The organism is Pseudomonas sp. CFBP 13711 (assembly GCF_014842265.1).
Lineage (GTDB): Bacteria > Pseudomonadota > Gammaproteobacteria > Pseudomonadales > Pseudomonadaceae > Aquipseudomonas.
Map to the genome: position 1 here is coordinate 57,672 of NZ_JACYVI010000015.1, position 57,671 is coordinate 115,342.

General features: G+C 61.6%; 46 protein-coding genes and 4 pseudogenes (2 of these 50 cut by a window edge). 26 read left to right on the forward strand and 24 right to left on the reverse strand.

Annotated features, from left to right (window positions below; all coding sequences use genetic code 11):
* The 6 genes from IFT47_RS23060 to IFT47_RS23085 form a co-directional block, all read right to left on the reverse strand.
* Positions 1 to 415 carry the 5' end (the start) of a lysine N(6)-hydroxylase/L-ornithine N(5)-oxygenase family protein gene (locus tag IFT47_RS23060; protein WP_192174277.1) on the reverse strand. It extends 926 nt beyond the left edge of the window, so 415 of the gene's 1,341 nt are visible here — the first part of the coding sequence; its start codon is at positions 413 to 415; its stop codon lies beyond the left edge, outside the window.
* A gap of 163 nt (positions 416 to 578) precedes the next feature.
* Entirely contained in the window at positions 579 to 2,273 is a 1,695-nt protein-coding gene (locus IFT47_RS23065) for a multidrug ABC transporter permease/ATP-binding protein (protein ID WP_192174278.1), read from the reverse strand.
* Between the two features lie 45 nt (positions 2,274 to 2,318).
* Positions 2,319 to 2,870: a sigma-70 family RNA polymerase sigma factor gene (locus tag IFT47_RS23070; protein WP_192174279.1), complete on the reverse strand. Its 552-nt coding sequence runs from the start codon at positions 2,868 to 2,870 to the stop codon at positions 2,319 to 2,321.
* A 147-nt stretch (positions 2,871 to 3,017) separates the two neighbouring features.
* Complete coding sequence (nudK, locus tag IFT47_RS23075; RefSeq protein ID WP_192174280.1) at positions 3,018 to 3,596, reverse strand: GDP-mannose pyrophosphatase NudK; 579 nt, start codon at positions 3,594 to 3,596, stop codon at positions 3,018 to 3,020.
* A gap of 593 nt (positions 3,597 to 4,189) precedes the next feature.
* Positions 4,190 to 5,116, reverse strand: a complete 927-nt coding sequence (locus IFT47_RS23080; protein ID WP_192174281.1) for a Gfo/Idh/MocA family protein — start codon at positions 5,114 to 5,116, stop codon at positions 4,190 to 4,192.
* Positions 5,117 to 5,182: 66 nt separating this feature from the next.
* A complete protein-coding gene (locus IFT47_RS23085; RefSeq protein WP_192174282.1) occupies positions 5,183 to 6,370 on the reverse strand; it encodes a XylR family transcriptional regulator in 1,188 nt (395 codons plus the stop codon).
* 190 nt (positions 6,371 to 6,560) lie between these two features.
* Between IFT47_RS23085 and xylA the strand changes: the two genes are divergently transcribed.
* The 4 genes from xylA (at position 6,561) to IFT47_RS23105 (ending at position 12,059) form a co-directional block, all read left to right on the forward strand.
* Positions 6,561 to 7,877: a xylose isomerase gene (xylA, locus tag IFT47_RS23090; protein WP_192174358.1), complete on the forward strand. Its 1,317-nt coding sequence runs from the start codon at positions 6,561 to 6,563 to the stop codon at positions 7,875 to 7,877.
* 327 nt (positions 7,878 to 8,204) lie between these two features.
* Positions 8,205 to 9,206: a D-xylose ABC transporter substrate-binding protein gene (gene xylF / locus IFT47_RS23095; RefSeq protein WP_192174283.1), complete on the forward strand. Its 1,002-nt coding sequence runs from the start codon at positions 8,205 to 8,207 to the stop codon at positions 9,204 to 9,206.
* Between the two features lie 133 nt (positions 9,207 to 9,339).
* Complete coding sequence (xylG, locus tag IFT47_RS23100) at positions 9,340 to 10,926, forward strand: D-xylose ABC transporter ATP-binding protein (RefSeq protein ID WP_192174284.1); 1,587 nt, start codon at positions 9,340 to 9,342, stop codon at positions 10,924 to 10,926.
* Positions 10,923 to 12,059 (forward strand): sugar ABC transporter permease, encoded by a 1,137-nt coding sequence (locus IFT47_RS23105; protein WP_192174285.1) that lies wholly within the window; start codon positions 10,923 to 10,925, stop codon positions 12,057 to 12,059. The genes xylG and IFT47_RS23105 overlap by 4 nt, the downstream gene beginning before the upstream one ends.
* A 143-nt stretch (positions 12,060 to 12,202) precedes the next feature.
* Here IFT47_RS23105 and dusA read toward each other — a convergent pair whose 3' ends face one another.
* Entirely contained in the window at positions 12,203 to 13,213 is a 1,011-nt protein-coding gene (dusA, locus tag IFT47_RS23110) for a tRNA dihydrouridine(20/20a) synthase DusA (RefSeq protein WP_192174286.1), read from the reverse strand.
* 457 nt (positions 13,214 to 13,670) lie between these two features.
* Here dusA and IFT47_RS23115 point away from each other — a divergent pair, with 457 nt between their 5' ends.
* From IFT47_RS23115 to tal, 7 genes are all read left to right on the forward strand, one after another.
* The gene (locus tag IFT47_RS23115) at positions 13,671 to 14,114 is read left to right on the forward strand and encodes a CsgE family curli-type amyloid fiber assembly protein (RefSeq protein ID WP_192174287.1); all 444 of its coding nucleotides are present in this window, start codon (positions 13,671 to 13,673) and stop codon (positions 14,112 to 14,114) included.
* Positions 14,111 to 14,554, forward strand: a complete 444-nt coding sequence (locus IFT47_RS23120) for a curli assembly protein CsgF (protein ID WP_197984103.1) — start codon at positions 14,111 to 14,113, stop codon at positions 14,552 to 14,554. Before IFT47_RS23115 ends, IFT47_RS23120 begins: the two co-directional genes overlap by 4 nt.
* A 60-nt stretch (positions 14,555 to 14,614) precedes the next feature.
* Positions 14,615 to 15,532 (forward strand): hypothetical protein, encoded by a 918-nt coding sequence (locus tag IFT47_RS23125; protein ID WP_192174288.1) that lies wholly within the window; start codon positions 14,615 to 14,617, stop codon positions 15,530 to 15,532.
* Positions 15,533 to 15,584: 52 nt separating this feature from the next.
* Positions 15,585 to 16,487 (forward strand): CsgG/HfaB family protein, encoded by a 903-nt coding sequence (locus IFT47_RS23130; protein ID WP_192174289.1) that lies wholly within the window; start codon positions 15,585 to 15,587, stop codon positions 16,485 to 16,487.
* Positions 16,471 to 16,980 carry a curlin-associated protein gene (locus IFT47_RS23135; RefSeq protein ID WP_192174290.1) on the forward strand — a complete coding sequence of 170 codons (510 nt, stop codon included), beginning with the start codon at positions 16,471 to 16,473 and terminating at the stop codon, positions 16,978 to 16,980. Before IFT47_RS23130 ends, IFT47_RS23135 begins: the two co-directional genes overlap by 17 nt.
* A gap of 5 nt (positions 16,981 to 16,985) precedes the next feature.
* Positions 16,986 to 17,294 carry a curli-like amyloid fiber formation chaperone CsgH gene (csgH, locus tag IFT47_RS23140; protein WP_192174291.1) on the forward strand — a complete coding sequence of 103 codons (309 nt, stop codon included), beginning with the start codon at positions 16,986 to 16,988 and terminating at the stop codon, positions 17,292 to 17,294.
* Positions 17,295 to 17,634: 340 nt separating this feature from the next.
* Positions 17,635 to 18,561: a transaldolase gene (gene tal, locus IFT47_RS23145; protein WP_192174292.1), complete on the forward strand. Its 927-nt coding sequence runs from the start codon at positions 17,635 to 17,637 to the stop codon at positions 18,559 to 18,561.
* A gap of 102 nt (positions 18,562 to 18,663) precedes the next feature.
* Here tal and rssC read toward each other — a convergent pair whose 3' ends face one another.
* Both rssC and rssB read right to left on the reverse strand, forming a co-directional pair.
* Positions 18,664 to 19,146 (reverse strand): anti-sigma factor antagonist RssC, encoded by a 483-nt coding sequence (gene rssC, locus IFT47_RS23150; RefSeq protein WP_037009276.1) that lies wholly within the window; start codon positions 19,144 to 19,146, stop codon positions 18,664 to 18,666.
* Complete coding sequence (gene rssB, locus IFT47_RS23155) at positions 19,146 to 20,327, reverse strand: two-component system response regulator RssB (protein WP_192174293.1); 1,182 nt, start codon at positions 20,325 to 20,327, stop codon at positions 19,146 to 19,148. Before rssB ends, rssC begins: the two co-directional genes overlap by 1 nt.
* A 264-nt stretch (positions 20,328 to 20,591) precedes the next feature.
* On the opposite strand from rssB, the gene IFT47_RS23160 reads away from it, so the two are divergent.
* The gene (locus IFT47_RS23160) at positions 20,592 to 20,891 is read left to right on the forward strand and encodes a PilZ domain-containing protein (RefSeq protein ID WP_192174294.1); all 300 of its coding nucleotides are present in this window, start codon (positions 20,592 to 20,594) and stop codon (positions 20,889 to 20,891) included.
* Between the two features lie 96 nt (positions 20,892 to 20,987).
* Here IFT47_RS23160 and IFT47_RS23165 read toward each other — a convergent pair whose 3' ends face one another.
* Positions 20,988 to 21,689 (reverse strand): MlaA family lipoprotein, encoded by a 702-nt coding sequence (locus IFT47_RS23165; RefSeq protein ID WP_192174295.1) that lies wholly within the window; start codon positions 21,687 to 21,689, stop codon positions 20,988 to 20,990.
* A gap of 201 nt (positions 21,690 to 21,890) precedes the next feature.
* Here IFT47_RS23165 and IFT47_RS23170 point away from each other — a divergent pair, with 201 nt between their 5' ends.
* Positions 21,891 to 22,526 (forward strand): HAD family phosphatase, encoded by a 636-nt coding sequence (locus tag IFT47_RS23170; protein ID WP_192174296.1) that lies wholly within the window; start codon positions 21,891 to 21,893, stop codon positions 22,524 to 22,526.
* 110 nt (positions 22,527 to 22,636) lie between these two features.
* On the forward strand, positions 22,637 to 22,900 hold the full coding sequence (locus IFT47_RS23175; protein WP_074885178.1) for a DUF4404 family protein: 264 nt from the start codon (positions 22,637 to 22,639) through the stop codon (positions 22,898 to 22,900).
* A gap of 77 nt (positions 22,901 to 22,977) precedes the next feature.
* On the opposite strand, the gene queF is transcribed toward IFT47_RS23175, so the two are convergent.
* From queF to IFT47_RS23200, 5 genes are all read right to left on the reverse strand, one after another.
* Positions 22,978 to 23,808 carry an NADPH-dependent 7-cyano-7-deazaguanine reductase QueF gene (gene queF, locus IFT47_RS23180; protein ID WP_192174297.1) on the reverse strand — a complete coding sequence of 277 codons (831 nt, stop codon included), beginning with the start codon at positions 23,806 to 23,808 and terminating at the stop codon, positions 22,978 to 22,980.
* Between the two features lie 80 nt (positions 23,809 to 23,888).
* Positions 23,889 to 24,428 carry a copper-resistant cuproprotein CopI gene (gene copI, locus IFT47_RS23185; RefSeq protein ID WP_192174298.1) on the reverse strand — a complete coding sequence of 180 codons (540 nt, stop codon included), beginning with the start codon at positions 24,426 to 24,428 and terminating at the stop codon, positions 23,889 to 23,891.
* Between the two features lie 3 nt (positions 24,429 to 24,431).
* The gene (locus IFT47_RS23190; protein ID WP_074885188.1) at positions 24,432 to 25,676 is read right to left on the reverse strand and encodes a lipoprotein-releasing ABC transporter permease subunit; all 1,245 of its coding nucleotides are present in this window, start codon (positions 25,674 to 25,676) and stop codon (positions 24,432 to 24,434) included.
* A gap of 67 nt (positions 25,677 to 25,743) precedes the next feature.
* Positions 25,744 to 26,427 carry a lipoprotein-releasing ABC transporter ATP-binding protein LolD gene (gene lolD, locus IFT47_RS23195; protein WP_167355799.1) on the reverse strand — a complete coding sequence of 228 codons (684 nt, stop codon included), beginning with the start codon at positions 26,425 to 26,427 and terminating at the stop codon, positions 25,744 to 25,746.
* Positions 26,428 to 26,434: 7 nt separating this feature from the next.
* Positions 26,435 to 27,685 (reverse strand): lipoprotein-releasing ABC transporter permease subunit, encoded by a 1,251-nt coding sequence (locus IFT47_RS23200; protein ID WP_108119677.1) that lies wholly within the window; start codon positions 27,683 to 27,685, stop codon positions 26,435 to 26,437.
* Between the two features lie 149 nt (positions 27,686 to 27,834).
* Between IFT47_RS23200 and IFT47_RS23205 the strand changes: the two genes are divergently transcribed.
* Positions 27,835 to 28,428 (forward strand): PilZ domain-containing protein, encoded by a 594-nt coding sequence (locus IFT47_RS23205; RefSeq protein ID WP_192174299.1) that lies wholly within the window; start codon positions 27,835 to 27,837, stop codon positions 28,426 to 28,428.
* A gap of 74 nt (positions 28,429 to 28,502) precedes the next feature.
* Complete coding sequence (locus IFT47_RS23210; RefSeq protein WP_192174300.1) at positions 28,503 to 29,225, forward strand: glycerophosphodiester phosphodiesterase; 723 nt, start codon at positions 28,503 to 28,505, stop codon at positions 29,223 to 29,225.
* 42 nt (positions 29,226 to 29,267) lie between these two features.
* Here the strand turns inward: IFT47_RS23210 and sthA are convergent, their stop codons facing one another.
* Positions 29,268 to 30,662 carry a Si-specific NAD(P)(+) transhydrogenase gene (gene sthA, locus IFT47_RS23215; RefSeq protein WP_122538030.1) on the reverse strand — a complete coding sequence of 465 codons (1,395 nt, stop codon included), beginning with the start codon at positions 30,660 to 30,662 and terminating at the stop codon, positions 29,268 to 29,270.
* A 286-nt stretch (positions 30,663 to 30,948) separates the two neighbouring features.
* Positions 30,949 to 35,511 carry a dermonecrotic toxin domain-containing protein gene (locus IFT47_RS23220; protein WP_192174301.1) on the reverse strand — a complete coding sequence of 1,521 codons (4,563 nt, stop codon included), beginning with the start codon at positions 35,509 to 35,511 and terminating at the stop codon, positions 30,949 to 30,951.
* Positions 35,512 to 35,808: 297 nt separating this feature from the next.
* On the opposite strand from IFT47_RS23220, the gene tcuC reads away from it, so the two are divergent.
* Positions 35,809 to 37,101 carry an MFS transporter gene (gene tcuC, locus IFT47_RS23225; RefSeq protein WP_192174302.1) on the forward strand — a complete coding sequence of 431 codons (1,293 nt, stop codon included), beginning with the start codon at positions 35,809 to 35,811 and terminating at the stop codon, positions 37,099 to 37,101.
* A 572-nt stretch (positions 37,102 to 37,673) separates the two neighbouring features.
* Here the strand turns inward: tcuC and IFT47_RS23230 are convergent.
* Complete coding sequence (locus tag IFT47_RS23230; protein ID WP_065989594.1) at positions 37,674 to 39,137, reverse strand: glyceraldehyde-3-phosphate dehydrogenase; 1,464 nt, start codon at positions 39,135 to 39,137, stop codon at positions 37,674 to 37,676.
* A gap of 169 nt (positions 39,138 to 39,306) precedes the next feature.
* Between IFT47_RS23230 and mfd the strand changes: the two genes are divergently transcribed.
* The 4 genes and pseudogenes from mfd to IFT47_RS23245 form a co-directional block, all read left to right on the forward strand.
* On the forward strand, positions 39,307 to 42,771 hold the full coding sequence (mfd, locus tag IFT47_RS23235) for a transcription-repair coupling factor (protein ID WP_192174303.1): 3,465 nt from the start codon (positions 39,307 to 39,309) through the stop codon (positions 42,769 to 42,771).
* Between the two features lie 9 nt (positions 42,772 to 42,780).
* Positions 42,781 to 43,317, forward strand: coding sequence for a CsiV family protein (locus IFT47_RS23240; protein ID WP_192174304.1), 537 nt, complete (start codon positions 42,781 to 42,783; stop codon positions 43,315 to 43,317).
* 13 nt (positions 43,318 to 43,330) lie between these two features.
* A pseudogene (locus IFT47_RS28295) lies at positions 43,331 to 43,844 on the forward strand (SWIM zinc finger family protein); the annotation flags it as partial.
* A 62-nt stretch (positions 43,845 to 43,906) separates the two neighbouring features.
* A pseudogene (locus IFT47_RS23245) lies at positions 43,907 to 46,039 on the forward strand (DEAD/DEAH box helicase); the annotation flags it as partial.
* 382 nt (positions 46,040 to 46,421) lie between these two features.
* Here IFT47_RS23245 and IFT47_RS23250 read toward each other — a convergent pair.
* Positions 46,422 to 48,083 (reverse strand): VRR-NUC domain-containing protein, encoded by a 1,662-nt coding sequence (locus tag IFT47_RS23250; RefSeq protein ID WP_342345388.1) that lies wholly within the window; start codon positions 48,081 to 48,083, stop codon positions 46,422 to 46,424.
* A 163-nt stretch (positions 48,084 to 48,246) separates the two neighbouring features.
* On the opposite strand from IFT47_RS23250, the gene IFT47_RS23255 reads away from it, so the two are divergent.
* The gene (locus IFT47_RS23255) at positions 48,247 to 48,750 is read left to right on the forward strand and encodes a nucleoside 2-deoxyribosyltransferase (protein WP_192174306.1); all 504 of its coding nucleotides are present in this window, start codon (positions 48,247 to 48,249) and stop codon (positions 48,748 to 48,750) included.
* A gap of 177 nt (positions 48,751 to 48,927) precedes the next feature.
* Here the strand turns inward: IFT47_RS23255 and IFT47_RS23260 are convergent, their stop codons facing one another.
* Both IFT47_RS23260 and IFT47_RS23265 read right to left on the reverse strand, forming a co-directional pair.
* Positions 48,928 to 49,137 (reverse strand): hypothetical protein, encoded by a 210-nt coding sequence (locus tag IFT47_RS23260; RefSeq protein ID WP_192174307.1) that lies wholly within the window; start codon positions 49,135 to 49,137, stop codon positions 48,928 to 48,930.
* Between the two features lie 65 nt (positions 49,138 to 49,202).
* Complete coding sequence (locus tag IFT47_RS23265) at positions 49,203 to 50,105, reverse strand: LysR family transcriptional regulator (RefSeq protein ID WP_192174308.1); 903 nt, start codon at positions 50,103 to 50,105, stop codon at positions 49,203 to 49,205.
* 148 nt (positions 50,106 to 50,253) lie between these two features.
* Here IFT47_RS23265 and IFT47_RS23270 point away from each other — a divergent pair.
* Together IFT47_RS23270 and IFT47_RS23275 are read left to right on the forward strand one after the other, a co-directional pair.
* A pseudogene (locus tag IFT47_RS23270) lies at positions 50,254 to 51,329 on the forward strand (AbrB family transcriptional regulator).
* Positions 51,330 to 51,436: 107 nt separating this feature from the next.
* Positions 51,437 to 52,219 carry an exodeoxyribonuclease III gene (locus IFT47_RS23275; RefSeq protein WP_192174309.1) on the forward strand — a complete coding sequence of 261 codons (783 nt, stop codon included), beginning with the start codon at positions 51,437 to 51,439 and terminating at the stop codon, positions 52,217 to 52,219.
* 225 nt (positions 52,220 to 52,444) lie between these two features.
* Here the strand turns inward: IFT47_RS23275 and IFT47_RS23280 are convergent, their stop codons facing one another.
* The 3 genes and pseudogenes from IFT47_RS23280 to IFT47_RS28305 all read right to left on the reverse strand — a co-directional run.
* Positions 52,445 to 53,689: a D-mannose isomerase gene (locus IFT47_RS23280; protein WP_192174310.1), complete on the reverse strand. Its 1,245-nt coding sequence runs from the start codon at positions 53,687 to 53,689 to the stop codon at positions 52,445 to 52,447.
* Between the two features lie 286 nt (positions 53,690 to 53,975).
* Positions 53,976 to 54,839 carry a methyl-accepting chemotaxis protein gene (locus tag IFT47_RS28300; RefSeq protein ID WP_407073257.1) on the reverse strand — a complete coding sequence of 288 codons (864 nt, stop codon included), beginning with the start codon at positions 54,837 to 54,839 and terminating at the stop codon, positions 53,976 to 53,978.
* A pseudogene (locus IFT47_RS28305) lies at positions 54,834 to 55,601 on the reverse strand (MCP four helix bundle domain-containing protein); the annotation flags it as partial. The pseudogene IFT47_RS28305 and the gene IFT47_RS28300, both read right to left, overlap by 6 nt.
* A 191-nt stretch (positions 55,602 to 55,792) precedes the next feature.
* Here IFT47_RS28305 and IFT47_RS23290 point away from each other — a divergent pair.
* Both IFT47_RS23290 and IFT47_RS23295 read left to right on the forward strand, forming a co-directional pair.
* Positions 55,793 to 56,281: a GFA family protein gene (locus IFT47_RS23290; protein WP_192174312.1), complete on the forward strand. Its 489-nt coding sequence runs from the start codon at positions 55,793 to 55,795 to the stop codon at positions 56,279 to 56,281.
* A 165-nt stretch (positions 56,282 to 56,446) separates the two neighbouring features.
* Positions 56,447 to 57,671, forward strand: partial view of an FAD-dependent oxidoreductase gene (locus IFT47_RS23295; RefSeq protein ID WP_192174313.1) — the 5' portion only. 323 nt of this gene lie beyond the right edge of the window; the window shows 1,225 of its 1,548 coding nt (coding positions 1-1,225); it begins with the start codon at positions 56,447 to 56,449; the stop codon falls past the right edge of the window.

Below are 57,671 nucleotides of genomic sequence, written 5' to 3' on the forward strand. Positions count from 1 at the left end.
CGACAAAGCGGCCGTCTTCGAAATGCGGCTCCACCGACATCACTTCGGCGCCGTAATGGGCCTGTTCGTTGAAGTGCGACGCGGCCCAGGTCAGGTAATCGGTGTATTCCTCGCGGGTCGGAAAGAAGGTCTTCAGGTTGATGAAGTCCTGCAGGCGGCCACGCTCGTTGAGGTAGTTGACGAAGGTGAAACGGCTGGCCGGATTGCGCAGGGTCACCAGGTCCTTGAGGAAGGAAATCTGCATGGTAGAACCGTCGATCAGCATGCCTTCGTGCCAGTTGAACGCCGGCTTTTTCTCGAGGAAACACACGTGGGGCGCCAGACCGCTGCGCTGGGCATGCTCCTGGGTGGCAATGGCCAAAGCCAGGTTCGACGGGCCGAAACCGATGCCGATGAAGTCGTAGACGAGTTCCATGCTTCCCTCTCGTAAGGCGCGATGCGCGATCGACTCCGGCAGCCGGACGACAAGGTCGCTGGCGCCGGATGGCAGTTCACGCGCATCAAAAATGTTTAAGACTGATTCTCATTAACATGACGACTGAGGCTGACGGCTGTTTAGTCCCGGTCGCCGAAAATTCTTACAACGCCTCGGCTGTGTTCATCTGGTAGGCGGCGCCGATCTCTTCCACTGCGTCGCGGCTGGCGTTTTCGCGGCGATCACCCTGCAGCTCGCTGAGCTGCCCGGACTCCATCTTCACCAGACGGTCGGCGAGGTCGAAGTACTGGTCGTCGTGGCTGATGGCAAACACCGTGACGCCAGCCTTTTTGAACATCGGCAGCAGCTCGCGGTAGAAAAAGCGGCGGAACAACGGGTCCTGATCGGCGGCCCATTCGTCCAGCAGCAGAATGTCGCGCTTCTCCAGCAGCGCCAGCATCAGCGCCAGGCGCTTGCGCTGTCCCTGGGAAAAACGCGTGTCGAGCAAGTGCCCGTCGGCGAGCTGCACCTTGTGCTTCATGTGCAGCTTTTCCAGCCAGTGCTCGACATCCGCCACGTCAGCGTTCTGCCCGTCGGGACCGAGCAATTGCGCAAACAGGTGGAAGTCGGTGAACACGCTGGCGAACAACTGACGGTAGGCCAGCCAGTCGTCCGAACCGATGACCTGGCCGTCGATCAGGATCGCCCCCGCCGATGGTCGATACAGGCCGCTGAGCAAACGCGCCAGGCTCGATTTGCCGCTGCCGTTGCCGCCCATGAGGAACACGGTTTCGCCCCGGCGCAGGGTCAGGTTCACCGGGCCGACATCGAAACCGGGCTCGTCGCCCTGGGGCGCGTAGTGGTATTCGACGTCACGCAGTTCGAGGGTCTGCCAGTGACCGGCGATGTGGCTCGGGGCGACGTCGAAGCTTTCGTGGTGCTCGGCCAGGGCCAGGGACTCGACTTTATCCAGCGCCACGCGCCCGGAGATCTGCGCCGGAATCGCTGCCACCGCCAGCACCAGCGGCGTGCGCATGAACAGCACGGTCAGCGCATAGGTCGCCGCCACTTCGGTCGGCGCCCAGCCCAGGCCGTTGGCCAGGTAGAACGCCAGGCCGATGGTGCCGAGGACCATGATGTTGGCCCAGTTGCTGGCCAGGCCGTGATACCGGTCGGCCAGGGTGAAATGCTCGCGGTAGCGCTGGGCGGCGACGTCGAAGGTTTCTTCGTACAGCCGACGGGCGCGGTCGCGATTAAGGGTCAGCTCCTTGCGCCCGTCGATCACGCCCTGGTAGCTCTGATAGAGCTTGTCCTCGGACTCACGCAGCGCGCGGATGTGCGCGTTGAGCTTGCCCACCAGCAACCAGCCCACGCCCAGGGTGAACGCCATCCAGCACAGCGTGGTGATGAACAGCGACGGCGACAGCCAGGCCAGGTAACTGAACGACGCGACGCTGAGTACCGAGCCGTAGATCAGGTCCGGCAGCTGCACGAAGGCCATGGTCACGGCGCGAATGTCGCTGGACAGGCTGGCGAAGATCTTCGCCCCGCCGATGGATTCGATGCGCTCGATGTTGGTGTCCAGCAGGCGTTTGACCATCACCCGGCGCAGGCCATAAACAAATCGATGGCCCAGCGCGGTCAGCGACAACGACGCTCCGGACGCCAGCGCCAGCAGCACGGCGAGCATCAGGCCGAATTGCCACAGCGCGGTGCCGAGGCCTTCGTGGCTGCTGATCATGCGTTGGTTGACGAAGGCAATTACGCCGACGCTCAACAGCCCGCTGCTGACGCTCAGCAGCAGCACCATCGCAAGCGGCCAGCGGTATTGCTGGAAGACCAGACGAACTAATTTCATGAATGACTCCGGGCAGTGAAAACGAAAGACATGACGCGGCGATGCCTAGAGCTCGCCGAGCCGCGCGCGGCAGTGAGACAGGGTGTCGCGCAGGAGGAAATTGACCATGGTCGGCGAGGTGCCGATGACCTTGGCCACGTCGCGCTGGGTATAACCCTGGATCTGGCTGAGGTCGAAGACGATGCGCATGCGTTTGGGCAGTTCGTTGAGCGCGCCGACCAGTTGACCGAGGGACTCGCGACCGGCCAGCACACGCTCCGGGGACACCTCGAAACGGATCTGCTCTTGCTGCTCGGCTTCGGCGCCGTGGTTGCGTTCGAGACGCTGGCGGCGAAGACGGTCAATCGACAGATTGCGCACGACGCGAAACATGTAGCGCGCAGATTCCGCGGACGCGAGGTCGCTTTCGAGCATCTTCACGAAAGCGTCCTGGACCACGTCTTCGGCGCGGGCGCGACAGCCGAGGAATTTCGCCGCGAGGCGCAACAGTGCCTCGCGGTGGGTGTTGTAGGTGCCCATCAGCGCCTCGAGGCGCGGGTCTCTCGCGCCACGGGTGGCGCCAACACAAGGTGAGCCAAGCCGGGTGGGCTGGCTCATTGCAGGGCGAAAATCCATCTTGTTCGACATCCCTGGTAACAAAGGAACGCGAAGGATAACGCAAACGATTCTCATTGCAACGTAAGAAAGTTTACCGATGGGTGAAACTTTTTCGTCGCGCTTCGAGTCGTTCTGGCCCTGCCGTCTTCATTTCATCAGGCGCAGCTCCAGGTATTGCAGGAGCATGATGGTCTTGCCGTCGTTGATTTCGCCGCTTTCCACCATGGCGATGGCCCGCTCGAAATCCAGCTCCAGGACTTCGATGTCTTCGCCCTCCTCTTCCAGCCCGCCGCCGTCGCTGACCCGATCATGGGGCTGGTATTCGCCGATGAAAAAGTGAATGCGCTCGGTCACCGAACCCGGACTCATGAAGGCGTCGAAGATTTTCTTCACCGAACGCACGACGTAGCCGGTTTCTTCTTCGGCTTCCATACGGATGCGCTCTTCAGGGCTGGCGTTGTCCAGCAATCCTGCTGCGGCTTCGATCAAATAACCATCGTGGCCGTTGACGAAGGCCGGCATGCGGAACTGGCGGGTCAGCACCACGGTGCGGCGTTCGAGGTTGTACAACAGAATCGTCGCGCCATTGCCCCGGTCGTAGACCTCGCGGGTCTGTGACTGCCAACTGCCGTCACGGCGTTGCAGCTCGAAGCTGTACTTCTTGAGCACGTACCAATTGTCGGAGAGGAGTTGTTCATCGGTGATGCGAATGGGGGTGGAAGGCATGGTGGTCCTTATGGGTAGGGGGTGGTTGGATTGGGCTCGGGCTCTGGCGGCTACCGAGGATTAGGCAATGACGCAAACCTTGTGGGAGCGAGCTTGCTCGCGAAGGGGCCGGTACATCCGCCACATCTCCAGCGGCTGTAATGCCATCTTCGTGAGCAAGCTCACTCCCACAAGGGCAGCGTTTGCCTTGCGAAAGCAGCGCGTCAGAAAGATGGGCTCTGCTCAATCATGACCACACCAGAGATGTATCAGTTGCCGCAAATCCTGTGGGAGCGAGCTTGCTCGCGAAAAGTGGCGCAGCTGCAAGGGCATCTCTCTGAAAAACCCCGAACTATTATTTCCATCGATTGCCAACATAGGCACGAACGCCGTTCTGTTTGCCCGTGCAAATCCGGATGATGGCGGCACTGATTAACCAGACAAGGATTTGCCCGCAATGTCCATCAACATGACCATTCTGTTGACCCTGATTGTTTCGTTCTCGATCGCTCTGGCCGGCGTGGTGCATATCTGATCTGACACTGGCCGCACAAGCGCAGTCAGCGCTGAAGCCCGATCCAGCACACCAGACCGGGCCATCGATCGTCACTTATTTATTCGTGAAAAGCCGCCACCGTCTCCTTGCTGCCGACAAAAAAGCTGTCGGCGACGATGCGCAGCGGCTGCAAATCCAGATCGCTCTTGCCCGCGTCGATCAGGCGCGCGAAGTGCCCGTACATGGCCGGGTACTCGCCCTCCTCCGACGCGGTCTGCGCCACGCCGTCGATGCTGACCTGCGCGCCGCCGGCGTCCAGGCGCATGACGCCGTCGTTGCAGTGCAGCTCAATGCTCCACTGCTCGTTGACGCTGTGATCGAAATCCAGTTCGGCGATCACCCGCACCTCCTCGCCGGAACGCATCTGCAGCGACGCCGCAATCGGCGACTGGCAGTTGCTCGGCACGCTCAGGTTCGCCGATTCGACGAACAGCGCGCGGGGCAACAACTCGGTGACGATCGACAGCGCGTTGATCCCCGGATCGAACACCCCCAGACCGCCCGCCTGCCAGATCCACGCCTGGCCCGGGTGCCATTTGCGCACCTGCTCTTTCCAGTCAATTCGTACCTGCTTGAGGGTCTTGCCCTCCAGCCATTGCGCCGCGTTGCTCACGCCCGGGGCGAAGCGTGAATGCCAGGCAAACAGGCCACTGACGCCCGCTGCATTGACCTCGTCGATCAGGGCAAGCGCCTCGCCCAGGGTCGAGCACGGCGGTTTTTCCACCAGCACGTGTTTGCCGGCCTTCAGTGCTTGTTCAACCAGCGCAAAACGCCCCTGAGGCGGCGTGCAAAAGGCGATGGCGTCCACTGCCGGACCTTCTGCCAGCAGCTCAGCCAGCGAGCCGAAATTGGGCACGCCCGGACAGTGCTGACCCAGCGTCGCCACGGCCACCAGCTCAAAGCGGTCACTGGCGTGGATCGCCGGCACGTGCTGGTCCTGGGCGATCTTGCCGTAACCCACCAGCCCTAAACGAATCGGATGCATCGATGACTCCTGTGATGTTGTCGTTGTTATGACAGACGCGCCCCAAACGAAGCGCCCTAAAGCAAATCAATGAATCGGTGCTGCCTCGCCCTGCTGATATTGGCGGGGGGTGCAGCCGAACTCCCGGCGGAAGACCGTGTGCAGGTATTGCGCGGATTTGAAGCCACAGTTTTGCGCGATGTCGGCGATGGCCGAGTCACCGTCTTTCAGACCTGACGCGGCGGCCGTGAGTTTGAAGCTCAATATCTCGTCATGCACGCTGCAGCCGCGTTCCTTGCGAAAGTGCGATTCCAGGGAGGAACGGGAAATGCCGACGTAGCCCGCGACCTGGGCGGTCTTGATGCCCTGGCAGGCGTACTGGCGAATGAAGTGCAGCGCCTGCATCACATACGGATTGCCCAGCGGCTGATGCAGGCTGGAGGCCTGAACGTTGATGGCCTCGGGCGGCACCAGAATCTGGCTCGCGGTCGACGGCATGCCGTGGAGCATCTGGTGCAGCAACTGCGCCGCCGTGCGCCCCATCAGTTGAGTCTCCTGAGTGACCGAACTGAGTGGCACCCGCGTCAGGGTGCGGGTCAGCGGATCGTTGTCGATGCCGATCAGCGCCACCTGCTCGGGCACCGCAATGCCCGCCGTCAGGCACGCCTGCAGCAACTGCCGCGCGCGGGCGTCGCTGACGGCGATGATGCCGATGGGTTTGGGCAGGCTTTGCAGCCAGGTGATTTGCTGTTCGACGGCGCTGTCCCACAATGGCGCGCTGGTGTTCAGGCCGCGATAGACCTCGCCGTGCAAACCGTCGCGCTGCAACAGCCGGCGGAAGGCTTTTTCACGCTCCTGGGCCCAGCGATTGCTTTGCGCTTCCGGCAGGCTGAAACAGGCGAAGCGCGTCAGGCCAGCCTCGATCAGGTGTTCGTAGGCCAGCTTGATCAGGGCGAAGTTGTCGGTGGCGACGTAGGGAATGTGCTTCGGATAGGCCCGCTTGTCCTCGTAGGAACCGCCCACGGCCACCACCGGCACCGTGCTTCCGGCCAGGGCCTCGCCGATCAGCGGATCGTCGAAGTCAGCAATGATGCCATCGCCCTGCCAGCGCTCGATGCCCTTCAGGCGGCAGAGAAAGTCCTCTTCCAGAAACAGATCCCAGGTCGCGCGGGTGCTGCTCAGGTAATTGCCGATGCCGGTGATGATGCCGCGGTCGTAGATCTTGCCGCCGTTGAACAACAGGGCGATGCGGTGAGCGGGCGGGACGGTTTTCATTATTGTTCCCCGGGCCTGTGAAGCGAGTCGGCACAGACTAGGCCTGCGCCGGGGGAATCTCAATACTCAAAATCGAACACCGGGTTGGTGATTTTCGCAATCGGCGCGGACGGGGCCGTTGCTAGTATCGGGATCAGCCAAGAACAAAAACATGAAGACCGCCGTCAACAAAAACAATAAGGAAACCCCGATGCCCTGCTTCCCCGATGTCGACACCATTCGCTACGAAGGTCCCGGCAGCGAGTCGCCCCTCGCCTTCCGCCATTACGACGCCAACAAAATCATCCTCGGCAAGCCCATGCGCGAACACCTGCGTATGGCCGCCTGCTACTGGCACACCTTCGTCTGGCCGGGCGCCGACATGTTCGGCGTCGGCACCTTCAAGCGTCCGTGGGTCAAGCCGGCGGACGCCATGGACCTGGCGCGTTTGAAGGCCGATGCGGCGTTCGAATTCTTCTCAAAACTGGGCATCGACTATTACAGCTTCCACGACACCGACGTCGCCCCCGAAGGCGCCAGCTTGAAAGAGTACAGCCACAACTTCGCGCAAATGGTCGACGAGCTCGAACGCCATCAGGAACAGAGCGGCATCCAGCTGCTGTGGGGCACCGCCAACTGCTTCAGCAACCCGCGCTTCGCGGCCGGCGCCGCCAGTAATCCGGACCCGGAAGTGTTCGCCTTCGCCGCCGCCCAAGTGTTCAGCGCAATGAACGCCACCCATCGGCTCAAGGGTTCGAACTACGTGCTGTGGGGCGGTCGCGAGGGTTACGAGACGCTGCTCAACACCGACCTCAAGCGCGAACGCGAGCAACTGGGCCGCTTCATGCGCATGGTGGTCGAGCACAAACACAAGATCGGTTTTACCGGCGACCTGTTGATCGAGCCCAAACCCCAGGAGCCGACCAAGCACCAATACGATTACGACACGGCCACGGTGTTCGGCTTTCTGCAACAGTTCGGTCTGGAGAAAGAGATCAAGGTCAATATCGAGGCCAACCACGCTACCCTCGCCGGACACAGTTTTCACCATGAAATCGCCACGGCGGCGTCCCTTGGCATCTTCGGCAGCATCGACGCCAACCGGGGTGATCCGCAGAACGGTTGGGACACCGACCAGTTTCCCAACAGCGTCGAAGAGCTGACCCTGGCCACCTACGAGATCCTCAAGGCCGGCGGGTTCAAGAACGGCGGCTATAACTTCGATTCCAAAGTGCGCCGGCAGAGCCTGGACGAAATCGACCTGTTCTACGGCCACGTCGCCGCCATGGACGTGCTCGCGCTGTCGCTGGAACGGGCGGCGGCGATGATTCAGGACGATAAGCTGCAGGCGTTCAAGGACCAGCGCTACGCCGGCTGGGACCAACCGTTCGGGCGCGCCGTGCTATCGGGGGATTTCAGTCTGGATGCACTGGCGCAACATGCCATGGACAACGAACTCAACCCGCAGGCCGTGAGCGGTCGCCAGGAAATGCTCGAAGGCGTGGTGAACCGGTTTATTTATCCCTGACAACAGGCGCCCGCGATCTGCTGGATGGATGCTATGTCTTTCGTAGGACCGGCTTCAGCCGGGAAGAGGCCAGTGGTGGCACCCTCACATTTGCAGTGTGACGACTGACGCATTCCCGGCTAAAGCCGGTCCTACAGTCGAGGTCATCGCCAATGCCGTTGGATGGACGCGATGGGTGAGCAGGACCGGCATCAGAGGGGAATTACGTTGGTTACATTCTCACGACAATTCCCCGCTCGCGGCGCACAACCAGTATCTACAGTTTCACCGGAAAACCCGTACACGCTCGGACAGTGTCTCTAAACAAAAATAACAGGACGCACCCCCATGAAGAGTTTCAAGACCACCCTGCTCGCCAGTGCCCTGGCCCTGCTCAGCCTGCCCGTCATGGCCGATTCGGCCCATCCGAAAATCGGCTTTTCCATCGATGACCTGCGCCTCGAACGCTGGGCCCGGGACCGCGACTACTTCGTCGCAGCGGCAGAAAAAATGGACGCCAAGGTGTACGTCCAGTCCGCCGATGCCAACGAAGGCAAACAGATCTCCCAGATCGAAAACCTGATTTCCCGCGGCGTCGACGTCATCGTCATCGTGCCGTTCAACGCCACCGTGCTGACCAACGCCGTCGCCGAAGCCAAGAAGGCCGGCATCAAGGTGGTGTCCTACGACCGGCTGATCCTCAATGCCGACATCGACGCCTACATCTCCTTCGATAACGAAAAAGTCGGTGAGATGCAGGCGACCGGCGTGCTCAAGGCGGCCCCGAAAGGCAATTACTTCCTGCTCGGCGGCGCGCCCACCGACAACAACGCTAAGGTCCTGCGCGAAGGCCAGATGAAAGTGCTGCAGCCGGCCATCGACAAGGGCGACATCAAGATTGTCGGGCAGCAGTGGGTCAAGGAGTGGAACCCGACCGAAGCCCTGAGCATCGTCGAAAACGCCCTGACCAAAAACAGCAACAAGATCGACGGCATCGTCGCTTCCAACGACGCCACCGCCGGCGGCGCCATTCAGGCCCTCGCCGCGCAGAAACTGGCCGGCAAAGTGCCGATCTCCGGCCAGGACGCCGACCTGGCAGCGGTCAAGCGCGTAATCGACGGCACGCAAACCATGACCGTCTACAAACCGCTGAAACTGATCGCCTCGGAAGCGGCGAAACTGTCGGTGCAACTGGCGCGCAACGAGAAGCCTACGTACAGCTCGCAGTACGACAACGGCGCGAAGAAGGTCGACACCATCCTCCTGACCCCGACGCCGCTGACCAAGGACAACATCGATCTGCTGGAGAAGGACGGGTTCTACACCAAGGATCAGATCGCGGGTAAGTAGGGCATCAAGCTGAACAGGCCTGATTCGCCGCATTAATGCCAAGCCCTGTGGGACCGAGGTGATTCGGTGCCACGGGGTTTTGCGCAAACCGGCCGAGCTGCACCCGTCTTCTGCTTCTGCGCGAGATCCCGCAATGTCCGATTACCTGCTGCAAATGAACGGCATCGTCAAATCCTTCGGCGGCGTCAAGGCGCTCAACGGCATCGACATCAAGGTGCGGGCCGGCGAATGCGTCGGCCTGTGCGGCGAGAACGGCGCCGGCAAATCGACGCTGATGAAAGTCCTCTCGGCGGTCTATCCCCACGGCACCTGGGAGGGTGAAATCTTCTGGGACGGCCAGCCGCTGAAGGCGCAATCCATCAGCGAAACCGAGGCCGCCGGGATCGTCATCATTCACCAGGAACTCACCCTCGTCCCTGACCTGTCGGTGGCGGAAAACATCTTCATGGGCCACGAACTGACCCTGCCGGGCGGGCGCATGAATTACCCGGCGATGATCCACCGCGCCGAAGCCTTGATGCGCGAACTGAAAGTGCCGGACATGAACGTCGCCTTGCCGGTCTCGCAATACGGCGGCGGCTATCAGCAACTGGTCGAGATCGCCAAGGCGCTGAACAAACAGGCGCGCCTGCTGATTCTCGACGAACCCTCGTCGGCACTGACCCGCTCGGAAATCGAGGTCCTGCTCGACATCATTCGCGAGCTCAAAGCCAAGGGCGTCGCCTGCGTTTACATCTCCCACAAGCTCGATGAAGTCGCCGCCGTCTGCGACACCATCTCGGTGATCCGCGACGGCAAGCACATCGCGACCACGGCCATGGCCGACATGGACATCCCGAAGATCATCACGCAGATGGTCGGCCGCGAGATGAGCAACCTCTACCCCACCGAGCCCCACAGCGTCGGTGAAGTGATTTTCGAGGCGCGCCACGTCACTTGCTACGACGTCGACAACCCCAAACGCAAGCGCGTGGACGACATCTCGTTCGTGCTCAGGCGCGGGGAAATCCTCGGCATCGCCGGGCTGGTCGGGGCCGGGCGCACCGAACTGGTGTCGGCGCTGTTCGGCGCCTACCCGGGGCGCTACACCGGCGAAGTGTGGCTGGACGGCAAACCCATCGACACGCGCACGCCGCTCAAATCAATCCGCGCGGGCCTGTGCATGGTGCCGGAGGACCGCAAGCGCCAGGGCATCATCCCGGACCTGGGCGTGGGCCAGAACATCACGCTCGCCGTGCTCGATAGCTTCGCCCACCTGACCCGGATCGACGCCGAAGCCGAGCTGGGCAGCATCGACAAGGAAATCGCGCGCATGCACCTGAAGACTGCGAGCCCGTTCCTGCCGATCACCAGCCTGTCCGGCGGCAATCAGCAAAAGGCCGTGCTGGCGAAAATGCTGCTGACGAAGCCACGGGTGTTGATTCTCGACGAGCCCACCCGCGGCGTGGACGTGGGCGCCAAATACGAGATCTACAAACTGATGGGCGCGCTGGCGGCCAGCGGCGTGTCGATCATCATGGTGTCGTCGGAGCTGGCCGAAGTGCTCGGCGTCTCCGACCGGGTGCTGGTGATAGGCGACGGCCAGTTGCGCGGGGACTTTATCAACCAAGGGCTGACCCAGGAACAGGTGCTCGCCGCCGCGCTCAGTCAGTCCGACGACACTGCGTACAACAAAAACAATAACGACCGGCCCGATGCTGTGGGAGACGCGCGTCAATGAATCAGCTCAAGCAACTGTTCACCCGCTACAAAATGCTCGCGCTGGTGATCGCCATCGCGGTGATCTGGCTGTTCTTTAGTTGGCAAACCGACGGGGGGTTTCTGACGCCGCGCAACCTGTCCAACCTGCTGCGGCAGATGTCGATCACCGGGATTCTCGCCTGCGGCATGGTGCTGGTGATCATCAGCGGCGAGATCGATCTGTCGGTGGGTTCGCTGCTCGGCTTGCTCGGCGGCGTGGCGGCCATTCTCGACGTGGTCTACCACGTCCCGCTGCCGCTGAACCTGTGCATCGTCGCCGGATGCGGACTGTTGATCGGCCTCGCCAACGGCTGCATGACCGCGTACCTGCGCATCCCTTCATTCATCGTCGGCCTGGGCGGCATGCTGGCGTTTCGCGGGATTCTGCTGGGGATCACCGGCGGCACCACCATCGCGCCGGTGTCGCCGGAACTGGTCTACATCGGCCAGGGTTATCTGCCGCCGCTGGTGGGGATCGTGCTCGGCGTGCTGCTCTTCGCGCTGACGCTGTTCCTGACCTGGCGCCAGCGCAGCAACCGCGCGTTGCACGGGCTGGCCGCGCATTCGCTGGCACGGGATGTGGTGCGGGTCGTGGCGATCGGTGCCGTGCTGGCAGGCTTCGTCTACACGCTGAACAGCTATGACGGGATTCCGGTGCCGGTTCTGCTGCTGTTGGTCCTGCTTGGGGTGTTCAGCTACATCACCAGCCAGACTGTGTTCGGCCGGCGGATCTATTCGGTGGGCAGCAACATGGAAGCCACGCGCCTCTCCGGGATCAACGTGCAGGCGGTGAAGTTGTGGATCTTCGGCATCATGGGCGTCATGTGCGCCCTCGCCGGCCTGGTCAACACCGCCCGCCTGGCCGCCGGTTCGCCGTCGGCGGGCAACATGGGTGAACTCGACGCCATCGCCGCCTGCTTCATCGGCGGCACCTCCATGCGCGGCGGCTCGGGCACCGTCTACGGCGCCCTGCTCGGTGCCCTCGTCATCACCAGCCTCGACAACGGCATGTCCATGCTCGACGTCGACAGTTACTGGCAGATGATCGTCAAGGGCAGCATTCTGGTGCTGGCGGTGTGGGTGGATGTGAGTACGCGGGCGGGACGGCGGTGAGCGTGGATCCGGTCAGGCCGCTGCATTTTCGGCGCTTGGCAGACCGCCTTCGCGAGCAAAGTGGAGCGCCACCCCGGTCGCTCCCACACAAGGATTCCCCGTCAAGCCAATATGCGAGCCCGGCGCTGGAAGCAGTAGCTCACTCACCGCCCCTCCAGCAACTCCCCCGCCCGATCCAGCAACCCCAGCGGGTCGTCCGTCTTGTGAATGTCCACCGAGAGCATCTGCCGAAACTTGCGCGCCCCGGGGAAGCCGGTGCCCAGGCCCAGCACGTGGCGGGTGATGTGGTGCATCGAGCCGCCGTCGCGAAGGTGCGCTTCGACGTAAGGGCGCAGCAGCGCCAGGGCTTCGGCGCGGGTGATCTGCGGGGCATCGCTGCCAAACAGTTCGCGGTCCACGCCTGCCAGCAGGTACGGGTTGTGATACGCCTCGCGACCGAGCATCACGCCGTCGAAGGTGTTCAGGTGTTCCTGGCACTGCTCCAGGGTTTTGATGCCGCCGTTAAGGATGATCTCCAGCTCGGGAAAATCCTGCTTCAGTTGCGCGGCAATGTCGTAACGCAGCGGCGGGATGTCGCGGTTTTCCTTCGGCGACAGGCCTTCAAGAATGGCGATGCGGGCATGCACGGTGAAGCTGGTGCAACCTGCATCGCGCACGGTGCCGACGAACTCGCACAGCTGCTCGTAGCTGTCGCGTCCGTTGATGCCGATGCGGTGCTTGACCGTCACCGGAATCGTCACCGCGTCGCGCATGGCTTTGACGCAATCGGCGACCAACTGCGGATGCCCCATCAACACTGCGCCGATCATGTTGTTCTGCACGCGATCGCTCGGACAGCCAACGTTGAGATTGACTTCGTCGTAGCCCGCCGCCTGTGCCAGACGCGCACTGGCGGCGAGGTCGGCCGGGTTGCTGCCGCCCAGCTGCAAGGCCAGCGGATGCTCCGCCTCGTCGTGGCGCAAGAAGCGCTCGGTGTCGCCGTGGAGCAATGCGCCGGTGGTGACCATCTCGGTGTAGAGCAGCGCATGCTTCGACAGCAGACGCAGGAAGAAACGGCAGTGACGATCCGTCCAGTCCATCATCGGAGCCACGGAAAAACGCCGTGAAGGCTCGGACGGCAGGCGGTCGGTACGGGGTTCTGTGATAGGCAGCATGGGAGCAATAAGCAGGTCGGTCGAAGAGGACGCGCATTCTAACAGCTCGCACGCCCGGCTGAAGCTGATCCTGCGGAAAACACGCCCCTTGCAGGACCGGCCTCACCCGGGACTTGTATAAGCCGGTGGTGAAAAAGAATTTTTAACAACTAACTCGACAACACGCAGTCATAACCTGAACTCGCTCCCCAAACATTAGCAAGCTAACAACCTCCCGTTAAAAGCACCCCTTATTAACTCTCAATAGACGCTGTTTTAATACAGCCCGCTTCCTGGCAGATAATTTGACGCCATTAATTCGCACCCCTCTTGCGCCACCGCCTTTTAAACAAACTTATTTAAATAAGTACAGAAGTTGACGCCAACAAAATAAATGAACTTTATTTTAATTAACCACTGGCAAAGTATTTTTATTGAGATATAACAAGTAACAACCTGTACCCAAGATCGTACAAACATGACAACCCTTAACGTTATCGGCCTATGGCTGCTGCCCCTGTGCGCCGCAACTGCAGTGTTTGCTCAGCCCAGCGTGAATACTTCCGCGACGGTTGAACAACATCGGACGCTTAACCATCGTGATGTCGGCGGCATTGTGATCGGGCAGACCATGACCCTCGCAGGCCGGACGTTTTATGACAGTTTTGCAAACACCTGGCGGGAAAAAGATGAAGCGGAAACATTCACTGTGACCATCACCGAACGCCCTACTGCGCGTTTAGGCAGTCAGGTATTCGTGGATTATGGCAATCGCCGCTTGTTTCAAATGTTCCTGCCGCCCAACCGCACGCTTATTCCGGCCATTGCAGCCGACGCGGCCGGCCAGGTGTACCAGGCCATTCTTGATTATCAATTGGCACAATTCTTTGGCGACCCGGACATGGGACGAGACGAGCTATGAAAGCACTCACTATTAATCGCAGTTTGGTGGTTGTCGCCAGCCTCGCCTTGATGGCCGGCCTCTGTTCAGGCGTTCAGGCCAGCGAGTTGGCGTATGTGCCGAACAACCCCTCGTTTGGCGGCAATCCGCTGAACGGCCCGGTGCTGCTCAACCAAGCCCAGGCGCAAAACCATTACGTCGAGAAGTCTTCATCGTCGGGCGCTTCCGGGCAGACCGCGCTGACCCAGTTCAACAGCATGTTGCAGAGCGCGATTCTGAGCCGGGTGTCGTCGGCAGTGACGTCCAGCATCGTCGGTGCCAACGGCCAACTGGTGCCAGGCACCGTCGAAACCACCGACTTCCGCATCGCAATTACCAATCTGCAAGGCGGCCTGTTGCAAATCGTTACGACCGACAAGAACACCGGCCAGACCACCCAGTTTCAAGTGAATCAACCGTAACACCCGTCGCATCCGCTACCCCGCAACAACCCACTACAACATTGAATAAGGAAGATCATCATGCAAGCACGCAAGTCTTTACTGTCTCTGGCCATCCTGTTTGCTGTCTCCGGTGCGGCCATGGCCGATTCAAGCACCGTCAACACCACCCAGGCAGGTTCTGACAACGGACTGAACGTCGAGCAGCGCGGCGCCACCCAGTCTACCGTCACCGTCAATCAGAGCGGCGGCCGTAACACCGCAGGCGCTATCAACCAGACGGCCACTTACAGCAACCTGACGATCAATCAGACCGGCTACTACAACCTCACCAGCGCCAAACAGGCCGGGAACAACAATACGGGCTCGATCACCCAGAACGGTGGTGGCCCTCAACCGCAGATCGCCAGCCTGGATCAGTCCGGGGGTTACAGCAAAGCGACCATCGATCAACAGTCCAACTACAGCACCAGCGCCTCCATCACCCAGGGCGGCGGCAACAACAACACCGCCAGCACTTCGCAAATCGGCAACAGCACTCGCGTCGGCACGACTGTCTCCCAAGCCGGCAGCTACAACCTGGCGAGCGTCTCGCAGCAGAGCAACAACAACACCGTCACCAGCAGTCTCACCCAGGCGGGCAACGGCAATACCGGAATTGTTTCGCAACGGCATAACTCCCAGCAGGTGTCCGCCACCCTGCAACAGAACGGCAACAACAACCTCGGCTCGATCCAGCAGAACGACACCCTCGTCACCACCGCCAATGCTCAACAGCGCGGCGACTTCAACACGCTTTCCGTTTCGCAGAACGGCGCTTTGCTGAAAGCCGACGTCCAGCAGAACGGCAACAACAACCGCGCTGTCGTGAGCCAGACCGGCACGGGCACTTATCAGTCCGTCAACCTCGTCGGCCTGACCCAAACAGGCAACAACATGGTCGCCAACGTCAGCCAGACCGGCGGCAGCGGCAACAGGGCAACGATCTACCAACACTAAGATGATGTACCCCGCCAGGGTCTGGCGGGGTTTTCTTGCGGGAAGAAAAACAATGCGCGTCCGCCCCCTCATGTTGATGTTCACTGCCGTCATACTGCTTGCCGGCTGCACCACGTCCCGGCCTGCTGCGACCATTTCCCCGGCCACGCTGTCGCCTGCGACCCAGAGCCTGCGTGACCTGACCCATCTGCCGGCACCCGCCGGACCGATCAGCGTCGCGGTGTACGGCCTGCGCGACCAGACCGGGCAATACAAACCGTCCCCCGACAGCTCGTTTTCCACCTCGGTGACCCAGGGCGCCGCGTCGTTGCTGATCAGCGCCCTGCGCGACTCACGCTGGTTCAAGCCGGTGGAGCGCGAGAATCTTCAGGACCTGCTCACCGAGCGCAAGATCATCCGCGCGCTGGAACAGCCCCAGGATCAGGCCCAGGTGCAACTGCCTGCCCTGCGACCGGCGAACATGATCATCGAAGGCGCCATCGTCGCCTACGAAAGCAACGTGCGCACCGGCGGCATCGGTGTTCGCTATCTGGGTGTCGGGCCGTCGGAGCTTTACCGCCAGGATCAGGTGACCGTCAACCTGAGGGCGGTGGACATCCGCACCGGCGACATCATCCAGAGCATCACCACCACCAAGACCATCTTCTCGATTCAGGTCGATTTCGGCATCTTCCGCTTCGTCTCCCTCAAGCACCTGCTGGAGGTCGAGACCGGGGTGTCGCGCAACGAACCGGTGCAGCAATGCGTGCGCGAAGCCATCGAAACGGCACTGATCCACATGATTGCCCAGGGTGCCCGTGACGGCAGCTGGAACCTGAAAAACCCCGCTGACCTGAACAAGCCGCTGCTGCAGGGCTATCTGCAGAGCTACGACGAACAGATGACCACCTTGCCGCTGGCTGATGCGGACAAGGACATCGTTGCCACAGGAGATAAGAATGGAACGCAACGCTAAAGGATTCGGCTGGATCGCAGCGGCACTGCTGCTCACCGGCTCGCTCGCCCAGGCGCAGGATCTGGTGCGCGAAGCACGCTACGCGGACATCACCGTCGGCAACAGCGTCGCCACCATTCTGCAGATCGGCGCCTATAACAATGCGCGCGTCGACCAAAGCGGGGCCCGACAGAATCAGGCCGTGAGTCAGACCGGCAGTCGCAACCAGGCGGTGGTCAATCAGAGCGGCGTCAACAACGGCATCACCGCGCAGCAGAACGGCACGGCGAACACCGCGCAGGTCAGTCAGTCGGGCAACAACAACCAGACCGGCGTGACCCAGCACGGCACCGACAACGCCGCGAGCGTGGTGCAGACCGGCGCCTACAATCAGGCCTTCGTCGGGCAGTACGGTCAGGCGAATCAGGCCAGCGTCACCCAGGCCGGATTCGGCGGCGCCGTCTCCATCAAGCAGTTCGGCGACAACATGAACGCCAGCGCGACCCAACGGTGACCTCGATGATGGACTTCACGCAGTTGGTGGTGACGGTTGACGCCCAGCGCAGCGGTTCGACGGTGGTGATCCGCCCGCACCTGGAAAATCCTGGGCCGCTAACGCTGCAGTACCGCATGACCGTCAGGCAGACCAGCGCGCAAGGCACGTCGGCCATCAACCAGCAGGGCGATCTGCAGAACGGCGTGGCGGCAAACAGCGTGAGCCTCACCCTGCCGGCCGAGGCGACGTGTCAGGTTCATCTGGAAGTCTTCGACCGGACCACGCTGATCAAAGCGGTGGACAGCGATTGCGGCGAGACACCCGCTCGCTGATTCAGACCGCGGCAGGTTTGCGAAGATCAGCCGGTCAGAGCACCCTGCCCGGGCCAGTCCCTGACCGTCGGCGGATTAGATGCCAGGCGCCGGGAACATCCCGGGCGGTCCGGGCTCCAACCAGTCTGGATCGAGTATCCGCCCTCCTCGGGAACCGACAGACCATGACCCCGCGCCGCCCTTTGTAAAAAGCTCGCATCGCCCGGATCAAGGCTGACGCGCAGGCAGGCCGTTTGCGCAAACGCAGGCGTCTAAACCGGCGTGTCTGTCGCGGTTTACGCCCTTGAGTGACCGGCGGCGCTCGGGTAATGTCAGCACAACCACAGGACAGAGCACGCTCATGACTTCCAAGCTGGAACAACTCAAGCAATTCACCACCGTCGTGGCCGACACCGGCGATTTCGCTGCCATCGAAAAACTCAAGCCCGTCGATGCCACCACCAACCCTTCCCTCTTGCTCAAGGCCGCTTCCAGCGACAGCAACGCTGATCGCTTGAAAGAAGCGTTCACCGGCAGCAAGGGTGACATCAACGTCGCCAGCGACCGTTTCGCCGTCGCCATTGGCCGCGAGATTCTGAAAGTGGTCCCGGGCCGCGTTTCCACCGAAGTGGACGCGCGCCTGTCCTTCGACACCCAGGCCTGCATCGAACGCGCCGACCGCATCGTCGGTTTGTACGAAGATTTCGGTATCGGTCGCGACCGCATCCTGATCAAGCTGGCGTCGACCTGGGAAGGCATCAAGGCCGCTGAAGTGCTGGAAAAGAAAGGCATCCAGTGCAACCTGACCCTGCTGTTCTCTTTCGCTCAGGCCCAGGCCTGTGCCGACGCCGGCGTGTTCCTGATCTCGCCATTCGTGGGTCGCATCTACGACTGGTACAAGAAAGCCGAAGGCAAAGACTACGTCGGTGCAGAAGATCCGGGCGTGCAGTCGGTGACCCGCATCTACAACTACTACAAGGCCAACGACTACAAGACCGTGGTCATGGGCGCCAGCTTCCGTAACCTCAGCCAGATCGAAGAACTGGCCGGCTGCGACCGTCTGACCATCAGCCCTGACCTGCTGCAGAAGCTGGCAGAAGACAATGGCACGCTGGTGCAGAAACTCAAGCCAGGCAATGGCGGCGAGCCACGCGTGACCCTCAACGAAAGCCAGTTCCGCTGGGCTTCCAACGAAGACGCCATGGCCACCGAGAAACTGGCCGAAGGCATTCGTCAGTTCGCCCGTGACCAGGTGGCACTGGAAAAGATGCTGTCGGCCAAAGACTAACGCGTCAGGCATGTAAAAAGGGCGGCACCTGTGAGGGTGCCGCCCTTTTTTATTGCCTCGGTTCAGGACCGGGGCGTGTTACTGATCTTGCTGATGGCGTTGCTACTGGTGTTCGAGGGCATTGACCAGATCACGGAAGGCTTCGCGGTTCGAGTCGTTCAAGCCCATGAGGATCTTGTGGGCCTCCAGCACTTTGGCCTTGACCACGTCTTCGCACTGATCCTGGCTCGGCAGGTCGCTCAGGGCCTCAGGGCGGGGAATTGGCCGACCGACGATGTTGAACACCTGATCGAAGCCCATGGACTGCAACAGGCGCGTGATGTCTTCGTGGGTGGTCACGACTGTCGGCAACAACCCGGCCTTCTGGCGCGAGAGGATCGACAGCTTGGCCAGCAGACCGAGGGTCGTGCTGTCGATGCTGCGGGTTTCGGTCAGATCGATGACCACCGTCGAAAAGTTCATCGAGGTGAAGATCCGCTCAATTGTCGCATCCAACGCCGAGCACAGTGTCAGACGCACTTCACCCACAAACTTGAGGACGAATGTGCCATCTTGCTCGGCGAACTGGATTCTACCGGTACTCATTAAAGGTTCCTGCTCAACACTAACAAGGCGATATCATCCGGCATCTCCCCTAGCGTGGCCAATCCAAACGTCTGGCGCAGACCATCCAGGCTGCCCCCCGCCGCCTTGACCAGTTCGGGCAAGTTGGCTTCTTTCTCTTTGAGTGTATCACCTGGCAGAAGGTCCAGAATGCCATCGGACAGTAGCGTCAGACTAAAGGACTCAGGCAGATCGATGACGTGATCCGTGTAAGTCGCTTCGTTGAACAGCCCGACGGGCAGACCGCGGCCCTCAAGGTAATGCGTGTCGCCCGGGGTGTAGAACACCGGCAGCGGCAGATGACCGCCGACGCTGTAGGTCAATTGCCCGGTTTCCTCGTCGATCACGCCGCCCACCATCGTCACGTGCTTGCCCAGCTTGCAGCTGATCAGCCCGCGATTGATATGGCCCAGCACGTCGGACGGCTTGAACTCCGGCAGACTGCCGCCGCGCTTGGACTCGAACAGCAGACGCGTGGTCATGAACTTCAACAGCACAGTGATGAACGCTGACGATGCGCCATGGCCGGACACGTCCGCCAGATAGAACGCAACACGTCGCTCATCGACCCGAAAATAATCCACGAAATCGCCCGACAGGTACAGCGACGGAATGATCTCATGTTCGAATTCGAACGCGTCGATGGCCCAGGGGCTGGTGGGCAGCATGTTCATCTGCACCTGACGGCCTGCGTCCTGGTCTTCCTGCAGCAAATGCAGACTGGCCTCGAGCTCGCGGTTGGCGGTCTCCAGCTTCTGTCGGTATTCCTGGTTTTCGTGAATCAGGCGCGCCCGATCCAGCGCGCGTCGGACCGAGTGCTCCAGCACGGCGAGGTCTTCGAGGGGTTTGATCAGGTAATCGGCAGCGCCAAGGCGCAGTGCTTCGACGGCATCGCTCATGACGCCCGCGCCAGACACCACGATGACCGGCGTTTCCGGCGCGAGGCTGGTGACCTGACGAATCAGTTCGAGACCGCCCACCTGCGGCATGCGCAGATCGCAGATCAGCAGATCGGGCTTTTCCTGCTCGAAAGTCTGTAGACCCTGCAGGCCATTACCGGCTTGCAGAACGCTGAACCCGCTGTCTTCCAAATAGGCTGCGAGACTCGCGCGCACTACTTCGTCGTCATCGATGATCAGCAGCGTGGCACTGGTTTTTTGCATGTGGGCAAACGGCGCCAGATTAGGTTGGCGTAGGCGGCTGGTTGCAGTCAGCCCGCGTACTGGATTCGCTTCTAGCCTCTCTGGCTCAGGTAGCGGACTTTTGGTCAAACGCTTCACATGACAGAGCTGCCCTTCAAGGCGCAGACGGTACTCCCATCCGCCTGGCGTTTCAAGCAGGCCCCGCTGCCGAGCGGTGTCTTTACATCGCAAATCGCCCGGAGTTATAAGAACCCTTAATTCAGCAATCAAAACAAAGGATGTGCCATGGGCCAGCTCGATCGCGATTACGAAGAAAAACGGGATTACATTCGCATGCGGGTCGATGCGGACATCAACCTGATCTACGCCGGCCAGATTATCCCGGCGGTTTGCGTGGATCTCTCCAGCTCCGGCATGCAAATACAGGCGCCCCGCTCATTCCAGGTGGGCGACAAGATCAGCGTGAGCATTGATTCCGAGCACGCCGCGCTCAAGGGCCTGGAGGCCGATACCGAGGTGGTGTGGATCGCCGACATCGACGGCGGCGAGCAGAAACTGGGGCTGACGATTCTGGCGATGAAGTGACGGCAGCCCGGAACTCCGTCACATTTTCGAAAAATAGCGAAAATAAAAAGGCGACCCTCGGGTCGCCTTTTTAGCATCGTTTTGCAGACCGCTGGATCAGAAGTCGTCGACGACCTTGCCGTTTTTGACCTTGAACTCGCGGTTCTGCAGGTAAGCGTTGCGGATGAAGATGTACTTGTCACCATTGATCAGCTTTTCAGCCGACAGCAGGCTGGCGCGGGTATCGACCAGGCTTACGCCCAGCGCGGTGTTGCGCGTCGGCACGTGATCGATGTAGCGCCATGGCTGGGTGTAGGTATCCGGGTATTTGGCGAACGCGTCACGCACGGTACTTGGACCGAACAGCGGCAGCATCACGAACGGGCCGCTGGCAACGCCCCAATGACCGAGGGTCTGGCCGAAGTCTTCGTCGTTGCGCTGCAGGCCCATCTTGGTGCCCACGTCGAAGAAGCCGAGCAGACCAAAGGTGGTGTTGAAGATCAGGCGGGCGGTGTCGACGCCCGCGGCTTCAGGTTTGGCCTGGAGCACATCGTTGGCAAAGTTGGTCACTTCGCCGACGTTTTTGAACATGTTGTGGATGCCGTCTTCGAGGAACTGCGGCGTGATGAACTCATAGCCTTGGGCAATGGGTTTCAGCGCGTAGGTGTCGACGGTGTCGTTGAAACGGAAAATCGCACGGTTGACGCCTTCCCACGGATCTTCGTCCGCCGCATTTGCAGCCATCGGCGCCACGGCCAGGCTGGCCCACACGCACGTTCGAATCAGACGATTGATAAAGCCAGCACCGTTCTCGGGCATAGCTGAGACTCCCAGTCAAAGTAATCAAGTGGGCGCTACGCCCCAAACCAAAGGCGGGAGTATAAAGCGTTCTGTGACTATTTACGTCGCTGAAATGGTCGCGGTTTTGTAGGGCAATAAACATCTGCCGCCACTGTCATCGTTCGGTCATCGGTTTGTCATGGCAATCCCTTAGCGTCATCGGCTTTGAGAGGGAATGCCATGCTCGCCCCAGTCGCCGTCGCTGCGCCGTCGTTCACCGCTGTATTGTTCGGATTGAGCGGTTGCCTCGTCGACTTCGGCGCACAGGCGCGCACGCTGCTCGGCAGTGATGGCAAGTCTCTTGCCTCGCAGGACGCCCAGCCATTCGCAACGCTCGCGCCCGGTGCGATCAACGCGTTGAAGCATCTGAAGCAGCTCGGCATTCCCTGCGCCTGGATCGATGAATACCCCTCCTCTATCACTGACCAACTGGCTGCGCCACTCGGCACTCTGGTTCTGCCCACCCCCACTCCCACCAGCCGCTGGCCCGCGCCTGATGCGTGCTGGCAGGCGCTGATGACCCTCGGCGTCAGGCAACTGGACGGTTGCGTGCTGGTCAGCGGCGATCCGCGTCTGCTCATGGCCGGGATCAACGCAGGATTGTGGACGGTCGGGCTGGCGTCCTGCGGGCCGCTGTGCGGTTTGTCACCCGAGCAATGGGAGGCGTTGAGTGATCTGGATCGCGAGCGCCGTCGCGGCCGTGCCACCCTTGAGCTGTATGCCGCCGGCGCACATTCGGTCATCGACCATCTGGGCGAACTGGAGTCGTGCCTGGCAGATATCACGCTGCGCCGGCAGAAGTCGGAAAAGCCCTGAGCTGACAGGGGTCATGCACAGCGGCCGGGAGTGGATTAGTCTAAAGCGGTAAGGACCTTTGCCTGCGCATTGCGGTCCATCGTGAGACTAATCAGATTAAGGAAGACCCCATGTCCGTCAGTGACTTGCAACTACAACTCAACACCTTGCGCGAGCAACTTGAGCAGAATCCGCAGCTGACGCTGGAGGAGCGCGGGAATCTGACCGAGGTCATGGAGCAGATCCAGGCGCAGATCGAACTCGAAACAGTCTCTCAAGACCCGAGTATCTCCGATGGCGTCAACCTGGCGGTCGAGCGGTTTGAAGTCGATCACCCCACCATTGCCGGCACCCTGCGCAATGTATTGGTCACCCTGGGCAGCATGGGGATCTGAATCATCCCTCCCATTCATGTGAGAGCGCCACGCCGGTCGCTCCCACAGTCGTTCACTTGCAGAACATGAGTGAGGTATTACTGCCGCGCGAGACGTCCGTTCTCCAGCGTCAGCGTTTCGGTGCTGCGGTACGGGTTGATGTCCAGCCCGCCGCGGCGCACGTAACGTGCATACACCGTCAGTTTCTCCGGCTTCAGCAGGCGCTGCAGGTCCATGAAGATGCGCTCCACGCACTGCTCGTGGAAATCCGAATGCTGGCGGAAGCTGACGATGTAGGCCAGGAAACTTGCGTGATCAAGCGCCGCGCCACGGTACTCCACGGCGACGCTGCCCCAGTCCGGCTGGCTCGTCACCGGGCAGTTGGATTTAAGCAAATGGCTGTGCAGCGCGTCGTCTACCACTCTCGACTCATCGCAGCGCAGCAGTTCAGGTTGAGGACGGTCGTAGCTTGAAATGCTCACGTCAAGGTCATCCACGCACACACCCGGCACCGCGACGATACCCTCGGCCTCGATGTCCTTGAGGCTGCGAACGCGCACCCCCACCGGCTTGCCCGCGGCAGCCGACAGATCCTTCTCCAGCGTGGCGATCAGCTCGGCTTCAGACGCAAACGCGGTCTGATTGAGCGAATTGAGGTAGAGCTTGAACGACTTGGATTCGATGATATTGGCCGAGTCCGCCGGAATGCTGAACTCACCGATAGCCACCACCGGCTTGCCCGACGGCAGCAGCCAGGACAGCTCGTAGCAATTCCAGAAATCGACACCCTGATAAGGCAGCGTCTCGGCGGTCAGCCCCAGCTCTGCCCATTTGGCAGCGCGCGGTATCGGGAACAGCAGAGACGGCGTGTAGGTGGCGATGTACTCGCTGGACTTGCCCAGCGGCGAGTGTTCGGCTGCGGGATGCATGGCGGGACCTGAACCTTAAAAAGCGGCTGTTAAAAACCAAGGCCGCGAAGTTTATCGGGTTCGGACCGGGTTTTCAGCGTTTACTGACTGATCGCCACCTTGCCGACCATGCCCGCCTGGTAATGCCCGGGGATATTGCAGGCGAACTCCAGGCCAGTGGCGTCGGTGAACGTCCAGGTCAGCTCGGCGGTTTTGCCCGGTTCGACCAGCACGCTGTTGGGATCGTCATGTTTCATGCTCCCGGCGCCCTGCTCCGAGCCATGCGCCATGCCGTGGTCCATGCCGGCCATGTCGTGCTTCATGCCGGTCGGGGTGAGCATGCCGCTGGCCGTCATTTTCAGCATTTCCTGCTGATGCGCCGCGTGCATTGCCGCGTCACCCAGGTTGAACTCATGCAGCAGCCGGCCCTTGTTGACCAGCACGAAGCGCACGGTCTCGCCCTTTTTCACGTCCAGCGACTTAGGCTCAAAGTAGATATCGCCCAGGGTCACTTCAAGCGTACGCGTTGCCTGCGCCGCGTCGGCGGGATGACCGAAGGCGAAATGCTCGCCGGGTGACGCCTGCGCCGAGAGGCTTGCTCCCAGCACCAGGGCGATGGCGAAAAGACGGGGCATCCTCATTTCCTATTCGTAGCGCAAGGCGTGGGCCGGCTGGATCTGAGCGGCGCGGTAGGCCGGGTAGATCGTTGCCAGGAAGCTGAGGATAAACCCGGCACTGCAGATCAGCGCCACGTCACTGCCTTCGAGCTTCGACGGCAGATTGCTGATGAAGTAAACGTCCGAGGTGAAGATGTGCTGGCCCGTCACGCGCTCGACCCAGCCGACGATCTGGCTGACGTTGATCGCCGCAATCACGCCCAGCACGCCGCCGATCACGGTGCCGACGATGCCGATGACGGTGCCCTGAACCATGAAAATGCTCATAATCTGGCCGGGTGTCGCGCCGATGGTGCGCAGGATCGCAATGTCGGCGCCCTTGTCGTTTACCACCATGATCAGCGTGGCGATGATGTTGAACGCCGCCACGGCAACGATCATCAGCAGCAAAAGGCCGATCATGGTCTTTTCCATCTTCATTGCGCTGAACAGGCTGCCCTGGCTGTGGGTCCAGTCATCCGCCTTGTAGTCCGCACCGAGTCCGGCGGCAATCGCCGTGGACACCTGCGGTGCGGCGTACAAATCGGTCAGCGCCAGGCGCACACCCTGCACCTGATTGGGCTGCCAGCGCTGGATCACGGCGGCGTCCGCAACGTTCACCAGCGCCATGGAACCGTCCAGCTCAGCGCCGACCTTGAACACGCCGACCACCGTCAAACGCTGCAGGCGCGGGGTGATGCCACCCGGGGCACTGCTGATTTCCGGCACGATCAGGGTCAGTTTGTCGCCGACGTTCAGACGAAAGCGCCGGGCGGTGATTTCGCCGATCACCACCCCAAACTCACCGGCCTTCAAGTCCTGCAGCCGGCCCTGCACGATGTGCTGGGTCACGATAGAGACTTTGGATTCCAGGGCCGGGTCGACGCCGTTGATCTGGATCGGCTGCATCGAGCCCTTGTACGACAGCATGCCGTCCATTTCAGTGAACGGCACGGCGGCAGTGACTTGCGGGTCCTTGAGCGACGCCTTCGCGGCCGGCTGCCAGTCGTCCAGGGGCTTCACCCCGGAGATGACTGCATGGGGGACCATGCCGAGGATCCGCGAACTCATTTCCTGCTGGAAACCGTTCATCACGGACAGCACCACGATCATCGCCAGCACGCCCAACGCCAGCCCGATCATCGAGGTCATGGAAATGAACGAGATGAAGTGGTTGCGACGCTTGGCCCGCGTGTAGCGCGTTCCGATAAAGATGGATAACGGTCTGAACATTCGTGGAGCACCGTAACTAAGCAGCTAAAAGTAAAAGCCGATGCCCGAGAGACACCGGTTGTACGGGTCAGGCTTCGACCAGACGGCCTTCTTCAAGACGCCACACGCGGTCCATCTGCCGGGCCAGCGTCATGTCGTGGGTCACCACCAGAAACGCGGTGCGCGACGACGTGCTGAGTTCCAGCATCAGGTCCTGAATCCCCTGGGCCGTGTGGGAATCGAGGTTGCCGGTGGGCTCGTCGAGCATCACCAGACCCGGCTGGTTGACCAGCGCGCGGGCAATCGCCACCCGTTGACGTTCGCCGCCGGACAACTCCGACGGCTTGTGCGCCAGGCGATGCTTGAGCCCTACCCGCTCCAGCAGCGCGGTTGCACGCTGACGGGCTTCCGGAATAGGCGTCTTGCCAATCAACAATGGCATGCAGACGTTTTCCAGCGCCGTGAACTCGGCCAGCAAGTGGTGGAACTGATAGACGAAGCCAAGGGCGCGATTGCGCAGCAGGCCGCGAGCCTTTTCGTTCAGCGCCGAGAGCTCTTCACCGGCCAGCCAGACGCTGCCTTCGGTGGGCGTGTCGAGGCCGCCGAGCAGGTTGAGCAAGGTACTTTTGCCCGACCCCGAACTGCCGACGATCGCCACGCGTTCGCCCGGGTGCAATTCCAGTTGCAGCCCGGAAAGCACGACCACGGATTCCGGACCTTCCTCGTAGGATTTGCCCAGGTTGCGGCAGCTCAGTACAGCTTTATCACTCATGCCCGACTCACTCATAACGTAGCGCCTCCGCCGGCTGGGTGCGCGCAGCACGCCAGGCTGGATACAGGGTGGCGAGGAAACTCAGGACCAGCGCCGCGCCGCATACCAGCAGCACGTCCTGGGCCATCAATTGCGAAGGCAGATAGTCGATGAAGTAGACATCCGCATTGAGGAACTTGTGACCGATCAAACCTTCCAGCGCGGAAATCGCCGAACTGACGTTGAGCGCCGCGAGAATGCCGACACCTGCGCCGATCAGCGTGCCGACCACACCGATGACCGTGCCCTGGACCATGAAGATCGCCATGATCTGGCCCGGGGTCGCGCCCAGCGTGCGAAGGATAGCGATGTCACCGCGCTTGTCGTTGACCACCATCACTAGCGTGGAAATGATGTTGAACGCCGCGACCGCCACGATCAGCAACAGCAGCAGGCCGATGATGGATTTCTCCATGCCGATCGCCTGATAGAGGTTGCCGTGGGTGCGCGTCCAGTCGCGGGAGTAATACTGGTGCTCGCCGAGATTCTGGGCGATTTCGTACGCGGTGCGCGGCGCCTTGAACAGATCGGTGAATTTCAGGCGCAAGCCCTGCACCTGGTCCGGCTTCCAGCGGTGCAGCCGCGCCAGGTCCTGCAGATTGGTGACGCCCAGGTAGCCGTCCAGCTCGCCGGCGCCGACATGAAAGATGCCGACTACGGTGAAGCGCTTCATGCGCGGGAACATGCCGGCCGGCGTCACGGTGACTTCCGGGGACACGAAAGTGACTTTGTCACCCATGCCGACACCGAGCTTGGTCGCGGCCTTGTCGCCGATCACCACGCCGAAACCGCCCGCGACCAGATCATCGAGGCTGCCCTGCTTCATGAATCCGTCGATGATCGACACCTTGCGCTCCTGCGCCGGGTCGATGGCGTTGAGCAGGATCTTCTGCACATTGCCGTTGTTGGTCAGCAGGCCTTGCATCTGGGTGAACGGCGCAACGGCTTCGACCTGTTTGTTCTGTTTGACCCTTGCGGCCAGGGCCTGCCAGTCATTGATCGGTTCGCCGGACTCGATGGTGGCGTGGGGCACCATGCCCAGCACGCGGGTGCGCATCTCATGGTCGAAGCCATTCATGACCGACAGCACGACGATCATCACGACCACGCCCAGGGCGAGGCCGATCATCGACGTCAGGGAAATGAAGGAGACAAAGTGATTACGGCGCTTTGCACGGGTGTAGCGCGTGCCGATGAATACAAAAAGAGGTCTGAACATTTAGGCGCTTGTTCGGAGGAATGGGAACGTGCTTGTGGCGGGCCTGGGGCAAGCGGCTTTACACTCGAATCACCGCTGAATCATGCTCGGAAAGCTGAGCTATGATCTTGAGCAATCACTCTGACAACCGCCGCTACCATGGGTTCGCCATGCCGACACTAGATGAAGAAGAACGCCGCGAATACTACCGTATCGAGGACAGCGTCGCACTGGAAATTAACCGGATTGCCGGCCCCGGCACGGGAGACGAACCTGGCCATCACGACACTTCGACGCTCTTCGATCTGCTGAGCGAATTGCACGTCGCTGAGTTCGAATCCCAGCACCTGCTGCGTCAGCTGGATGATCGCGACCGCACCACCAACAGCTTCCTTAGGGCGATGAGCAAACGCATCGACCTGCTCGGCCAAGTGGTTGCGCACACCGCACTGGGCAAGCTCGGCGCCCCGCAGCGCGTGATCATGTCCGAGGGCGGCCTGCAATTCGAAACCCCTCAACCCTTCCAGCCCGGCACCCTGCTGTCGGTGAAAATGGTGCTGATGCCCCAGGCTTCCGGGATGATGCTGCGCGCACGGGTGACGCAGTGCCATGCCTTGACCATCGGCGATTTTGACGTCGGCACGGAGTGGATCGAGCTCACCGATGCCCAGCGCCAGCTGCTGGCCCGACACATCCTGCAACGACAAGCCGCTCAGAGGCGACTGGCCCGTGAGCAAAGTGACCCCGACGTAAAGCCAAACTGATTCCAGCGCCACTTTCCAGCTCGACTTTATTTCAGAGCGATTTATTCCCGCGCCATGCGTACCAAGGAGTGATTGTGACCCTTATTTACGGCCACCGCGGCGCCAAGGGCGAAGCACCGGAAAACACCCTGACCAGCTTTCAGGAATGCCTCAAACACGGCGTCAAACGCTGCGAACTGGATCTGCATCTGTCCCGCGATGGCGAGCTGATGGTGATCCATGACCCGACCCTCAAGCGCACCACCGACCGGCGCGGCAAAGTTGTCGAACACGATGCCGCCGATCTGGTCACCTACGACGCGCGCAAGGGCGGCCCGGGCTGGGTGCAGCTCTGCCCCATTCCGCGCCTGGAAGAACTGTTCGAGAAATGCCCCTTCGATCACTGGCAGCTGGAAGTCAAAAGCGCGTCACGCACCCGTGCCGCAACGACCGTGCTGGCCATCCGCGAAATGGCTCAGCGCCACGGACTGCTGGAGAAAGTAACGATCACGTCGAGTTCCCGGGAAGTGCTGCGCGCGGCGTTGGAACTGACGCCGGACATTTCGCGCGGGCTGGTGGCGGAATACGCCTGGCTCGACCCGCTGAAAGTGGCTCAGGGCTACGGCTGCGAGATACTCGCGCTGAACTGGACGCTGTGCACGCCCGAGCGCTTGAAGAAAGCCCAGAATCAGGGCCTGCATGTGTCGGTGTGGACAGTCAACGAGCCCGCGCTTATGCGCAGACTCGCCGACTTCGGCGTTGACAGCCTGATTACAGACTTTCCCGGTTTGGCCAGCGCCACCCTTGGGAAGTACTGAAATCGGTCTCCCCGGCCGGCTCAGGCCACCGGCCGGAGCCGCTCAAAAAAGCCGGTTGAGGCCGTCGTACGCCGCTACCCGATAGGCCTCGGCCATGGTCGGGTAGTTGAACGTGGTGTTGACGAAATACTTGATGGTGTTCGCCTCTCCCGGCTGGTTCATGATCGCCTGACCGATGTGCACGATCTCCGATGCCTGGTCGCCGAAGCAGTGCACGCCGAGGATCTGCAGGGTTTCCCGGTGAAACAGGATCTTCAGCATGCCGACCGGCTCGTTGGAGATCTGCGCGCGGGCCATGCTCTTGAAAAACGCCTTGCCCACTTCGTACGGCACTTTGGCAACGGTCAGGTCATGCTCGTTCTGACCGATCGAGCTGATCTCGGGGATGGTGTAGATCCCGGTCGGCACGTCGTTGACGAAGCGCCACGCGCCGTTGTCCACCGCGCTGCCCGAGGCCGACCGACCCTGGTCATAGGCCGCACTGGCCAGACTCGGCCAGCCGATCACGTCGCCTGCGCCATAAATGTTCGGCTGGCTGGTGCGGTAGGCTTCGTCGACATCGATCTGCCCGCGACCGTTGGCTTTGATGCCGACGTTTTCCAGACCCAGCTTGTCGGTGTTGCCGGTACGGCCGTTACACCACAGCAAGGCGTCGGCCTTGACCTTCTTGCCGGACTTGAGGTGCAGGATCACACCGTTGTCCAGCCCTTCAACGCGCTCGTATTCCTCGTTGTGGCGAACCATCACGTTGTTGTTGCTGAAGTGATAGCTCAGGCCCTGGGAGATTTCCGAGTCGAGGAAGCTCAGCAGTTGGTCACGGTTGTCGATCAGTTCGATCTCGACGCCGAGGCCACTGAAGATGGACGCGTATTCGCAGCCGATGACACCTGCACCGTAGATGATCAGTTTGCGCGGGGTGTGACCCAGGCTGAGGATGGTGTCGCTGTCGTAGATACGCTTATGGGAAAAGTCGATATCGGCGGGCCGATAAGGCCGCGAGCCGGTGGCGATGATGATCTGGTTGGCAACCAGTTTTTCCACGACGCCGGTGTTGCACACGACATCAATGCTGCGCTCGTCGGCGAAGCTGCCGGTGCCGAAAAACACGTCGACACGGTTGCGCGCGTAGTAACCGGTGCGCGACGCCACTTGCTTGTTGATGACCTTCTCGGCGTTCTTCAGAACGTCCGGGAACGAGAACCAGCGTGGCTCGCCGATGGCGCGGAACATCGGGTTGGTGTTGAACTGGATGATCTGTTTGACCGAGTGACGCAGGGCCTTCGACGGGATCGTGCCCAGGTGCGTGCAGTTGCCGCCGACCTGCCGACGGCTGTCGACCATTGCCACCTTACGCCCGGCCTTGGCAGCGTTCATTGCCGCGCCTTCACCCGCCGGGCCCGAACCCAGCACTACCACGTCGTAGTTGTAGACAGCCATGCGTACTCCTCAGAACTGGCCGAGCCACCACTCTGGTGCCTCTGGCTGAATCATGCCGCTCCGGGCGGCATGAAGGATCGAAACTCGCGGCGCAGTCTAGTCGCACCGAGGGCAAACGACCATTAACCCTTGGTCGCGTCCCTCGGCAGACTTCACTGCACTGTTGCAGGTCGAGGGGCGGAAGCCTTACTCGACTGCAGAATTGCTGCGGATGATAAATCCCTTGCGTGACGAATCCTAAAAAAATCGCACGTCCAGGCAACTGCCTCTGCAGCGGCCCTGGAATTTACTCGGCCAGATGCAGAAACAACCGCTGCGCGAGTTCCTTGCCGATGGCACTGCGATAAATGCTCACGACTTCCTTATTGTCCTTGGCCGCCTTGAGCATCGCCCTGTAACCCATCAGTCGCTGTTCAGGCAGTTTCAGGTGCGCGGCGGTGAAGGCGTCGGCTGCGGCATCTTCACTGGCGTAATGAAAATGCGCCCACCACAGCAGATGGTCTTCCTTGTCGCGAATGGCGTATTCCTGCACGAAGTCGTTGCGGCGGGCGCCCGACATATTTTTTCGGCCGTCAACCCGGGCGATGTGCACCTCGTGCTGGCGATCCAGATAACTGATCCGGCTGGCTGTCGGCGGCTGTCGCTTGATCATGTCGATGCGCAATTGCCGGCCCTGCTCGCGAAGTCGCTGCCCGGCCTCACGCAACTCGTCCAGCAGCGTCTGCACGGCCTGGGCCCTGCTTTCCCCCGCGTCGGAATCGTCCAGATGAATCTGCAGCTTCTCCGCCAGCTCACCGAGCTTGTCGGCCTTTTGCACCAGGATGTCTTCCATGTCCTCGGGCTCACTGGCGCGAAGGGATTGGCGCACCGCACTGGCGATGTCAGTTTCTATCCGTTCCAGCAAGGCGCGGCCGCGACGCATGAGCTCTGCCAGCGGGACGATGCTGTCACGATTGGCCGGCTGGCGGCGCTGGTCCTCGAGTTCAACCCACTCCCCTTCCGCGTGCTGGTGGTACGTGCCGACGACGCGATCACCGGTGGCGTCCTTGACCTCCACGACTTCACCCAGTGAAGGCTCTTCACCTTCGCGCAGACGGCCAATCAACGTGCGTTGGCCTCGGGTCTTGATCACCCGCTTGCGCGTCTGGGCCGCGCGCGGAACATATTCGGCAAGCGTCTCGGCGGGCTCCTCGCTCTCGCGAATGAGGTCCGAAAGCCGGTGCTCGGCGCGGTCGGAGATCAACGAAAGATCCTCGAGAAAACGATTGAAATGCCCGGTATTGACCGCTTCGGGCTCACTTTCAAAGGCTGCGAGCGCGACTATCGAGGCCCGGTCATATTCCCTGAGGGAGCTTTCCAGCACAGCGATCTGTTCGGCGATCGTGTAATCGTGTGGCCTTTCCAGCTCGGCCTGAGAGCTCAGCGCCGAGTGCAGCGAGTCGTCGTTGAGCATGCGCTTGAGCGTCACCGCCCTGTGGGTGTCCAGGATGGTCTCGGCGCTGAAACACAGTTCGAGGGACGACCACATGCGACTGGCGCGCCAATCAACGAGGGAGAACATCCGGTTGTTGTAAAACTCCAGCGCTTCCGTGCGCCAGTATGCCTCGCCGACTTTCGGCACCTCGCGCAACCGCTGCCACAGCCCTTCCCTGACCAGCGCCCAGTGCACTCCGCTCTCTTGCAGCACCAGGGACTTCTCGAACAGCCCCAGATAGATACCGACATTCTCGAGAGAGAGAATCCCGGACACCGCGCGCATCCGGGCCAATTCTTCTTTAGCGACGATGAGCATGTCGCTGAGCAGCACGCCTTCAAGCAGACAGATCCGCCGGGCGATGCCTTGCAGATCCTTGGCATAGGTTTTGTCAGGGGTGCGATCGGCAGGGCGCAATGACTGGTCGATAGCATTTTTGCGGTCGATGATCTCCATCACGGCGCGGATGTCTGTTTCCAGCAACGAAGTGATCTCATGGTGCCTTTCGAGCGGCAGAGCATCGATACGGTTGTCGTTCTCCACAATCCTGATGTAAAGATCGTTCTGGCGCTTGAGCAGCTCGGACTTTTCCGCGATGGCCAGCTTGAGTCGGGCGGCGTTTTCCAGCGCGAGTTGCCGGGCGCTGCGCTTGGGGCCGCCGCCGCGGAGGCGCAGACCCAGGTCGAGACGCCAGCCCTCACCCTCAAGCGCAAGCCAGGGCCCGGTGAGTTCATCGTTTCGCGGGTCGACAATCTGCACGTCGTCGCCCACCTGAACCCTGTACACCGCACCATCGATGCGCGCGTACCACGCGCCATTCAGCTCATACAGCCCTTGGGTGCCAGCGGCGGCTGATGGCTCCGTCAGCAAAGGCGCTGGCCGGACTTCAAACGCCTGCAGCGCAACCTGCTGGGCAGCCGTCAGGCTCAGATCGGCGCGCGACCAGGAAAAATCCAGCTGTGTTCTCACTGTGCCGGGCAGCGGGTCGGGCTCTGCTACAGGCGTTGGCTCCGGGGCAAGGGTCGGACTGGGTGCAGCCAGCAGGTCTGCCAGATTCGGCCGAGCTACCCCGGCTGATCGCCCGCGCGCCGGGAGGACACGATTAGCCTGGGTGCTATGCAACAGCAACATCGCCACGGTGAGCAGCAAATTGCCCATGGATTCTTCACGATCACGGTCAGTGGCATTGCGCTCAGACGCCAGGGCCCCTTGCGCCTCGTTCATCATCTGCACCAGCCACAGCGCATTGCCGACGGGGCCGGAGACAAACGGCATGAGGGTTTCCAGCGCCAGCCAGCCACCGCGCTTGAGCAAGGCCCAGCGACTTTCTGCGTTGGACGTGGACTGCCGGTCCGCCAGCTCGACCAACGCGGCTGCATTGCCCTTGAACAGCGCAACCAGCGGGTCACCGACGACCTCGTCGACAGCCAACTGTGCAGGCGCCGGGATTTCCAGGGGTGCGAACTCCGAGCCCTGGCCGAAGCGCACGATGTGCGGCTGATCGAAGCCGCCATTGCCGTACATCTGCCGCGCGTGATCGTCCATCCACGTCAGCACGTCATCCTGAAGCTCACCGGGTTCGACGATGGCGGCGCGCAGGGCTGCCCAGGATTCGAATTCGATCAGCGACTGACGGGAAAACGGTCGATACAGCACCACCGGATCCCTGGACGTATCGCGGTCACTGATCACGAACATGTTGGCGACCGCATCAGCCTTCCTGCCAACCATGGCGCGGAAGGCCAGTGGACGCAACGTCGTGTTGCGCAGCGCTGAAGGGCGCTGTTCTGGCGGCTGCACGAGGGCGGCAACACGCTGACAGGCGCTGTCACAAAAGTGCCCCTCGCTCCGCATTTTCAGTTCCAGCGCCTGCAATGGCAGTTGCGCACGAAGCTGGTCGATGTACACCGCCTGACGCTTGGCGGATTCACCGGGGTCAGTCACCAGCACCCGTCTCAGCAGCGCAGGATAATGGCGCCCGATGTCCACCTGACACACCAGCAGCCGCAGGTAATCGGCGCTGAACCAGTCCGGCGCCGGGGTGCCGTCCCTGTGCACGACGTGCAGCGCACCGGCCGGCTCGCCGGAAAGGTTTTCCAGCGCAAACTCGGCGAGGCTCATGCGCACTGGCTCGACCACGCCCGAGGTGACCACCTGACCACCGCCGGGAATCGCGGCGGCGACCACTTTACGGATAACGACGTCCAGGTCGGCTATCAGCAGATCTGCGGCCTCCGGGTGATCGGCGAGCATTTCGCGCTGCAGTTGCTGACTGGCGTAATCGAGCAACGGCGGAATGTCTTCGTTGAACGTGCTTCCTGCGCCCGCTGGAGCGCTCGCCAACGCAATCATTCGACGGCTGAAATCCATGCGGTCGGCAACGCTGGCGTTGCGCAACCAGTCAGGAAGGGTTTCGGGGGTTTCCATCCCGGGGATAGCGGGGATCAGATAAGGCGTGACGTCTGTGGCGATGGCCATCCGGCGATCAAGATCGGCAAAATCTTCTGCGTCGGCGTGATCGAGCCGGGTGATCTGCTGCAATTGGCAAGCAAGGATTGACTGGGCCAATGCGTTGAACAGGTCTCCCTCAACCTCGCGCAGTGCCCAGCTCTCGGGGTGGATGGCTGCCGGCGAAGTATCGAGGCTGGCCAGCAGATCAGCCAGCGAGCCATGCCTGACGATCAGACCCGGCGACTGCCAGGTGAAAAACATCTCCGTGCCGCCCCACACACCGGTCGCTGCCAGTACGGGCAGGACTGACGTCGGTGAGGAAGCGTCCACTGCCTGGGGGATGCAGGCACGAACGACATCGTCCGCATGGACTTTGTCGATACTCAGCATGAAATTGCGTTGGGTCTGGTCGGGAAAATAAGCGATGGAACGAAGGAAATCGCCCTCGTTTTTGTGCAGCGCCGGGGTGTCGTTCAACGCTCGCAGATAGCCCTTCTTCAGTGCATCAGACAGCCGCGCCCAAGGGCTCTGCCCATCGGCAGCCGGCGCTTCCCAGAAATCCATCAGCGCCTGCTGGAACTGTTCGTTCAGCGCCAGAGCAACCGTATCGACCAGAATATTCAGGTGATCGAAATCGATGGGCGTCGGGGTCGCGTCCTGTACGGCGGGATCGATGACAAGTGTGTTGGCCTCGGAGCGCCAGAGGGGAGTCTTGCCCGTCAGGAATGCCTGCTGCAGATTTCTCAACAGTGTTTCCGCACGCTGGGTGCCGTCGGAGGCGGTTCGGGTGATGACGCAAATCTCGGGATCGATTTCGAGGTCCGGGAATTGTTGTTGCAGTGCGGATTGCAGCTGTTTGATCGCGACGTTATGCAAGGTCGGTCGCCGGGAAACTCCAGCGATCAGATGAAGGGTTGAGCTCATTGGCCAGTTAACTCGTGCAATGGATTGAGGATCGCTCAGGGCACCGTGAGGCACTGAGAGAATGTGCGGGGAGTTAAACCGGGAACGAGTCCATCGATGGGATACATAAATATTGTTTTCACGCGGGCGCAGCGGGAGGTCCGTGGTCGATGGCCGGGGCGTTCTGATTGCCAACCGCCAGCTTTACACATATCGTTACAAATCTGGGGCGCCCGAGGCCAAGCGCGGGCGCCGCAGCAGAGGACGCATAAATATAACGGATCCCCCCAGCTAGACAGCTTAAGTGAGTAATTCCAGATGGCCTCGAACACGGGCAAAGGCAAGGCGATATTTCGCGTTGTGAGCGGCAACTTCCTTGAAATGTTTGACTTCATGGTCTATGGCTTCTACGCCACAGCCATCGCCAAAACCTTCTTCCCCGCCGACAGTGAATTCGCATCGCTGATGCTGTCGCTGGCGACCTTCGGCGCCGGTTTCCTCATGCGCCCGCTGGGTGCGATTTTCCTCGGCGCCTACATCGACCACCACGGCCGGAAAAAGGGCCTGGTCATTACGCTGGCGATGATGGCCATGGGTACGGTGCTGATTGCCTGCGTGCCGGGCTACGCGACCCTGGGCGTCGCCGCGCCGCTGCTGGTGCTGATCGGGCGTCTGCTGCAAGGCTTCTCCGCAGGCGTTGAACTGGGCGGTGTCTCGGTTTATCTGGCGGAGATTTCCACGCCGGGCCGCAAGGGCTTTTTCGTCAGCTGGCAATCGGCAAGCCAACAGGCAGCGGTGGTTTTCGCCGGTCTGCTGGGTGTTGGCCTCAACCACTGGCTGAGCCCGGAAGACATGGGCCAATGGGGCTGGCGCGTGCCGTTCCTGATCGGCTGCCTGATCGTTCCGGCGATCTTCGTGATCCGTCGCTCGCTGGAAGAAACCCCTGAGTTCGAAGCCCGCGCGCAACACCACCGCCCAAGCCTGGGCGAAGTGGTCAAGTCGATCGGCCAGAACTTCGGACTGGTCATCGCCGGCATGGCGCTGGTGGTCATGACCACGGTGTCGTTCTACCTGATCACCGCCTACACCCCTACGTTCGGCAAAAACGAGCTGCACCTCTCCGATCTGGACAGCTTGCTGGTGACCGTTTGCGTCGGGATTTCGAACTTCATCTGGCTGCCAGTGATGGGCGCGCTGTCGGACCGGATCGGCCGCAAGCCCCTGCTGCTGGCGGCGACCATTCTGGCGATCATCACGGCGTACCCTGCCCTGTCCTGGCTGACCGCCAACCCGAGCTTCGGCAACCTGCTGATGGTCGAGCTGTGGCTGTCCTTCCTTTACGGCTCGTACAACGGCGCGATGGTGGTTTCCCTGACCGAGATCATGCCGGTCGAAGTGCGCACCACCGGCTTCTCCCTGGCCTACAGCCTGGCGACCGCGACGTTCGGCGGCTTCACGCCGGCGGCCTGTACTTACCTGATTCACGTGCTGGATAACAAAGCGGCTCCGGGCATCTGGCTGAGCGGCGCTGCGGTACTGGGCCTGATCGCCACGCTGGTGCTGTTCCGCAAGGGTCAGACACGGATTCAGGGTGTGACGGCGGTGAGCTGATCGCTGAGAGCTTCAAGCTTCAAGCCATAAGCTCAAGCAAAAAAACGCCCCGATTGATTCGGGGCGTTTTTGTTTCCTGATGACACGGCCACCTTCTCTGGTGATTGACAGTCAGCCTTCGCGAGCAAGCTCGCTCCCACAGGATCGTGGGTCGCCTCGGGATTTCAGCCGTTTCGTAGGACTTGTGGGAGTGACCGGGGTGGCGCTCCACCTTGCTCACGAAGAGGCCGGGGCAGCCAACCACTTTCTCTGGTGATTGACAGTCAGCCTTCGCGAGCAAGCTCGCCCCCACAGGATCGTGGGTCGCATCGGGATTTCAGCCGTTTCGTAGGACTTGTGGGAGTGACCGGGGTGGCGCTCCACCTTGCTCACGGAGAGGCCGGGACAGCCAGCCATTTTCTCTGGGGAATGAAAGTCAGCCTTCGCGAGCAAGCTCGCTCCCACAGGATCGTGGGTCGCCTCGGGATTTCTGCCAGTTCGCTGGACTAGCTCACACATGAAAACGCCCCGAACCAGTCGGGGCGTTTTTTTGTGCTTAGCGTTTCAGCTCACCGCTTGCCGCTGCTCTCAGCCTACTTCGGGAAAGCTGGCGGGTTGACCCCGGTCATTTCTTCCATGACGCGGACCACTTGGCAGCTGTAGCCGAATTCGTTGTCGTACCAGACGTACAGCACAACGCGGTTATCCATGGCGATGGTCGCCTCAGCGTCAACGACGCCGGCGTAACGCGAGCCGACGAAATCGGTGGACACCACTTCCAGGGAGTTCACGAAGTCGATCTGTTTGTGCAGATCGGAATACAGCGCGGTGTGGCGCAGGTATTCGTTCATCTCTTCGCGAGTGGTCGCCGTCCCCAGGTTCAGGTTGAGGATGGCCATCGAGACGTTTGGCGTTGGAACGCGGATCGCGTTACCGGTCAGCTTGCCGGCCAGCTCGGGCAGTGCCTTCGCCGCAGCGGTGGCGGCGCCGGTTTCGGTGATGACCATGTTCAGCGCGGCGCTGCGGCCACGGCGATCGCCCTTGTGGAAGTTGTCGATCAGGTTCTGGTCGTTGGTGTACGAGTGAACGGTTTCAACGTGACCGTTGACGATGCCGAACTTGTCGTTGACCGCCTTGAGCACCGGCACGATGGCGTTGGTGGTGCAGGATGCCGCGGAGATGATCTTGTCATCGGCGGTGATCTGCTGGTGGTTGATGCCGTGCACGATGTTCTTCAGCTTGCCCTTGCCCGGCGCGGTCAGGACCACGCGGTCGATGCCCGGGCACTGCAGGTGCTGGCCCAGACCCTCGGCATCACGCCATACACCGGTGTTGTCGACCAGCAATGCGTCCTTGATACCGTACTGGGTGTAGTCCACCTCGGCCGGGTTCTTGGCGTAGATCACCTGAATCAGGTTGCCGTTGGCGCAAATGGTGTTGTTGGCTTCATCGATGGTGATGGTGCCGTCGAAAGGACCGTGGACCGAATCACGGCGCAGCAGGCTTGCGCGCTTGACCAGATCGTTTTCAGCACCCTTGCGGACCACGATGGCGCGCAGACGCAGGCCGTCGCCGCCACCGGTTTTTTCGATCAGGATGCGTGCCAGCAGACGACCGATGCGACCGAAGCCGTACAGGACGACGTCAGTGCCCTTGCGCTCGCCGGAGTTCTGCTGACCAATGACTTCGGCCATTTCTTCGCGGATGAATTCTTCAGGAGTGCGGCCATTGGCTTCGGCCTTGTACTTCACCGCCAGCTTGCCCAGGTCCACCGAAGCGGCGCCCAGTTTGAGCTCGCTCATGGCTTTCACGAGGGGGAACGTCTCGTGTACGGACAACTCGCTGGCGTCGGCCTGGCGGTGACGCGCAAAGCGGTGTGCTTTGAGAATCGCGATGACTGAACGGTTGATCAGGCTGCGGCCATAGATCGAACTCACCACATTATTATTGCGGTAGAGCTGACCGATAAGCGGGATCATCGCCTCGGCGAGGGCTTCACGATCGATCCATTCACCAAGACACTGGTCGGGCTTCTGAGTCACGGGAACCTTCCACATGTAGGGGCTGAAAAAAGGGACTACATTATGCACAGGCCTTTGTTTATGAGCAATCCAGACTTTTCACGAGCTGGAGCACTACATAATTCCCGGCGCACAAAACTGACAGCGTCTCTGCGGATTAGTTACACTCCCCGGCTTTGCCGCAACGCCTGGAGCTTTAACTTCCGTGCCCGTTCTGCGCCTTCCGATTCTGCCTGCTGCAGCAGGCAAACAACATTGGGGTAACCTCCCCGGTGCCGCCCTGAGTCTCGCCATCGCCGAGGCTGCCAGCGCCGCGAAACGCTTCACCCTGCTGCTTACCGCAGACAGCCAGAGCGCCGAGCGACTGGAGCAGGAACTGAAGTTTTTTGCCCCTGATCTCCCGGTCCTGCATTTCCCCGATTGGGAAACCCTGCCCTACGATCTGTTCTCGCCCCATCAGGACATCATCTCTCAGCGCATCGCCAGCCTGTACCGGCTGCCGGAGCTGGTGCACGGCGTACTGGTGGTGCCGATCACCACCGCCCTGCACCGTCTGGCGCCGACCAGTTTTCTGCTGGGCAGCAGCCTGGTCCTCGACGTCGGCCAGAAGCTCGACGTCGACGCCATGCGCACCCGCCTTGAAGCCAGCGGCTATCGCTATGTCGACACGGTGTACGAGCACGGCGAATTCACCGTGCGTGGCGCTCTGATCGACCTGTTTCCGATGGGCAGCAAACTGCCTTACCGCATCGACCTGTTCGATGACGAAATCGAAACCCTGCGCACCTTCGAGCCGGAAACCCAGCGCTCCATCGACAAGGTCGATTCGGTGCGTCTGTTGCCGGCGAAAGAATTCCCGCTGCAGAAGGAAGCCGTGACGCGCTTCAAGGCCCGCTTCCGCGAGCGCTTCGACGTCGATTTCCGCCGCAGCCCGATCTTTCAGGACTTGAACAGCGGCATCACGCCGGCCGGTATCGAGTACTACATTCCGTTGTTCTTCGAAGAAACCTCCACGCTGTTCGACTACCTGCCCCAGGACACCCAGGTGTTCTCGATGCCGGGGATCGAAGCGGCGGCCGAGACGTTCTGGAAGGACGTGCGCAACCGTTACGAAGAACGCCGTGTCGATCCTGAACGTCCGTTGCTGCCGCCGGCCGAGCTGTTCCTGCCGGTGGACGACTGCTTCGCGCGCCTGAAGAACTGGCCGCGGGTGGTTGCCAGCCAGGACGACGTCGAAAGCGGCGTTGGCCGCGAGCGTTTTCCGGCACAGGTGCTGCCTGATCTGGCCATCGAAGCCAAGGCCAGCCAGCCGTTGGCAGCGCTGTCGAAATTCCTCGGCGAATTTCCCGGCCGCGTGCTGTTTACCGCCGAATCCGCCGGTCGCCGCGAGGTGCTGCTGGAACTGCTCGAACGCCTGAAGCTGCGCCCGAAAACCCTGGACAGCTGGCAGGAGTTCGTCGACAGCAAGGAGCGCCTGGCAATCACCATCGCGCCGCTGGACGAAGGCCTGGTGCTGGAGCAGCCGGCGTTGGCGCTGGTGGCGGAAAGCCCGCTCTTCGGTCAGCGGGTCATGCAGCGTCGCCGCCGCGACAAGCGCGCCGACAGCCACGCCAGCGATGCGGTGATCAAGAACCTGGCCGAGCTGCGTGAAGGCGCCCCGGTGGTGCACATCGATCACGGGGTCGGCCGTTATCTGGGGCTGGCAACGCTGGAAGTCGAAAATCAGGTCGCCGAGTTCCTCATGCTGGCCTACGCCGAGGACGCCAAACTGTATGTGCCGGTTACCAACCTGCACCTGATCGCCCGTTACACCGGCAGCGATGACGAGCTCGCACCCTTGCACCGCCTGGGTTCCGAGACCTGGCAGAAAGCCAAGCGCAAGGCCGCCGAACAGGTCCGCGACGTGGCCGCCGAGCTGCTCGACATCTATGCCCGCCGCGCGGCTCGCGAAGGGTATGCCTTCGCCGATCCGAAGCTGGACTACGACACCTTCAGCGCCGGCTTCCCGTTCGAAGAAACCCCGGACCAGCAGACCACCATCGAAGCCGTGCGCGCCGACATGCTCGCGCCCAAGCCCATGGACCGTCTGGTCTGCGGCGACGTCGGTTTCGGCAAGACCGAAGTGGCCATGCGTGCAGCGTTCATCGCCGTGCACGGTGGCCGCCAAGTGGCGATTCTGGTGCCGACCACCCTCCTCGCCCAGCAGCACTACAACAGTTTCCGCGACCGTTTCGCTGACTGGCCGGTGACGGTTGAAGTGATGAGCCGCTTCAAATCGGCGAAAGAGATCAACGCCGCCGTCGCCGATCTGGCCGAGGGCAAGATCGACATCGTCATCGGCACCCACAAGTTGCTGCAGGACGACGTCAAGATCAAAAACCTGGGGCTGGTGATCATCGACGAAGAGCACCGTTTCGGTGTGCGTCAGAAGGAACAGCTCAAGGCCCTGCGTAGCGAGGTCGACATTTTGACCCTCACCGCCACGCCGATCCCGCGCACCCTGAACATGGCCGTGGCCGGAATGCGCGACCTGTCGATCATCGCCACCCCGCCCGCACGACGTCTGTCGGTGCGCACCTTCGTCATGGAGCAGAACGAGCCGACGGTCAAAGAAGCGTTGCTGCGTGAGTTGCTGCGCGGCGGTCAGGTGTACTACCTGCACAACGATGTGAAAACCATCGAGAAGTGCGCGGCGGACCTGGCCGAACTGGTGCCGGAAGCGCGCATCGGCATCGGCCACGGGCAGATGCACGAACGCGATCTCGAACAGGTGATGAGCGACTTCTACCACAAGCGCTTCAACGTGCTGATCGCCTCGACCATCATCGAGACCGGCATCGACGTGCCGAGCGCCAACACCATCATCATCGAACGTGCCGACAAATTCGGTCTGGCCCAGCTGCACCAGTTGCGCGGCCGGGTCGGGCGCAGTCACCACCAGGCCTACGCCTACCTGCTGACACCGCCGCGCAAGCAGATCACCCCGGATGCCGAGAAGCGTCTGGAGGCGATCGCCAACACCCAGGACCTCGGCGCGGGCTTCGTGCTCGCCACCAACGATCTGGAAATCCGTGGCGCCGGCGAACTGCTGGGCGATGGACAGAGCGGACAGATCCAGGCGGTGGGCTTCACCCTGTACATGGAAATGCTCGAACGTGCGGTCAAATCGATCCGCAAGGGCGAGCAGCCCAATCTCGACCAGCCGCTGGGTGGCGGTCCCGAGGTGAATCTGCGGGTGCCGGGGCTGATTCCGGAAGCCTATCTGCCAGACGTGCACACGCGCCTGATTCTGTACAAACGCATCGCCAACGCCGCCGACGAAGAGGGCCTCAAGGACCTGCAGGTCGAGATGATCGACCGCTTCGGGCTGCTGCCGGAACCGACCAAGAATCTGGTGCGCCTGACCTCGCTCAAGCTGAAGGCCGAGCAACTGGGCATCAAGAAAGTCGATGCCGGTCCCCAGGGCGGACGCATCGAATTCGCGGCGGAGACCCCGGTCGACCCGCTGACGCTGATCAAGCTGATCCAGAGCCAGCCCAAACGCTACAAGTTCGAAGGCGCCACGCTGTTCAAATTCATGGTGCCGATGGAGCGTCCCGAGGAACGCTTCGCCACACTGGAGGCGCTGTTCGAACGCTTGACCCCACCGCCTTCCAAAAAATCGGCTTAAGGATTCACCATGGGTTTGATCCGCTCCTTCACCCTGCTGCTGGTGCTGTTTGCCCCGGCGGCCTTCGCCGATGGCACCTATCAGGTGGAACTGATCCTGTTCCGTCAGAACGGCGAGCCGGCGGCGACCAATCAACCCGCGCCGGAAGACTGGGCCGCCGGGGCGCAACGGCTGGGCGCGGACAGCCAGACGCCCACGGCGCTGGATACGCTGGTGAACAAGCTCGAATCGAGCGATGGCTATAAAGTGCTGCTGCACACAGCCTGGCAACAGGACCTCAGTGCCACGCCGAGCAAGGTGGCGATCAGCGACGGCCAGGAGCAGTTCGGCCATTTCCCCATCGAGGGCACGGTGAGCCTGGGTCTGGCACGCTTTACCGACATCGACGCGAACTTCTGGGTCAACCAGCTGGACAGCCACGGCGTGCTGGTGACCAGCGAGCGCATGCGTCAGGCCACTCGCGTCAGAAACGGAGAACTTACTTATATGGACAACGGAAGCCTCGCCATGCTGATCAAGGTTTCCCCCGTCCAGCCACCGCGTTGACGCAGGCCTAGACGTGGCGTCCCTACTGGAAAAAGCCCTCGCCCTGCCGTGGGAACCGCTGTTCAAAACCCAGGCGGTCGAGCGGGGTCTGGAGTACGCGCGGCAGAAGCGCGTGATGCTCGAACACTTGAGCGGCGATGTCGTGCGCACAGTGTGCCGGGGTTCCAGCCTGGAGAACTACACCCAGACGCTGTTGTTCAAGGACCCGGAGCGCACGCGCAATTTCATTGTCGGCAAATGCACCTGCCCGGTGAGAAACAACTGCAAGCACTGTGCGGCGGCGCTGTTCTTCTTGCAGGACCCGGCCAACAGCCCCGGCATTCTTGCAGCGGTGGACGGCGAGCCAACTGCGCGCAGACCGAAAGTCGTCGAGCAAAAACCCAAGTTGCCCGAGCGCCTGGAAAAGAACATCAAGCCCGAGCCGCGGCTGATTCTCGCCAGCTTCGAGTACAGCGCCTACGAGCCGCGCAACGGCAAGATGCAGCGGCATATCCAGCACCGCGCAGCCCTGGCGTTTCGCTACCGTGAATCCTATGTGTCTGGCGTGCCCGCCCCCGGCCGTGGCGGCGACATCCTCTGGCATCTGCCGGACGAAATTCTGCGAACCCGCCGCCATCCGGAGCGTGAAGGCGAGTACCGCAAGCAGCTTCAGGAACTGGGCTTTCGCATCGCGACCCGGCAGAGCAAGGCGCTGCCGGACAGTGCCGGCGAGATGTTCGAACTGCCCACCGACAAGGCCTGGCTGAGCTTCATTCTCGATGACCTGCCCCGGCTGCGCGCCGAAGGCTGGCAGATCGAGATGAGCGAAGACTTCGGCTTCGACGTGACGCCGGTGGACGATTGGTATGCGGTGGTCGACGACGAGCCGGAGCGCGACTGGTTCGATCTGGAGCTGGGGATCATCGTCAATGGCGAGCGGCTGAGCCTGCTGCCGATTCTGATCAATCTGCTGCGCACGCACCCGGAATTGATGACCGCCAGCGGCATCGCCAAGCGCCGCGACGACGAGCAGCTGCTGGTTCAGCTCAACCATTTCACCCAGCGCGGCGGCGTGCCGATTCAGGTGGCGCTGCCTTATGGCCGGCTGAAACCGGTGCTGGCGACCCTCGGCGATTTTTACTGGCGCGAGGACGGCAACAACGCCATTCGCCTGAACACCGCCGACGCCGCGCGGCTGCGGCAGCTCGATGACCTGCCGCTGGTGTGGCAGGGCGGCGACCGGCTGCGGCAGTTTTCCGAGCGACTGGTGAACATCAAGGACGTGCGCGGTGAGGTGCCGGAGGGCCTGAACGCCACGTTGCGGCCTTATCAGCTGGAGGGCCTCAGCTGGATGCAGGCGCTGCGCGAGCTGGAAGTCGGCGGTGTGCTCGCTGATGACATGGGCCTGGGCAAGACCCTGCAAACCCTGGCGCACCTGCTGCTGGAAAAACAGGCCGGGCGTCTCGACCGGCCGGCGCTGGTGGTGATGCCCACCAGTCTTATTCCCAACTGGATGGACGAGGCGAAGCACTTCACGCCGCAACTCAAGGTGCTGGCGCTGTTCGGCACCCAGCGCCACCAGGATTTCAAACGGCTGCAGGATTACGACCTGATCCTGACCACTTACGCGCTGCTGCCCCGAGACGTCGAAGTGCTCAGCCAGCAACTGCTGCATGTGCTGGTGCTCGATGAGGCGCAATACATCAAGAATCCCACCAGCAAAGCGGCTCAGGCGGCGCGTCAGTTGAATGCTCGGCAGCGTCTGTGCCTGAGCGGTACGCCGCTGGAAAACCACCTGGGCGAGTTGTGGTCGCTGTTCCATTTCCTGATGCCCGGCTGGCTGGGGGATGCCAAGCAGTTCAACAGCAATTACCGCACGCCGATCGAGAAGTTGGGCAACGAGCAGCGTCTGGAGCACCTCAACGCGCGGATCAAGCCGTTCCTGCTGCGCCGGACCAAGGAGCAGGTGGCCACCGAGCTGCCGCCGAAAACCGAGATCGTGCATTGGGTCGAGCTCAACGACACCCAGCGCGATGTGTACGAAACCATGCGCCTGGCGATGGACAAGAAGGTCCGCGACGAGATCACCCGTAAAGGCGTGGGGCGCAGTCAGATCATCATTCTTGAGGCGCTGCTCAAGCTGCGTCAGGTCTGCTGCGACCTGCGGCTGGTCAACAGTGCGCCGGTCAATCCGCGGCAGTCGAGTTCGGGCAAGCTGGACAGCCTGATGGAGATGCTGGAGGAGTTGTTTGCGGAGAATCGCAAGATTCTGTTGTTTTCGCAGTTTACGTCGATGCTGGAGTTGATCGAGGCGGAGTTGAAGCAGCGCGGGATCGCGTATTCGCTGCTGACCGGGAAGACCAGGGATCGGCGGGTGCCGGTACAGGATTTCCAGAGCGGGAAGCATCCGATCTTCTTGATCAGTCTGAAGGCGGGTGGCACGGGGTTGAACCTGACGGCGGCCGATACGGTGATTCACTACGATCCGTGGTGGAACCCTGCGGCGGAGAATCAGGCGACGGATCGGGCGTATCGGATTGGTCAGGATAAGCCGGTGTTCGTGTACAAGATGATTGCGCGGGGGACGGTGGAGGAGAAGATTCAGCATTTGCAGCAGGAGAAGGCGGCGCTGGCGGCCGGTGTGCTGGATGGGCGCAAGGCCGGGGACTGGAAGTTGCAGGATGAGGATATTGCGGCGTTGTTTGCGCCGTTGCCGGTGGTGGCCAAGAAGGTGAAGCGCTAAGGCGGGTTGTTTTTAGGATCAAGAGCGTCGGCCTAACGGCCTCGGTTTCGCCTTCGGCGAGTTACTTGGAAAAGCACCCCAAGTAACCAAGGGTGCTTGCTCCTGGTTGGGCTCCTCCTTCGTCGGAGTACCTTCACTCCGGTCTCGCTCCGTGGGCCCGCGCCGAACGGACATCCATGTCCTGACGGCGCTCTCGCCGCATCCATGCGGCTCGGCCCACTACGCAAGACCTGCGTTCAGCCTGCACCCAAGTCGCGATTGGCGGTGACTGGTCTTCTTTCGTACGAAGATCAAAAGCGTTTAGTAGGACCGGCTTTAGCCGGGAAGAGGCCAGTTGGGGCGCTAAAAATGTTGCGGATGTACGGGGTCGGGGAAACCGGTGTCACCCAGTTGCCAATAGGTCTTCTTCCGCCCATTTCACGTAGCACACCACCACCGGCATTTCATGTTCGGCGCAGAAGTCGATCCAGCGCAGTTGGTTGTCTTGCAGGCGGTCGCCGGGGCCTTTGACTTCGATCATTCGGTAGCGGCGTTGCGCGGGGTAGAACTGGATGAGGTCGGGCATGCCGGTGCGGTTGGCTTTGATGTCTTGCAGCAGGCGTCGGAACCAGCGTTTGAGGTGTTGCGCCGGCAGGCAGTGCAGCGCTTGATCCAGCAGCTCCGGGGTCAGGGTGCCCCAGAACACGAAGGGCGATTGCAGTCCGAATTTGCTGGCGTAGGTGTCGCGGATCACTGCTTCGTAGCGCTGGTCGTCGAGCTGCGCCAGGCACTCGTCGAACAGGGCCGCGCGGCGCTGGTAGAAGTCCGGGCTGTAGAGGTCACTCGGTGCGCTATGGAACGGGTGGAAAAACGCGCCGGGTAGCGGCGCAAAGATCGCCCGCCAACAGAGCAGACCGAACAGCGAATTGACCAGCGCGTTCTCCACGTAGTGCACCTCGCTGCCCTCTTCCGCCAGGTGCTGCTGGATCAGCCGTTCGACGCTGTGATCGGGAAGCGGCAGCACGCTCAAATCAAGCCGAGTGACGGCTCGTTTCAACCGTTTCTGCACGCTGCCCTCGCCCAACTTGCGCTTCAGACGGGGTTGTATGCGCAGCAGGTGTTGGGTTTCTTCGTCGTTTTCCGGCGCCGATTGCGCTTCCAGCAACAGCGTCATCGCGTCGGTGAATTGTTCGCTGCGTTCGAGCACGCGGATCCTCCGCACACGGGCGCCGGGGTAGCTGGACTGCGCGTAAACGCTCAATGCCAGCGGCCAGTCCTGTTCACGCTCGGCCTGCTGACCGATCTTGAACAAGAGCTTGGCGCGACGCATGGCCAGCCAAGGGTTGTCGGTCTCGACGGCCAGCGCTTGAGGCGCCAGGTCGGCCAGTGCCATGCCGTCGTCCAGCGCCTGCCGGCAGGTGTGCAGGTGCAGGCAGATGTCGATGTCGGCGCGTTGATTGATGCCACGGGACTCGACGGAAAATTCGACTTTTTCGTAGCGATAGATGCCCAGGTCCGCCAGCACGAACTCCGACCACTCCTGGTAGAGATTGCCGAAGTACAGCAGGCGAAGCCGGTCGCACAGTGGCATGACCTGCAGCGCGAAGATCACTTCTTCGAACCCGGCAAACCAGTGCTCCAGGCGCTGGGGTGCTTCGTAGATCGGCAACAGGCGCTGCAGGAGGTCGGATTTTTTCTCGGCGCTTTTGACGCCGTGGGCCTTGAAGCACTGGCCCAGTTCGTCTTTGCGCAGCAACGCAAACAGGGCGTGGAGATCGAGATGGGGTTGGCCGTCCACCCAACCGGACTCCAGCAATGGCGCGGCGGCCAGTCGGACGTCGCCGATCTCGGCGTAATCCAGTTTGCTGGCGCGGAACAGCGTGCCTTTGCGCATGACCATGCGCACCAGCAGCGCCTGTGCAGGCTGCGGCAGTTGGGCAAAGTCGTCGATGAAACGCCGCTCGTCTTCATCGAGCAGGTCGTCGTAGCGCTGGGCGATCCAGTTCAGCACCTGGCGGAAGTTTTCCAGGTAGTAAAACGGATTGTCGAGGGGGGAAGGGCTCACGGCGAGGTCACGTAAAGGCTGACGGGAGAGCGTCAGGATACTGGTTATCCGTACAGATTCCAGCCCTGCCTGCTGTAGGATGGCGCCGGCCCGATCAACGGCGCGGACCAAAGAGCACTGCTCACCCGTTAGACTCGCTCCACGCATTTTCCAGGAGATCGCCATGCCTTCCGTCAGCCACCCCCTTATCTATCTCGCGGGCTTCGACGTATTTCGCGCCGACGCCATCGAGCACGGCCGCTATCTGAAAGCCCTGTGCGATCAGCACGGTCTTGAGGGTTTGTACCCGTTTGATAACGAAGTGCCGCAGGGGCTGAGCCCTGAAGAGGCGGCTGCGGTGATTTGCAACGCCAACATTGCGATGATCAAACGCTGCGACGCGGTGCTGGCCAACTTGAACCCCTTTCGCGGCGCCGAGCCGGATTCAGGCACGGCCTTCGAAGTGGGCATGGCGGTTGCCCTAGGCAAACCGGTGTGGGCGTATTTCGCAGCGAATGGCGCGTTGCGTGAGCAGATTGCCCATGATGCGGCGGGCTTTGATGGGCAAGGGTTTCAGGTGGAAGATTTCGGCCTGCCGCGCAATCTGATGCTGGCGTGTACCTGGGTTGGCAGTAGCGAAACGGCCGAAAAAGCGATTGAGGCATTGGCTGAGCATCTGGCTGGCTGAACCCAAACCCTGTAGGAGTGAGCTTGCTCGCGATGGCGTCGTATTTACCACTGAATATCCAGCGGATGTACTGGCCTCTCCGCGAGCAAGCTCGCTCCCACAAGGTTTGCATCTGCTGCGAGACCGTGGAACGGTTCACGACTGGAGATCTCCGACAATCGAGCGCCAGCGCCCCGCCTATTCCAGATTCGACGAACTGATGTCCAGCTTGTCGGCATCGGCAAACTCGTCCAGATCCAGTTCGCTCAAGTCCAGCTCGCCCTCCGGATCGCGGTCTTCGTCGGAATCGGCGTCGTTGAGGGGCGACTGATCGCCGCCGAAATGCTCGCCGTCGTGTGCCCAATAAGCAATTGCGTGGATGTCCGGCTGGTTTGTCTGTAGCTGCATCGTTGACGCTCCGTAGGTGAATGTCGTTAAGCAGGCTAACCCACCCGGCGGGGTAAAAGCACAGGTCACGACCAATTGAGGAAGGATCCGCCGTCATCGCGCAGCATCTGCACCATGGCGTGGGCGGCAGGCGACAGATAGCCTTCGCGGCGGAGCATGACGCAAATGGTCCGCGTCATGGTGGTCTGCTCCAGCGGCACCTCGCGCAGGTCCTGCATGTTCTTGCCGAACTCCAGCGTCTCCCGGGCGATGAAGCTCAGCAGGCTGGTCTGGGCAATCAACCGGGGCAGCAGGGAAATCGAATTGGACTCGATCTGCACTTCCGGCAGCGGCAGGTCGTGGCGGGTGAAGGCGTCGTCGACCCAGATGCGCGACGACACGCCGGAGGGCGGCAGAACCCAGCGGTAGCGGCACAGGTCGCGCATCTCGAACGGCGCCTGGAAGATCGGATGGTTGCGGCTGGCGATCACCACGGCTTCGTCGGTCAGGATCGGGTAGAAGCTGAATTCCTCCTCGGCACTGCGCTGGGCGCAGATGATCATGTCCAGGTGCCCGGAGCGCAGTTGCTCGCGCAGCATGTCGTCCTGACCGATCACCAGCTTGAGCGTGACCTGCGGCGAGCGTTTGAGCAGCGCACTGGTCAGTTCCGGCAGCAGGTACTCGGCCATGGTGGCCGCACAGCCCAGCCGGATATCCCCTACCGCGCCACTGGCGAAATCCCGCACCTCGCGCTGGGTCTGGGCAATGCTTTGCTGCAGCACCTTGCCCCGAGCCTGCAGCAGTTCGCCGACCGGCGTGAGCTTGATTCGGCGGCCGTCACGCTGGAACAGCTTGGTGCCGAAGGATTCCTCCAGCCGCTGAATGCTTTTGGTCAACGCGGGCTGGCTGCGATTGAGCTTTTCAGCCGCGCGCCCGAGGTGACCGAGCTCGGCGATGGTTTCGAAATAGGTCAAGTCACGGAGGTCCATATATCAACCAAAGTTATCGATTCATGATTATTAGAAAATAGACTTGATCGATTGCGCTGTCGATACTGGGCGTCATTGGAAATGCACTCGGCAGGGAAGCACTCAGGTCACTCCTTATCAGGAAATGCCAATGCTCTGGAGATCCGCGTTGCCACGCCCCGCCTCGTTTGCCCTCGCCCACCAGCACCCGCTGACCCAATGGCTGCTGCTCATCCTCATGGCCGGTAGCGCCGGCCAACTGTTCAAATACTTCCACATCCCCGCCGCGCTGTTTCTCGGGCCCATGCTGGTGGCGATAGGCTTCGGCGTCGCCGGGGCCAGCGTTCGTCTGAACAAGCAGGTGTTCCGCCTCGGCCAGGGCACGGTCGGCGTGCTGGTCGCCCACTCCATGACCGTCGGCGTGCTGCTCGCGGCGATGCAGTCCTGGCATGTCATGGTGTTCGCCACCTTGCTCACCGTCGCGTTGAGTGCCGTGGTCGGCATCGCCATGGCGCGCTGGGGCGGCATTCAGAGCAGCACTGCAGCGTGGGGCACTTCGCCGGGCGCGGCGTCGGCGATGGTCGCGATGGCCGAGGATGACGGCGCCGACTCTCGAGTGGTCGCCACCATGCAATACGTGCGAGTGGTCTGCGTGGTGATGGTCGGCGCGCTGGTCAGTCGGCTGATCGGTGCCGATGCCGGCGGTTCGGAGGCCCACAGCACGGACGCGCTGTTGCACGGGATGAACCTGCTCAACCTGGGTTTGAGCCTGCTGGTGATCGGGGTCGGCGTGATCCTCGGCAGTCGCTTGCCAGCCGGGGCCTTGCTGGTGCCCTTGCTGCTCGGCGGCGCGCTGCAGTTGAGCGGCCTGTTGCAGATCACCCTGCCTGGGTGCTGGCGATTGCCTACGGCGCGATCGGCAGTTACATCGGCCTGCGCTTTGATCGCGTGACCATCAGCTACGTCTGGCGGCGGCTGCCCGCGATGATCGCCGGGGCGCTGGTGCTGATCCTGCTCTGCGCCCTGTCGGCCTGGGGCATCGCGGAAATCATGGGCAAGGACTTCCTCTCGGTGTACCTGGCCACCAGCCCGGGCGGTCTTGATGCCATGGCGATCATTGCCATCGACACCCATTCCGACGTCGGCTTCGTGCTGGCGATGCAGACGCTGCGACTCTTTGCTGTGATCGTGACGGGGACCTATATCGCCCGGCAGGTGATTCGTGTGTCGCAACGATTTGCCTGACGGAGCGGAGCCGGCTGATTGAAGAGAAAGGCAGCGGCGCGCACGCCGATGGAATCTTCACCGATCCGGCGACCTCCAACGCTGCACACTCATTGGAGGCGAACGCCATGGCCACGCTGAAAATCGCCACGTTCAACATCAACGGCATCCGCGCGCGTTTGCCCATTCTGTTGCAGTGGCTGGAAAAGGAAGCGCCCGACATCGTCTGCCTGCAGGAACTGAAAGCGGCCGACACGGCCTTCCCCGCCGACGATATCCGCAATGCCGGCTACGGTGTGATCTGGCAGGGCGAGCCGTCGTGGAACGGCGTGGCGATCCTGTCCCGGGACAGAGAGCCGCTGGAAATTCGTCGGGGTTTGCCGGGCAATGAAAAGGACAAGCACAGCCGCTATCTGGAGGCGGCCGTTCAGGGCGTGATCGTCGGCTGCCTGTACCTGCCCAACGGCAACCCGCAGCCGGGGCCGAAGTTCGACTACAAGCTGGACTGGTTCGAGCACTTCATCACGCACGCCGACTCGCTGTTCAAGAGCGAGCATCCGGTGGTGCTGGCCGGGGACTACAACGTCATCCCTACCGACAATGACATCTACAACACGCGTTCATGGCTGAAGGATGCCTTGCTGCAACCGGAAAGCCGCGCGTGCTTTGAGCGGTTGCTGGACCAGGGCTGGACCGACGCCCTGCGCGCGAAATTCCCGGACGAGCGGATTTACACGTTCTGGGATTATTTCCGCAACCACTGGAAAACCAACTCCGGCCTGCGCATTGACCACCTGCTGTTGAGCAAGGATCTGAAGCCCAAGCTGAAAAACGCGGGGGTGGACCGCTGGGTGAGGGACCTGCCCCACGCCAGTGACCATGCACCGACGTGGATTGAGTTGAAGGTGTGAGGTTGATGCGCGGCTCGCCAACCCATTGCCCTTAATCAACATGACCACACTGCCGATGTACCTGCTGAAAACGGGACTGTGGGAGTGAGCTTGCTCACGAAGGCGGCAGTTCAGGCGCTAAAGATATAGCGGATGTACTGGCCTCTTCGCGAGCAAGGTGGAGCGCCACCCCGGTCGCTCCTACACAGATCGCGTTGGCCTCGAGCCCGCGCAGGATCCCGCGGACTAGGCCCGGCTCGCCAACGCCGTTGCCAGACTTTGTTCCAGCGGCAACACCGGCAGCAGCGTCGCCTGATAGGCGTGGTACAGGTCCGGCTTGCCGGCCCAGATATCGGCGCTGGGTTTGTTTTCAGGGTTGAGCTCGTGGCGCCAGCTGCCGTTTTCGTAGTCGATGAACAGCGTCTCGCTGAATTCCCAGAACGTCCGGTACCAGTCTTCGTATTGCTGCTCGTGGGTGCGCTGCAGCAGTGCGGCAGAGGCAGCAGCCGCTTCGGCGTGGGTCCAGTGCAGGCGATGGCGGACCACCGGGCGGTTTTCCCAGTCGAGGGTGTAGACGATCCCGGGCGCGCCATCGACGTCCCAGCCATAGCGGCAGGCGTTTTCGAATAAACCGCGAGCGTCTTCCAGCAACCAGGCCGGCGTTTCCAGCCCGGCCTTGCGCCGCGCCGCTTCCAGGTGCAGCACCAGCCGCGCCCACTCGAAGGCGTGGCCGGGCGTCGTGCCGTAGGGGCGGAAACCGTCGTCGGGCTTGTCGACGTTGTAGTCGAGAATCGGCTGCCACTGCAGGGTGAAATGCTCGATCACTTGATGGTTGTTGCCAGCGGCGTGCTGATGAATGACCCGCTCGACGATGCTCAACGCCCGATCCAGCCAGCGCGCATCGCCGGTGACGTCGGCCAGGGCGAGAAACGCCTCGGTGCTGTGCATGTTGCTGTTGGCGCCGCGATAGCTTTCCTCGTTGCTCCAGTCGCGGTCGAAGGATTCACGCATGGCGCCTTCCTCCTCGCTCCAGAAATGCCCGGTGATCACCTGAATCGCTTGTTCCAGCAACGCCTGGGCGCCGGGGCGACGGGCGACGACTGCCGAGCTGGCGGCCAGGGCGACGAAGGCGTGCAGGTACGCGTTCTTGCCGGTGTCAGTGCTGTGTTCCAGGGGTGTGGCGAACCAGCCGCCGTGTTCGGCGTCACGCAACGGCCCGGCCAGCGCCGCAATGCCGTGATCGACCAGCGCGGCGCAACCGGGAATGCCGTTGATGTGGGCCATGGCGAAACTGTGGGTCATGCGTGCGGTGTTCATGGTTTCGGCCACGGCATCGGCGGGGAGCCGACCGAGGTCATCCAGATTGCCGAAGCCCTGGGGCAGCTTCGAGGCCTTGGCAAACGCCAGCAGCCGATTGCCCTCCTGCATCAGCCAGGCCGCGTGGCCCGGGGAGCGCAGCCAACTGCTGAAATCGCGATTCACGTCATCCATTGCCCTTCACCTATCTCGTCGGCAGGTTCGGCCCGCCAGGAATTATTAGTCGGGGCGAATCATGCAAGCCGAGGGCAGCGACAGGCAAGTGAATGAGGTGAAAGGCTGCCGTTCTTGGCCTGTTCCCGGCTAAAGCCGGTCCTACCAGGAAGGCGTCATCTGTCACACAGCAAAACCGAGGGTGCTCAAACCGGCCTCTTCCCGGCTAAAGCCGGTCCCACTAATACCGCATTACCCTGTGGGACCGGCTTTAGCCGGGAAGCCTTTGAGACGTTGAGAAGAACCATCAAACCCGAAAGCGCGTGACCACCTGATTCAACTCCGCCGCCAGCCGGGACAGTTCGTTACTCGACGCGCTGATCTGGTTGGCGCCGGACGACGATTGCATCGAAAGATCGCGGATGTTGACGATGTTGCGGTCCACTTCCCGCGCAACTTGCGCCTGCTCTTCGGCGGCGCTGGCGATGACCAGATTGCGTTCGGAAATCTCGTTGATCGACGTAGTGATGCGGTTCAGCGACTCGCCGGCACCCTGGGCCAACCCCAGTGTTTCGGTCGCCCGTGAGCGGCTGATCGACATCGACTCCACTGCTTCGGTGGAACCGCTGCGCATGGTCGTCACCATTTTGTCGATTTCCAGGGTCGACTGCTGGGTGCGGTGGGCCAGGGCGCGCACTTCATCAGCGACCACGGCGAACCCGCGTCCGGACTCACCGGCCCGTGCGGCTTCAATGGCGGCGTTCAGCGCCAGCAGGTTGGTCTGCTCGGCGATGGAGCGAATCACGTCCAGCACCTTGCCGATGTCCTTGGACTGATCGGCCAGGTTCTGCACCAGGTCCGAGGTGTGCTGTACGTTGCCGGACAGGGTCTGGATCGAATTGACCGTGTCGATGACCCGGCTCTGGCCGTCGCGGGCCGCCGTGTTCGATTCGCTCGACGCCTGGGACGTCGACACCGCGTTGCGCGCGACTTCCTCGACCGCCGAAGTCATCTCGTTCACCGCCGTGGCGGCCTGTTCAATTTCGGCGTTCTGCTGGTGCAGGCCGCGATGACTGTCTTCGGTCACCGAGTTCAGCTCGGTGGCGGCCGACGCCAGCTGGCTCGCCGAATTGCCGATCAGGCTCAGGGTCGAGCGCAGGTTGGTTTGCATCTGCTGCAACGCGCTCTGCAAGCGCGTCACTTCGTCATTGCCCTCGACGCGAATGTCATGGGTCAAATCGCCCTTGGCCACGTATTCGGCAGCATCAACCGCTTCCTGCAGCGGGCGAACGATGCTGCGGGTCAGCCACACCGCGAGCACCACGGTGGCCAGTGCTGCGATCAGCACGAACACCAGCACCACGTTTCGGGAGTTGCCGTATTGCGCTTCGGCGGCAGCGCCTTCGAGCTCGACCTGATGGGAGTAGAAATCACCCAGATCGCCCAATTGCGCGCCGGAGTTGTCGACGGCGGTTTTCATGTCCACCAGCAGCAGTTTGTTCAGCGCCTTGAAGTCACCGCTCTCGGCGAGCACAAAAGACTGGGTCAAACCGCGCTGATAATCGACCAGGGTCGCGCGGAATTTGCCGTACAACGCCTTCTCTTCCGGGGTGTCGATGAAGGTGTCGAGGCTGGCGAGTTTCTCGTCGAGGATCTTCGCGCGCGCGTCCATCTGACCTTTGTAGACGCTGAGATTTTTCGGATCGGTGTCAAGGGCAACCCGCAGCGAGATCGTGCGAATGCGCAGCATGGCTTCGCGGATGTCGTTGACCAGACGCATGCTCGGCATCCAGTTGCTTTCAACCGCCACCTCGCTCTGTCGGATCGTCGACATCTGGCTCAGGGCGAACCAGCCGAGCAGCGCGACCAACAGGGAAATCAGGGTAAACCCAAGGCCGGCGCGGCGGGCGATGGTCAGGTTGCGTAGGCTCATAAAGGGTGGCTCATTCTTGGAGGGGCGGGACGCAAAGTGGTCATATGACTACGGCTTATCGACGTTGCCGCAGGCTTCTTTAACCAACGGTCCGTGAATAATCCGAACGCCCGTTCGAGAAAACATCGAACCCCGCCCGCTTGAGCGGTCTAGACCCTTAAGCCCGACATCACATTCAAGCGGAGGTGAATATGCATCTGGAAGGCTCCTGCCATTGCGGCGCCGTCGAATTCAGCCTGACAAGCGCCCAGCCCTACCCTTATCAACGCTGCTACTGCTCGATCTGCCGCAAGACCCAGGGCGGTGGCGGCTACGCGATCAACCTGGGCGGCGATGCGAAAAGTCTCGACGTCAAAGGCAAGGACAACATCGCCATCTACCACGCGAAGATGCGCGACGATGAGGGTCACCAAGCCTGCATCAGCAGTGCCGAACGGCATTTCTGCAAACGGTGCGGCAGCGGGCTGTGGCTGTTCAGCCCCGAGTGGCCGGAGCTGATCCACCCGTTTGCGTCAGCCATCGACACGCCATTGCCGACCCCGCCGGAGCACACGCACTTGTTGCTGAACTCCAAGGCGCCCTGGGTGGAAGTGACCGCAGGACCGAATGACCAGCAGTTCGAGGAGTTTCCTGACGAGTCGATTGCCGACTGGCATGAGCGGCTCAAGTTGACGCAATAGCCAGACGCAGTGAAATGACCTCGGAGTTTGGGCGTTCCTCCGGCAGTTGAAGCGAACGGAGCGCCCGCCCAACCGACTACCCGATAATTCCCTGAACCTCTCCCCCGACGGCCGACTCCCAACTAAAAGCCCCCAAGTCCAATAAAAGCCCACAAGGAAGCGCACATGCCTCTGCATCGAGTCGCCCCTCTGACCGATATTCAGCAAGACCGCGGTCTCCAGATCGAGTTTGGCGAAACCAAGGCGCTGCTGGTTCTGCACGGCGACGAAGTCCGCGCGTTTCAAGCCTTCTGCCCCCATGCCGGCGCGCCACTGGCCGACGGCGCCATCTGCAACGGTCATCTGATCTGTCCCTGGCACAAGGCCGAATTCTCCATCGACGACGGCCATCTCTGCGAACCACCTGCGCTGGATGCCCTGACCCAATACCCCGTCCACGTCATCGATGGCCATGTGCATGTCGATGACCAGCCCATCACCGCCGACACGCCGACGCTGGCCGAGGACAGCCGCTGCTTTGTCATCATTGGCGCCGGTGCGGCGGGTACAGCGGCTGCCTGCGCGCTGAGGGAAAAAGGCTTCAACGGTCAATTACGGCTCATCGACAGAGAAGCCGCGGCCGGGTACGACCGCACAGCGCTGAGCAAATTTGTCTTGTCCGCCGAAATGGATACCGATGAGATCCCGGCTCTGCGCGACGACGGGTTCTACCTGAGCAATCGCATCGAACGGGTGCACGGCGAAGTGATGAAACTGGACATCGTCAACAAGCGGGTCACCCTGGCGGACGGGCGCCGCTTTGACTACGACGCGGCGCTGGTCACCACCGGTGGCGAGCCCCGCGCGTTGACTCTAGAGGGCGCGGACCTGCCGCAAGTCCTGACCCTGCGCAGCCGCGATGACGCCAGCCAAATTCTCGCGGCGGTCCACCCCGGTAGCCATGCGCTGATCGTCGGCGACAGTTTTATCGGGCTGGAAGCGGCGTCGGCGTTGCGCACACAAGGTGTGAACGTGACGATTCTGGCCCGTCATGAGGTGCCGTTTGCCGGTCAGCTGGGGGAGCGCATCGGCAAAGCCCTGCGGGCGCTGCATGAGCAGCACGGCGTGCTGTTCCGCACCCACGTGGACGTCAGCCGTTTCGAGGGTGTTGAACGAGATGGGCAGCAGCAGCTGCAGACGGCGGTGCTCAGCAATGGCGAACGACTGCAGGTGGATCTCGCGTTGGTCGGCGTCGGCGTGAGCCCGGTGACGCATTTCATCGACGGCCTTCAACTGGAGGACGATGGCTCACTGGCGGTCGACGACGGCATGCGCGCGGGCAAGGATCTGTGGGCGGCCGGCGATATCGCCACCTTTCCCCTCAACCATCAGCCCCGGCGCATCGAGCACT

Coding starts and splice junctions, on each gene's coding strand:
- IFT47_RS23190 (WP_074885188.1), bottom strand. CDS start 25,676: ATGTTCAGACCGTTATCCATCTTTATCGGAACGCGCTACACGCGGGCC.
- IFT47_RS23160 (WP_192174294.1), top strand. CDS start 20,592: ATGGGCCAGCTCGATCGCGATTACGAAGAAAAACGGGATTACATTCGC.
- tal (WP_192174292.1), top strand. CDS start 17,635: ATGACTTCCAAGCTGGAACAACTCAAGCAATTCACCACCGTCGTGGCC.
- rssB (WP_192174293.1), bottom strand. CDS start 20,327: ATGCAAAAAACCAGTGCCACGCTGCTGATCATCGATGACGACGAAGTA.
- IFT47_RS23170 (WP_192174296.1), top strand. CDS start 21,891: ATGCTCGCCCCAGTCGCCGTCGCTGCGCCGTCGTTCACCGCTGTATTG.
- IFT47_RS23290 (WP_192174312.1), top strand. CDS start 55,793: ATGCATCTGGAAGGCTCCTGCCATTGCGGCGCCGTCGAATTCAGCCTG.
- IFT47_RS23070 (WP_192174279.1), bottom strand. CDS start 2,870: ATGAGCCAGCCCACCCGGCTTGGCTCACCTTGTGTTGGCGCCACCCGT.
- IFT47_RS23265 (WP_192174308.1), bottom strand. CDS start 50,105: ATGGACCTCCGTGACTTGACCTATTTCGAAACCATCGCCGAGCTCGGT.
- copI (WP_192174298.1), bottom strand. CDS start 24,428: ATGAGGATGCCCCGTCTTTTCGCCATCGCCCTGGTGCTGGGAGCAAGC.
- IFT47_RS23130 (WP_192174289.1), top strand. CDS start 15,585: ATGCGCGTCCGCCCCCTCATGTTGATGTTCACTGCCGTCATACTGCTT.
- IFT47_RS23115 (WP_192174287.1), top strand. CDS start 13,671: ATGACAACCCTTAACGTTATCGGCCTATGGCTGCTGCCCCTGTGCGCC.
- IFT47_RS23230 (WP_065989594.1), bottom strand. CDS start 39,137: ATGTGGAAGGTTCCCGTGACTCAGAAGCCCGACCAGTGTCTTGGTGAA.
- IFT47_RS23255 (WP_192174306.1), top strand. CDS start 48,247: ATGCCTTCCGTCAGCCACCCCCTTATCTATCTCGCGGGCTTCGACGTA.
- IFT47_RS23065 (WP_192174278.1), bottom strand. CDS start 2,273: ATGAAATTAGTTCGTCTGGTCTTCCAGCAATACCGCTGGCCGCTTGCG.
- IFT47_RS23120 (WP_197984103.1), top strand. CDS start 14,111: ATGAAAGCACTCACTATTAATCGCAGTTTGGTGGTTGTCGCCAGCCTC.
- IFT47_RS23200 (WP_108119677.1), bottom strand. CDS start 27,685: ATGTTCAGACCTCTTTTTGTATTCATCGGCACGCGCTACACCCGTGCA.
- IFT47_RS23135 (WP_192174290.1), top strand. CDS start 16,471: ATGGAACGCAACGCTAAAGGATTCGGCTGGATCGCAGCGGCACTGCTG.
- tcuC (WP_192174302.1), top strand. CDS start 35,809: ATGGCCTCGAACACGGGCAAAGGCAAGGCGATATTTCGCGTTGTGAGC.
- IFT47_RS23205 (WP_192174299.1), top strand. CDS start 27,835: ATGCCGACACTAGATGAAGAAGAACGCCGCGAATACTACCGTATCGAG.
- IFT47_RS23280 (WP_192174310.1), bottom strand. CDS start 53,689: ATGGATGACGTGAATCGCGATTTCAGCAGTTGGCTGCGCTCCCCGGGC.
- IFT47_RS23175 (WP_074885178.1), top strand. CDS start 22,637: ATGTCCGTCAGTGACTTGCAACTACAACTCAACACCTTGCGCGAGCAA.
- xylG (WP_192174284.1), top strand. CDS start 9,340: ATGTCCGATTACCTGCTGCAAATGAACGGCATCGTCAAATCCTTCGGC.
- lolD (WP_167355799.1), bottom strand. CDS start 26,427: ATGAGTGATAAAGCTGTACTGAGCTGCCGCAACCTGGGCAAATCCTAC.
- IFT47_RS23260 (WP_192174307.1), bottom strand. CDS start 49,137: ATGCAGCTACAGACAAACCAGCCGGACATCCACGCAATTGCTTATTGG.
- IFT47_RS23085 (WP_192174282.1), bottom strand. CDS start 6,370: ATGAAAACCGTCCCGCCCGCTCACCGCATCGCCCTGTTGTTCAACGGC.
- IFT47_RS23275 (WP_192174309.1), top strand. CDS start 51,437: ATGGCCACGCTGAAAATCGCCACGTTCAACATCAACGGCATCCGCGCG.
- IFT47_RS23220 (WP_192174301.1), bottom strand. CDS start 35,511: ATGAGCTCAACCCTTCATCTGATCGCTGGAGTTTCCCGGCGACCGACC.
- xylA (WP_192174358.1), top strand. CDS start 6,561: ATGCCCTGCTTCCCCGATGTCGACACCATTCGCTACGAAGGTCCCGGC.
- nudK (WP_192174280.1), bottom strand. CDS start 3,596: ATGCCTTCCACCCCCATTCGCATCACCGATGAACAACTCCTCTCCGAC.
- queF (WP_192174297.1), bottom strand. CDS start 23,808: ATGCATCCCGCAGCCGAACACTCGCCGCTGGGCAAGTCCAGCGAGTAC.
- IFT47_RS23165 (WP_192174295.1), bottom strand. CDS start 21,689: ATGCCCGAGAACGGTGCTGGCTTTATCAATCGTCTGATTCGAACGTGC.
- IFT47_RS23125 (WP_192174288.1), top strand. CDS start 14,615: ATGCAAGCACGCAAGTCTTTACTGTCTCTGGCCATCCTGTTTGCTGTC.
- rssC (WP_037009276.1), bottom strand. CDS start 19,146: ATGAGTACCGGTAGAATCCAGTTCGCCGAGCAAGATGGCACATTCGTC.
- IFT47_RS23080 (WP_192174281.1), bottom strand. CDS start 5,116: ATGCATCCGATTCGTTTAGGGCTGGTGGGTTACGGCAAGATCGCCCAG.
- xylF (WP_192174283.1), top strand. CDS start 8,205: ATGAAGAGTTTCAAGACCACCCTGCTCGCCAGTGCCCTGGCCCTGCTC.
- IFT47_RS23105 (WP_192174285.1), top strand. CDS start 10,923: ATGAATCAGCTCAAGCAACTGTTCACCCGCTACAAAATGCTCGCGCTG.
- IFT47_RS23240 (WP_192174304.1), top strand. CDS start 42,781: ATGGGTTTGATCCGCTCCTTCACCCTGCTGCTGGTGCTGTTTGCCCCG.
- sthA (WP_122538030.1), bottom strand. CDS start 30,662: ATGGCTGTCTACAACTACGACGTGGTAGTGCTGGGTTCGGGCCCGGCG.
- IFT47_RS28300 (WP_407073257.1), bottom strand. CDS start 54,839: ATGCAAACCAACCTGCGCTCGACCCTGAGCCTGATCGGCAATTCGGCG.
- dusA (WP_192174286.1), bottom strand. CDS start 13,213: ATGCTGCCTATCACAGAACCCCGTACCGACCGCCTGCCGTCCGAGCCT.
- csgH (WP_192174291.1), top strand. CDS start 16,986: ATGATGGACTTCACGCAGTTGGTGGTGACGGTTGACGCCCAGCGCAGC.